Genomic DNA, 56,643 nt, shown 5'->3' on the forward strand with positions numbered 1-56,643 from the left:
GGGCATTGTCCAGCAGCGGGTTGTCCAGCACCTGCGGGCGCGGCGAGAGCAGGTCGCTGCCCGGCTGCATCCGCGCGATGGGCATCTCCTGCCACAAAATATGTGACCCGTCGGCTGAAAAGGCGAACTGCTGGTCATCATCCTGCACCAGGGCCGCGACACGGCGCGGGATTTCGCTGCGCACCGCCCGCCGTGCCGCGCGCATGAGCAGGCGCCCGTCCTCGGCATCGGTATGATCGCCCGCGATCAGGTCCAGCCCGGCAATGCGGCCGACCTCGTGGCCTTCCACCACGACATTGCCCTGTGCCGTCACGGCGGAGAGCAGGTCGTCATGCCCGCCTTCGTCCAGCCTGCGGATCAGGGTGGTGGCGCGCCGGTCCACGAAGCGCGCGGTCAGCTGTTCATGCAGGACATCGGACAGCCTGTCCTCCGCCTCCCGCGTGCGGGCCTGCCAGTGTTCGGCATTGGCGACCCAGCCGGGGCGGGCGGCGATATAGCTGCACACGCGAATGCCCGCCAGACGCTGCATGAGCGAGTCTATGGTGCCCGCCGTCTGGAAGAAATGGGTGATCTGGCTGTCCATCCACGCCGATGGAATACGGCCGTCCTGAATCAGGTGGGTAAAGATCCGTCCGCACAGGCGGATATGGCTGTCATCGCCCAGCTTGCGGAAATCCGGTATCTGGCAGCTTTCCCACAACAGCCGCGTCGCCGCGCGGGAATGGACCAGTGGGCGGATATCGCTGTTCCCCGCCAGCGCAGACAGGGCCAGTACGTCGCTTGCCTCGTGCCCCGCGATCAGTTCAACGCGGGGGGAAGGGCGGTTGAGGCTGGACAGCAGCCGGTCGGGTGAGGAGAAATCCAGGTCGCTGTTGCGCCATGCCAGCCGGGTCAGTGGGTCGAAGCGGTGTTCCTCCACCGCTTCGGCCAGTTCCTCGGACAGGGGCGGGCAGGTCCCCGTGGTGCCGAACGTGCCATCGCGCAGCCCGCGTCCGGCGCGGCCCGCCACCTGCGCGATTTCCCCCGCCGCAAGCGGGCGGATGCGCGTGCCGTCGAATTTGGAGAGGCTGGCGAAGGCCACATGGTTCACATCCATGTTCAGCCCCATGCCGATCGCATCGGTCGCGACGAGGTAGTCGACCTCCTTTTCCTGGTACAGCGCCACCTGCGCGTTGCGGGTGCGCGGCGAAAGCTGCCCCATGACAATGGCGCAGCCCCCCCGCCTGCGGCGCAGCAGTTCGGCAATGGCGTAAACCTCGCCCGCGGAAAAGGCGACAATGGCCGATCGTGGCGGCAGGCGCGTCAGCTTGCACGCGCCCGCATGCGCCAGTTGCGACAGGCGGGGGCGGTGTTCGATCTCGATGCCCGGCACAAGGCGGCGGATCAGGTTGCATATGGTATCCGCGCCAAGGAACATGGTTTCCGACAGGCCGCGCGCATGCAGCAGCCGGTCGGTAAAGATGTGGCCACGATCCGGGTCGGCGCAGAGCTGGATTTCATCCACCGCCACGAATTCCACGCGCCGGTCCAGCGGCATGGCCTCCACCGTGCATGAAAACCAGCGTGCCCTTGGCGGGATGATCTTTTCCTCGCCCGTGATCAGGGCAACGGCCTGCGCGCCTTTCTGCGCCACCATGCGGTCGTAGTTTTCACGCGCCAGCAGCCGCAGGGGGAAGCCGATGATACCGCTGGAATGCGAAAGCAGCCTTTCGATGGCCAGATGGGTCTTTCCGGTATTCGTCGGGCCGAGCACCGCCCGGACCAGCGTATCGGAATGGGGGCCGGAACCACGTCCGGCCGCTGCGCGATAGGGGCCACCAGTGCCCTTGGGTACACCCGTCATGGATGTATGCTCCGGCCAAGTGGCGGCAAATGCAAGCAAAACCACATGCCGGTCGCGATGGGGTGTTGCGTTGCCCGGGCGGGGGACGCACCCTGCCGGAAATAGGAACATATGCAGGGAAGGGAGATGCGATGAACGCGTTGGAAACGCAGGACTGCCTGATCGCGGCGGGGGATGTGCGCGACGGGCCTGTGGGCATGGTGCATGCCATCCGTCCCTCGGCGATGGGGGAACTGGATGCGGTGGTGGGCGAAGTGGCGGCCCGTTTTGCCCGCCAGGCCGGTTTTGCCGCCCGCTATGGCCAGGTGCACCTGCTGCCCGGCGCCGATGGCACGATCACGACAGCCCTTCTGGGCATCGCGGAACAGGCGGACGGCACCGACCCGTTCGTGTTCGGGGCGCTGCCCGACTCGCTGCCAGCCGGGTCATGGCGGGTCAGTGCGCCTGCGGATGTGCAGGCGGCCGATATCGCGCTGGGCTTCTGCCTTGGCGCCTATCGCATGCCCGCGTTCGGGCGTGACGCGGCCCCTGCCGCCCCGGCCGCGCGGCTGGTGGTGGATGCGGGGGGACAGGCCGCGGCCGGCATGGCGCGGTGCATCAACCTGGCCCGTTCGCTGATCAACACGCCGCCCAACCTCATGGGGCCGGATGACCTGGCCAGGGCGGCCGAAATGGCGCTGGCCCCGCTGGGGGCGGATGTATCGGTCATTCGGGGGGTACGGCTGGCGCAGGAATTCCCGACCGTGCTGCATGTCGGCGCGGGATCGGACCGCGCGCCCTGCGTGGTCGAGGCCCACTGGCAGGGCAGCACCGCCACCGAGACGGCGCCACTGGTGTCGCTGGTGGGCAAGGGCGTGTGTTTCGATACGGGCGGGTATGACCTCAAGCCCCCGTCCTCCATGCTGCGGATGAAAAAGGACATGGGGGGCGCTGCCATCATGCTGGCCCTTGCGCGCCTGGTCATGCTGCGTGACCTGCCGGTCAGGCTGGAACTGCGCCTTGGCTGCGTGGAAAACAGCGTATCGGGCCATGCCATGCGGCCATCCGACGTGGTGAGGACACGCGCGGGGCTGACGGTTGAAATCGGCAATACCGATGCCGAGGGCAGGCTGGTCCTGTGCGACCTGCTGCATGCGGCGTGCGAACGCCAGCCCGACCTGCTGGTGGATGCCGCGACCCTGACCGGGGCGGCCCGCGTGGCGCTGGGGCCGGATGTGCCGGCGGTGTTCAGCAACCATGACGGAACGGCGGGGGTGTTTGTGGCTGCCGGCCTGGCCTGTGGGGACCCGCTGTGGCAGTTGCCGCTGTGGCCGGGTTACCGGAAATGGCTGCGCAGTCCGGTGGCGGATATGAACAATATTTCATCCAAACCCATGGCGGGGGCGATCACGGCGGCGCTTTTTCTAGAGAATTTTGTCAAAACTGATGTGCGCTGGGTTCATATCGATACCTACGGATGGAATGATTCGGCACGGCCCGGACGACCGGAAGGCGGAGAAAGTCTTGGTTTAAGAGCGGTTTACGAAGGGATGTTAAAAATATTTAATATCGAGGACAGATTGCATCACTAAAGAAACAATGCCGGATGCGAACTAATTTGGTTGGTGCGACTTATATATGCCGTAAATGCTAATTATATAGGCAGAACCATAAGGCATCATTCCAGTCCACCCGATTCCGCATCCATGCGCGCCGGTGTGCAGGCTGATTTCTGACAGAGGATTTCCACCGATGAACAAGTCATCAGACACCAACACGGATCAGATGATCAATTCGCTACGCGATACCATTGTCGCGATGGTCCGCCGCGACGGCCCCGACCTGTCGGCCCGGCAGTTGGCCGTGTTCCTGACCTGCTACCTGCGTGGCGACGGCTCGCATACCGTGCGTGGCCTCGCGGCGGAACTGAACGTGTCCAAGCCCGCCATCACCCGCGCGCTGGACCGGCTGAAGGCGCTGGACCTTGCCCGTCGCGCGCCGGACCCGATGGACCGCCGCTCGGTGCTGATCAAGCACACCATCAAGGGCAAGGCCTACCTGCGCGACCTGTGCAGCATCGTGAATGAGGCGGCAACGCAGGAAAAGGCGACGGCCCCGGCCCGCAAGGCCACGCGCACGCGCCGGACCGAGGAACAGCGCCGCGCTGGCTGAGTTACATGAAGGGTCGCTTCATGCTTGAACGGACAGAAGGTTTCAATTCCATGCGCATTTCACGCCGTCTGGTTGCCCTTGCCATGATCATGGCGCCGCTTGCGGGCGCACCGGCACTTGCACGGGCCGCGGAATCATCGCTTGGCACGCCGTCTGGGCAGGTCACGATGAAGTTCAAGTCGCTTGATATCGGGGTGGGGCACACATGGGGCACCGGCAAGCTGGTGTTCCAGCACCACACCTACCGTTTCAAGATCGAGGGCGGTTCGCTGGCGGCCGTGGGCTATGCCAATATCACTGGCCATGGGGAGGTTTATAACCTGACCCGGGTCAAGGATTTTGAAGGCAGCTATGCCGCGGTCAACGGGGATATCACGGCCGGGACCGGCGTGGGGGCCGTGCTGCTCAACAACCCCGCCGGGGTGCGTATCCGCCTTGATACGTCCAGTACGGGTGGCCGGCTGGCCGCCGCCGCGCAGGGCATGAAGATTACCCTGACCAAATAAGATCCGCTGTCAGGACAAACGAATCAGGGGGAAGGGCAAGCAGGCCGTTCCCCCTGTTTTTTTGCTACCATGGCAGGCCGGGAACACGTCCCACCCGGCGTATGACGTTGGTAATCCATACAAGCTGGATCAGGCTTGCAACCAGCACGATGGGGCCGGGACTGGCCCATCCCATGCCCACGACCACGGCCCCCATGCCGCCGTACACGGTGCCCGCCCATGCCACGACCGTAATATCGGCGGCCCGCATGCCGCTGCGATGGGCCATCTGGTAGAAATGTTCCCGGTGCGCCCGCATGATGGGACGGCGGCAGTATATCCGCCGCAGCAGGGTTGCAATGACATCCACCAGCAGCCCCGACAGCATGAGCGGCATGAGCCATGCCCCGTGGGCCAGTTGCGGCATGTCCGCCATGCGCAGGCCCAGCGCCCCCAGCACCAGCCCGCAGCACTGGCTGCCCACATCGCCCATGAACAGCCGTGCATGGGGAAAGTTGAAGGGCAGGAACCCCGCGCAGGCGGCCGCCAGCATCAGGGCGCTGCCCCATGTTTCCACCCCGCCGCCCGCTAGCATGCACAGCACTGCCGTCATCACGCCCGCGATCAGCGTGCACCCGCTGGCCAGTCCGTTCAGCCCGTCCATGAAATTGATGCAGTTGCACAGGGCCACCAGCCATGCGACCCGCAGCCCAAGCCCGCCTGCTGTCAGCGCCTGGACCGCCCCGCCCGCCATGTCGCCCCACGCCACCAGCACGGCGGCTGCGACCTGCGCCCCCAGTTTCCATATCGGTGGCATGGGCTGCATGTCATCACGCCACGAAAACAGCCCCAGCCCCACCGTGGCAAGCAGCAGCGTCACGTCCGCCGTGTCCGCGTGGCGGTGGCAGATCATCTGCCCCAGCGGCACGCCCACCACGAATACGATCAGGATCGCAAGCCCGCCGCCCTTGGGCACCGGCCTGTCATGGGCGCTGCGCCCGGTGGGGTAATCCAGCACGCGCATCGCGATCACCCGGCGCGACAGCACGGCGGACATCAGGGCCGCCACCACCACAAACAGCCCGAAAAAGACGTTTTCGGCATGAAATGAATGGGACATGGTCATGAAAGCTGGAAGGGGCGCATGATCTCTCCTTCTTGCCCTGCATCTGCTCGGCTATAGGGGGAGGGTAATGGTTACGCAATCCTCAAGCAGCGGCAGCATGGCGGAGTGCCTGCGCAAGATACGGACGCTGGCCGTCAACAGCACCCTTGATACGGTCATGGGGGGGCTGGCCGCAATCGTGGCGACGGGATTGTGCCCTTATCCTGATACCGCATGGCCGTGGTGGAGCCTGCCCGCACTGGGCATGGCGGCCATCGGGGTCGCGGGCTGGCCATTCCGGGTGTTCCAGCAGCACTGGCGTTTCGCGGGGCGGTCAGATTTCTGGCGGCTGGCGGGCGCATGCGTGCTGGCGGGATTGCTGGTCACGGGCGTGCTTGGCCTGCTGGGCGCGCGCGCCGTGGCGTTTGGCGGGGCGTACGCCATGGCGGCCTTCGTTATCATGGCGGGGGTGCGGGCGGCCTACCAGTGCTGGCGGTCCTATCGGGATGGCCGGGGCAGGGGGGGGCGGCGACGCGTGATCCTGCTGGGGGATGGGGAGGACGCCAGCCGCTTCCTCAGCCTGATGCCGGATATGGGCGGGCTGGTCGTGGGTATGGTAGTCGAAGGCCGGCAGCGCCGCCCCGGCCGCAGGCTGCGTGGCGTGCCGGTGCTGGGGCAGGTGGCGGCGCTGCCGGGCATCCTGTCGGCGTTCAGGGCGGAAGATGAACTGCTGCTGGTGGTGGCCGATCCGCGCTTCCGTGGCGAGCGCCTGTCCGCCGTCCTGCGGATGGCGCAGGAAACCGGCACGCAGGTGCGCTGCATGCCCGACCTGTCGGGTATCGCGGGGGAGGTCATGGCGCCGCTGCACCCGGTCAGGCTGTCGGACCTGCTCAACCGCCCGGCTGTAGCGCATGACGGGCAGGGCATTGCCGACATGCTGCGCGGCCGGCGCGTGCTGATTACGGGGGCGGGGGGATCGATCGGCAGCGAACTGGCCCGCCAGATCGCAGGTCATGCCCCTGACCAGCTGATTCTGGTGGATATGGGCGAATTCCCCCTATGGCAGGTGGATGTCGACCTGGCGGAAAAGGCCCCCGGCATCACGCGCCACCTTGTTCTGGCCGATATACGCGATGCGGGAAGGATGGAGCGCATATTCGCCCGCTTCCGCCCCGAACTGGTGTTCCATGCCGCGGCGCTGAAACACGTGCCCATGGTGGAGGAAAACCCGTGCGAAGGGCTGCTGACCAACGTGACCGGCACCCGCATCGTGGCCGACACCGCCGCCCGGCATGGGGTCAGGGCCATGGTCCTGATTTCAACGGACAAGGCGGTCAACCCCGCCAGCGTGATGGGGGCATCCAAGCGCATTGCGGAAATGTACTGCCAGGCACTGGATGTGGTAGCCCGCAACCGCAACGACGGGCGCGCCATGCAGTGCGTGACCGTGCGGTTTGGCAATGTCATGGGATCGACGGGGTCGGTCATTCCCCTGTTCCGCCACCAGCTGGAATGCGGTGGCCCGCTTACGGTGACCGACCCGCGCATGACGCGGTATTTCATGACGGTGTCCGAAGCGGTCGGCCTTGTGCTGCAGGCCAGCGCCCGGGGCACGGGGGGGCAGGCGGGCGGCATGGCGCTCCTGCTGCGCGGTGGCGGGGTGTTCGTGCTGGACATGGGCACGCCGGTGCGCATTGTCGACCTGGCGCGGCAGATGATCGTGCTGGCCGGGTTGCGGCCCGACCGGGACGTGCAGATCCGCTTTACCGGGCTGAGGCCGGGTGAAAAGCTGACCGAGGACCTGTTTTACAAGCAGGAAATCCTGCAGCCCACCGACTGTCCCGGCCTGCGGATGGCAACGCCGCGTACGGTGGACCTTGCGCAGGTCGCCAATATCATGGATGCACTTACATTGGCATGCCGGGATGGGAATGGTGCGCGCGCGCTGGACCTTGTCCGCAGGCTTGTCCCCGAATTTGCCCATAACCCGCACGGCGTGGCCATTCCGGACGCAGCGGGGCAGGTCGATGTGGAAAGGAATGCATCATGAACGCTCCGGCGGAAGCACCCATAGGTTTTCTGAACCTGCCCCAGCAGCAGAGCCTGATCGCCAATGAAATCAGGCAGCGTGTCAATGCGGTCATGAAACACTGCCGCTTTGTCATGGGGCCTGAAGTCACCGAACTGGAAGGGCGGCTGGCCCGCTACAGTGGCGCCGCCCAGTGTGTCGGGGTCTCGTCCGGGACGGATGCCATCCAGATCGTCCTGATGGCCGAGGGAATCGGCGCGGGTGACGCCGTGTTCCTGCCCGCCTTCACCTATACCGCCACGGCGGAGGTGCCGCTGGTGCTGGGGGCCACCCCGGTTTTCGTGGATGTGGACCCCGCAACCTTCCAGATCGACCCCGCCAGCCTGCGTAGCCGCATTGCCGATGTCCGCCGGGCCGGAAAGCTGCGCCCGCGTGTCGTGATCGGCGTGGACCTGTTTGGCCAGCCCGCCCCGTGGCCCGAACTGCGCGCCATTGCCGAGGAGGAGAAGCTGTTCCTCATGGCCGACTGCGCGCAGGCGTTCGGCGCGACGCTGTCGGGCCGCAGGCTGGGGCGCGAGGCGGTGGCGACCACCCTGTCCTTCTTCCCGTCCAAGCCGCTGGGCGCGTATGGCGACGCGGGCGGCATCCTGACCGATGACCCCGAGCGGGCCGAGCTGTACCGCTCGCTGCGCACGCATGGCGAAGGCAAGACCCGGTACGAGGTCCTGCGCACCGGCATGAATGCGCGGCTGGACACCATCCAGGCCGCGATCCTGCTGGCCAAGCTGGATGTGTTCGACATGGAGCTTGAACGCAGGCGCGCCATTGCCGACGCGTATGACGCGGGCATCGCGGGCCATGTGGTCCCGCCCGCGCGCGTGCCGCACAGCCACGGTTCATGGGCGATCTATTCCGTCCTGACGAAGGGGGAGGAAGACCGCGCGCACCTGCAGCACAAGCTGAAAAGCCATGGCGTGGCGTCGGCCATCTATTACCCGCTTCCGCTGCACCGGCAGCCTGCCTATGCCGCCGCCCATGATGGCGCGGCCCTGCCGGTGTCGGAAGACCTGTCGCGCCGGATCATGGCGCTGCCGCTGCATGCGGAACTGTCGGATCATGACGTGGGCCGGGTCGTCGCGGCCGTGCGCGCATAAGGAGATCATACGCAAATGAGACGCGAGACAGCCCTGCTGATCGGGTTCCTGGTTATCACGATCGGCACGGCGGCGGGACTGTGGCTGATCGCCCTGCCCAATTTCCGGCCCCTCAGCTTCCCCACCATGGAAACGGGCACCATTGCCGTGGGACCGATGCGCAAGGAACGCGCGCTGACGGCGGCACAGGTCCATACGCTCAATGACTGGCTGCAGGCCCATACCGCGGGCTGGGGGCCACTGGGTCAGACGCCGCCATCCAGCGGGGACGCGGTGCTGGAAATGCAGGTCGAGCACAAGGGCCAGCAGCCCACGGGTGACCAGGCGGTTCCCTACCGCATCACGCTGTGGACCGGTATCAGCGCCGCTGACTGGAACAACACCGTGTTCGTGGAGGAACGGCCCGGCGCGGTCATCCGCTTCCACCATTTCAAGGACAAGGACTTCAACGCGCTGCGTGATATCGTCAACCAGTATGACTATCCCCGGTCCGCGTTTCCATGAGTCCGGTGCGCGCGGATACGGCGGGCCTGATCTTTGACTGTGACGGCACGCTGGTCGACAGCCTGCCGTTATACCGCGAGGGCTGGATCGCAGCCCTTGAGGACGCGATAGGGCAGGGCGTGCCGCCCGAATGGTTCCACGGCCATGGCGGCATGTCCGAGCACATGGTGCTGGATATTGTCGAGGCCAGGCTGGGCCGCAGCGTGAACCGCGACGGCATCATATCGCAGGCGCGCGACAGCATGCTGCGCAGGCTGCACGTGCTGCGTGAAATTACCGTGGTGGCCGATATCGCCCGGCAGTACCATGGCCGCCTGCCCATGGCGGTGGCGTCCAACGGGTCACGGCAGATCGTATCCGCCTGCCTGCGCCACCTTGGGCTGGAACGGCTGTTTGACGCCATCATCACCATAGATGACGTGGATAATCCCAAACCCGCGCCGGACATGTTCCTGCTGGCGGCGGGCAGGCTGGCGCTGCCACCCGCATCATGCCTTGTATTCGAGGACAGCCGCGAGGGCATGCAGGCCGCCACCCGCGCGGGCATGGCGCATGTGGATGTGAATACGCTGCTGCCCTGAACCGGGTGGATGAATGTAGAACGGGGACGGGAGCGTGATCCCCCGTCCACGGCAGCCTCCTATACCCGTTCGTCGTCCTTCAGCTTCGGGGTCGCGCGATCGGCGGTCGCCAGCAGGGCCGCCGTAAGCGGTGACGCCAGGATCAGCCCCGGAATGCCCAGGATGGTGCCAAAGATCGTCTGGGACAGGATGGTCAGCCCCGGCGGCATCTTCACCGCGTGGCGCTGGATCAGCGGCGCCATGACATTGCCCTCGAAAAACTGGATGGCGGTGTAAAGGCCCAGAACCATGACCCCCTCGCGCGTGCCCTGTGACAGGCCGATCAGCACGGCGGGCACCGCGCCGATGAACGCGCCGATATAGGGGATGAAGTTGGCCATGCCCGCCACCACCCCCAGCGCGAGGGCCAGCGGCACGCCAATGCACCACAGCCCGATAAAGGACAGCAGCCCCACCACGGTCATGTCCAGCGCCTGTCCCGCCGTCCAGGCCCACAGGGTGCGCCCGGCCGTCAGCAGCAGTTCGCGCGATGTGTGGCGGTATTCATGCGGGATCAGCCGCAGCATGCCGTTGACATACAGTTCGGGCGAGATGGCGAAATACAGCCCCGCGATCAGGATGACCGCCAGCGTGCCCGCCGCCCCGAAGGCGGAGGAGACGAATCCGGTCATGGACCCCGCCAGCGACCCGAACCCGCTGCTGCTGGCGGCCTGTTCGTTCCCGCCCAGCGTGGTGGGCAGGTTGTCGAGGATCATGCGCCCGGTGGAGGAATGGCCCATGCTGTCGCGCAGGTTGTGGGCCTGCTCGCTCAGCGCAGTGCGCAGTTTTACGGCCTGTTCCGATATCTCTGGCCCGCTGCTCCAGATCAGTCCGGTCAGTGCGCCGATAATGACCACGACCACCGCCGTAAGCGACAGCCAGTAGGGCATGCGCGTGTGGCGTTCCACAACGCCGGCAAGGTTGTGCAGGATTACGGCGACAAGGGTCGCCGCGAAGATGACCATCAGCACATCGCCCACCAGCCAGATCAGCATGACCACGATGGTGATGACCAGCGTCAGCCGCAGCAGGGTGTAGATGCGCGCCAGTTGCTGGGCACGGGGATCGGGCGTTTCGTCTTTTTGTGGGGAAGGCTGGGAATCCGGTGCGCCGGGGGCGGGATCCGGCGGGGAAGAGGCTGTCATCTATATGTCCGTATGGTGGCCATGAAACGGGCTGCGTGGAACGTGAACGCCAGCACAGCCGCAGCCGGGATAACGTCCGGGAAGGGGCATGGATTGCGTTGGCCTGAAATTCCACTAACTGGCGGCAGGCCGGGATGTGGGATCAGGCGGGAACATCCCCTTCGTGACCGGTTAAGGCGTAAGCCAATATCTCCTGTCGGAAAAGGGCAGACATGTGAATACTCCGGATATTTCTTCATCGCATCCCGCCCCGCCCGCGCGGCCTGGGGCAGCAGGGTGGGCGCTGGCTGTCGCAACCTTTGCCATAGGCACGGGGGAGTTCGCATTGATGGCGATGCTGCCCGGTGTCGCCCGTTCGTTGGGCGTGTCGGTGCCGGTGGCGGGGCATGTCATCAGCGCCTATGCGGTGGGTGTCGTGATCGGCGCCCCGCTTGCCGCCCTGATCGGTGCGCGCATGCCGCGTCGCAGGCTGCTGCTGGCGCTGCAGGCCATGTTTGTCGCGGGGAATGCCGCATCGGCCCTGGCGCCGGGATACGGGGCGCTGCTGGCCGTACGTTTCCTGACCGGGCTGCCGCACGGGGCCTTTTACGGCGTGGCGGCCCTTGTGGCCGCGGGCATGGCCGATCCCGCCCGGCGGGGACGGGCGGTGGCCGGTGTGTTCGTGGGGCTGACGGTCGCCCATGTGGTGGGGGTGCCGCTGGTGACATGGGCGGGGCAGGTGGCGGGCTGGCGCGCGGTTTACGGGTTCATCACCGCCATGGAACTGCTGGCCCTTGTCATGATCGCGCGCACGGTTCCTGTCGCCGCCCCTGATCCGCAGGGGTCACTATTGCGTGAAATGGGTGCGCTGCGGCGGCCGCAGGTATGGTTTACGCTGGCGACGGGGGCGATCGGGTTTGGCGGCATGTTCTGTGTCGGCACCTACCTGTCGGAGGTGCTGCTTACGGTGACGGGCGTGCCCGCCTATGTCGTGCCGCTGGCGCAGTCGCTATGGGGCGTGGGCATGGTGGCGGGCAACATGGCCGGCGCCCGGCTGGTGGATATCAGCCCCGCACTTGCGGTGGTGGTGACGCTGGCGGCCAGCACCATCATGCTGTGCCTGTTTTCCGCCTGCGCGGGCAACATGGTGCTGGTGCTGATCGTCACCAGCCTGATGGGGGGGATCATTGCCCTGCTGCCCGCGTTGCAGACACGGCTTATGGATGTGGCGGCGGATGCGCAGGGGCTGGTGGCGGCGCTGAACCATTCCGCCGTCAACGTGGCCAATGCCTTTGGCGCGTGGCTGGGCGGGGCGGTGATTGCCGCAGGCTATGGCGCGCAGGACGTGGGCTGGGCCGGGGCCGGGCTGTCGGCGGCGGGACTGGTGATCTTCCTGATCGGGCTGCTGGCGCAGCGTGGGGGACGGCATGCGCCCAACCCGGTTTAGAAAATATCAACCCATTGATCAAAATTAATAAAAGTTTTTGGGTGCCGCCTTTTTTCAAAAAGGCGGCGTTCTTCATGAGGCTCTTTGAAAAAAGCTTCACCAGAAACTTTTGGGGCAATGTTTACTCCGCATTAGCGGCTTCCAGTTCCGTTTCGGCTTCCAGCCAGTCCTCTTCCGCCCGGTCATGTTCGCGTGCAATGGCGGCCAGCCGGGTATTCAGTGCGGTGACTTCATCCGCCTTGCCGCTTTCATACAGTTTGGGGTCCGCCAAGCGGGCTTCCAGTTTCGCGCGTTCAGCCACCAGCCGGGCCATAAGCTGCTCCGCGTCGCGGATGCGCTTGCGCAGCGGCGCCGTGGCCTTGCGGGCTTCGGCGCGTTCGCGACGGTCATCGCGCTTCGGGGCCGCGGCGGGACGGGCGGGGTCGCTGTTCGAAACCGCGCGGGCGCGTTCGGTCAGCCACGCGCGGTATTCCGCCATGTCGCCCTCGAACGGGCGGACCGTGCCATCGCCCACCAGCCACAGCCGGTCGGCCACCAGTTCAACCAGATGCGGGTCATGGCTGATCAGCAGGACCGCGCCCTCGAATTCCGCCAAGGCCCGGATCAGCGCGTCACGCGCATCAAGGTCAAGGTGGTTGGTCGGTTCATCAAGGATCAGCAGGTGGGGCGCATCGCGCGTGGCCAGTGCGAGCAGCAGGCGCGCCTTCTCGCCCCCTGACAGGTCGCGGGTGGGTGTTTCGGCCCGTTCCGCGTCCAGCCCGAAACGGGCAAGCTGCGCGCGCACGGCAGGCGGCGTGGCGTCGGGCAGGGCGCGGGCCATGTGGTCCACCGGGGTTTCATCGGGACGCAGTTCCTCGGCCTGGTGCTGGGCGAAATAACCGCCCTTCAGCTTCGGGCTGTGCCGGATCGTGCCTGACTGCGGTTCCAGCCGCCCCGCCACCAGCTTGGCAAAGGTGGACTTGCCGTTGCCGTTCGCCCCCAGCAGGGCGATCCGGTCCTCCATATCGATACGCAGCGACAGGTTGGACAGGATGGTGTGGTCGCCATAACCGGCGGAAACCCGCTCCATCACCAGCATGGGCGGCGGCAGGGGCGAGGGTTCGGGAAAGGAAAAGTGGCTGGGCGTATCCTCCACCACGCTGTCGATCTGCGGTAGTTTTTCCAGCGCCTTGATCCGGGCCTGCGCCTGCTTGGCCTTGGTGGCCTTGGCGCGGAACCGGTCCACGAAGGACTGCATGTGCGCGCGCCTGGCGTTGATGCGTTCGGCCATGCGGGCCTGCTGCAGGGCCTGTTCGGTGCGGATGCGCACGAATTCCTCATACCCGCCCGGTGTCAGCGTCAGCTTGCCACGGTCCAGATGGGCGATGGCGTCCACCGCGCGGTCCAGCAGCCCCCGGTCGTGGCTGACGATCAGGGCTGCGCCCGAAAACCGTGCCAGCCAGTTTTCCAGCCAGATCGTGGCCTCAAGGTCCAGATGGTTGGTCGGCTCATCCAGCAAAAGCAGGTCGGGGTTGAGGAACAGCGCCGTGGCAAGGGCTACGCGCATGCGCCACCCGCCCGAAAAGTCCGAGACCGGGCGGGTCTGCGCCTGCGCATCGAACCCCAGCCCGGACAGGATGGCGGCGGCCCGCGCCGGTGCGCTGTGGGCGTCGATCGCCAGCAGGCGTTCATGGATGTCGGCAATGCGGGCGGGATCGGCCGTGGTTTCGGATTCGCGCAGCAGGTCCGTCCGTTCGGTATCACCCGCCAGCACCGTATCCAGCAGCGAGCCATAGCCCGTGGGTGCTTCCTGCTTGATCCGCGCCATGCGCGCGCGCGCCGACATGTGGATCGTGCCGCCATCGGGCGCGATATCCCCCGCGATCGCGGCCAGAAGGGTTGATTTGCCCGCCCCGTTGCGGCCGACCAGGCCGATCTTGCGGCCCGGATCGATGCTCAGGCTGGCGCCATCAAGCAGGGTGCGACCTGCGATGCGCAGGGTCAGGTCGGATATGACGAGCAGGCTCAAGGGCGGGAAACTCCGGCAATATGGGGGACATGGCTGGTTTCGTGCGGGTTGTACCTACCAGTCCGCGGCGATATGCTCTAGATGGCGCTTGTAAGGTGATGTCGGCTTATGTCCAATGCCGCCTCGTATATTTCAGAACCCGTTTGAAAGGAGCTGTCCCATGGCAGTCGAACGTACCCTCTCGATCATCAAGCCCGATGCGACCCGCCGTAACCTGACCGGCAAGATCAATGCCGTGTTCGAAGGCAATGGCCTGCGCATCGTCGCACAGAAGCGCATCCAGCTGACGAAGGCGACCGCTGGCGCGTTCTATGAAGTGCACAAGGAACGCCCGTTCTACAACGACCTGGTGTCCTTCATGATCTCCGGCCCGGTCGTGGTGCAGGTTCTCGAAGGTGAGAACGCCGTCCTGAAGAACCGCGAAGTGATGGGCGCCACCGACCCGAAGAAGGCCGAAGCCCACACCATCCGCGCGCAGTTTGCCGAAAGCATCGAAGCAAACTCCGTCCACGGTTCCGACAGCCTGGAAAACGCGAAGAACGAAATTTCCTTCTTCTTCGCCGGCACGGAAATCCTGCCCTGATCCCGTGTGGATCATGGTGGCGGGGGCTTTTGTCCCCGCCAATGGAAAAGCCGACCTTATGGTCGGCTTTTTTCATGTCCGGGGATGTTTGGAAAGGCAGCTTCCCGACATGGGGTAAATCATGAAAAAGTTTCGAAACACGCCGCCTTTTTGAAAAAAGGCGGCACCCAAAAACTTCTGTTTTTTATTTATCGGTCATCACACCGACAGCAGGCAGTCTGATGCAGTGGCGGCAGGCGCCGCGTCAGGGGCCAGCACGCGGCGCAGGGCGGCGGGATACAGGCGGTGTTCCTGCCGCAATACACGCGCGCCCAGCATATCGGGCGTGTCACCTTCCAGCACGGGCACGGCCGCCTGCCCGATGATGGGGCCTTCATCCATGCCCTCAGTCACCCAGTGGACGGTGCAGCCATGGATGCGCGCGCCGCTTTCCAGTGCGCGTTCATGCGTGTGCAGCCCGGGATAGGCAGGCAGCAGGCTGGGATGGATGTTCAGCATCCGTCCCGCCCATGCCGTCGTCAGGAACGGGGTCAGCAGGCGCATGTAGCCCGCAAGGCAGACATATTCCACGCCCGCCGCGCGCAGGGCCGCGTCCAGCGCGCGTTCATGCGCGGCACGGTCGCGGCGGTAGTCGCGGTGGTCGATGGCCTGTGTCGCAAGGCCCGCGTCCCGCGCCACCGCCAGGCCCGGCGCGTCGGGGTTGTTGCTCAGCACAAGGGCGATGCGCGCGGGATAATCGGGGCGGGCGCAGGATTCGATCAGCGCGCGCATGTTGCTGCCGCGCCCGCTGATCAGGATGGCGATGGGTGTCTTGTGGATCACGGGTCGGTTCAGTCGCGCAGTTCGGGCAGTTCGTCAAAGCTCAGCGTGGCCGGGCTGTCGGGGCTGTCGCCCTGCGTGATCGTGCCGATGACGAAGGCCTGCTGCCCACGCGCGTTCAGGCGCGTCATGGCGGCATCCGTGTCCCGCACCACCAGCACCATGCCCACGCCGCAGTTGAATACGCGCAGCATTTCCTCGGTCGTGACATTGCCGATGCTGGCCAGCCACGGGAAGACCGGCGGGATCGGCCATGCCGTGCCGTCGATCACCGCCCGCACGCCCTTTGGCAGCACGCGCGGCAGGTTGCCCGGCAGGCCGCCACCCGTAATGTGGGCCGCCCCCACCAGCAGGCCGGCGTGGTGCAGGTCCAGCACGGGATGGACATACAGCGTGGTGGGCGTCATCAGCGCCTCACCCAGCGTCTGGCCATCGGCAAACGGGCACGGCGCGTCCCATGCCAGCCCGCTGCGGGCGACGATGTTGCGCACCAGCGAGAAGCCGTTGGAATGCACGCCCGCCGATGGCAGGGCGATCAGCGTGTCACCGGGGCGGATGTCACCGGGCAGCAGCGCCGTGCGTTCCGCGGCCCCGACCGAGAACCCGGCAAGGTCGTAATGGCCGGGTGCGTACATGCCCGGCATTTCCGCCGTTTCCCCGCCCACCAGCGCGCAGCCGGACTCAGCGCAGCCCTTGGCGATGCCGTGCACGACCTTGGCCGCGTCCTCGATCGACAGCTTGCCGGTGGCGAAATAATCCAGGAAGAACAGTGGTGTCGCCCCCTGCACCACCAGGTCGTTGACGCACATGGCGACCAGGTCGATGCCCACCGTCTCATGCAATCCGCTTTCGATGGCGATCATGAGCTTCGTGCCCACGCCATCGGTGCAGGAAACAAGGATGGGGTCGGAAAAACCGGCCGCCTTCAGGTCGAACAGCGCCCCGAAACCGCCAAGCCCGCCCATGGTGCCGGGGCGGTCCGTGGCGCGGGCTGCGGGCTTGATGATTTCGACAAGCGCGTCACCGGCTTCGATGTCCACCCCGGCATCCCGGTAGGTGGCGCCGGGCGTGGTGGCGGAGGACGCGTTGGGCGGGCAGGGGGCGGATGTCATGCGGGGGCCTTTATTTCCGTAATCAAACTATCACTTTCCCCCACACCCGCGCGCAGGTTATGAAAACCGTCATGCGGGACCGGGGTCAGAGGGACTTCCGGCCTTCTTTACGTCAAGGCGGGGCAACGCACAAAGCGGTGGTTGAGCGCACGAAGCTGAAAACGGATGAAAACGCGGTCGCGGGCGTGATCGGGCAACTGGTGTTGCCGTTTGCCCACACGCCACGTTTCGCCGCGGGGGATTTTGTCTTTTCCGCCTCCAACGCGGCCGCGCGCAGCTGGCTGCTTGGCCCCACGCCCTGGCCCGAGCGCCGGCTGGCGCTGTGGGGGGCGGCGGGAACGGGCAAGACCCACATGCTGGAAATATGGGCGCGCCTGCATGATGCGGTGCTGCTGCATGGCGGCAGCCTGTCGCATGCCCATGTCACGGCCCTGTTCGCGGCCCGCGCCAGCGGGGCGCCGGTCATGGCCATGGTGGTGGACCGGGCCGATGAATGCGCGGATGAACGCGCGCTGCTGCACTTGCTGAATACGGCGCGCGAACAGGGGATCGCGCTGCTGCTGGGCGGCCGTACGGCCCCGGCGCGCTGGCCCGTGGCGCTGCCTGACCTGGCAAGCCGGCTGCGGGCGACCATGGCCGTGGCCATACGCCAGCCCGGAGACGGGCTTTTGCGCGTGCTGCTGCTGCGCCTGCTGGCGGAACGCCAGATTGTCGTGTCGCAGCCGGTGGTGGAATGGCTGCTGCGTCGCCTGCCCCGCACGGCGCTGGCCATGCAGGACGCGGTGGACCGTCTGGACCATGCCGCCCTTGCGTCCGGCCGCCCCGTGACCCGTGCCCTTGCCACCCGCGTGCTGGCCGACATGCTGGTGGCGGACATCATGGGGGCCACGGATGGGGAACCCGGTACCTGAACGGCCTGCCTGCTCTGGCCAAGTGGCGTGTCACTGGCCTAGGGTCGTATGCAATAAAGAACATCACCCCTGAACGGGAGATCGAATCCATTGGCCAGAACGCCACGCAAAGGCCCCGACGGCACCGCCCCCAAGCCCCGTGCCCGCACGCGCAGCCGCAAGGCGGCTGAGACCGGGCGACAGGTCGCGGTGCGCGCGCCGGTGGAACCGGCACCCGACGCCACCTCGCCCAAGCGCTTCATCAACCGTGAACTGTCGTGGCTCGATTTCAACCAGCGCGTGGTGGATGAAGCCGACAACCCGCGCAACCCGCTGCTGGAACGGGTGCGTTTCCTGTCGATCAGCGCCAGCAACCTTGATGAGTTCTATTCCGTGCGCGTGGCGGGGCTGGTGGGGCAGGTGCGCGAGGGGCTGGTCAAGACCTCGCCCGACGGGCTGACGCCGCAGCAGCAGCTTTCCGCCGTGCGGGAGCGCACGGGCCGCCTGCTGCAGGAACAGCAGCGCATCTGGCGTGACCTGCAGCGCGAGCTGGAAGGGGCGGGCATTGTCGTATGCGACGAAGTCTCCTTCACCGAAGAGGAACAGGCCTGGCTGGAAAGCTGCTTCATGGAACGGGTCTTTCCCGTCCTGACGCCGCTGGCGATCGACCCGGCCCATCCGCTGCCTTTCATCCCCAACATGGGCATCGCGCAGGCGCTGCGGCTGATGAACGCCGAAACCGGGCAGTTCGTGATGGAAGCGCTGATCCTGCTGCCCGCGCGGATCGAACGCTTCATCCGGCTGCCTGTCGCGCTGTCGCCGCCGGGGGTGACGCGCTTCATCCTGCTCGAACGCCTGATCGTCATGTGCATCAACCGCCTGTTCCCCGGCCTTGTGGCCGGGGACTGGGGCGTGATGCGCGTGGTGCGCGACACGGACGTGGAATTCGAGGACGAGGCCGAGGATCTGGTCCGTTCGTATGAAAGCGCGCTCAAGCGCCGCAGGCGCGGCGTGGTGATCCACCTCGATATCGAATCCCGCATGCCCGAGGACCTGGCCCGGTCGATGGCCGAGGGGCTTGCCCCGCCCCCGGACGAGGTGTTCGTGCAGTCCGGGCTGATCGGGGTAGTGGACCTCAAGCAACTGATCGTCGATGATCGGCCCGACCTGCTGTTCCCGCCCTATACCCCGCGCTTTCCCGAACGGATCGTCGATTGCGGCGGTGACTGCTTCGCCGCCATCCGCGCGCGGGACATGATCGTCCACCACCCGTTCGAAAGCTTTGACGTGGTGGTGCAGTTCCTGCGGCAGGCGGCCATCGACCCCGCCGTGGTCGCGATCAAGCAGACACTGTACCGCACGTCTCGCGACAGCCCCATCGTCAAGGCCCTGATCGAGGCGGCGGAAGCCGGCAAGGCCGTGACCGCCATGGTGGAACTGCGCGCCCGCTTTGACGAGGAAGCCAATATCCGCCTTGCCCGCGCGCTGGAAGCGGCGGGCGTGCAGGTGGTGTTCGGTTTTTCCGACCTCAAGACGCATGCCAAGCTCAGCCTTGTCGTGCGGCGCGAGGGCGGTGCGCTGCGCTCCTACGCCCATTTCGGCACCGGCAACTACCACCCGATCACGGCGCGGATCTACACCGACCTGTCGTTCTTCACCTGCAATCCCGAACTGGCGCGCGATTCGGCGCGGCTGTTCAATTACATGACCGGCTATGCCGTGCCCGCGCGGATGGAGGCGATCGCGTTTTCCCCCGTGACCATCCGCCGCACGCTCGAAGACCTGATCGCGGGTGAAATCGCCCATGTGCAGGCCGGTCGCCCGGGGCAGATCTGGCTCAAGATGAACTCGCTGGTTGATCCAGACCTGATCGACCGGCTGTATGCCGCGTCGTGTGCGGGGGTGAAGGTCATGGCGGTGGTGCGGGGCATCTGCTGCCTGCGGCCCGGCGTGCCGGGACTTTCGGAAAACATCCGGGTCAAGTCGATCGTGGGCAGGTTCCTTGAACACGCGCGCATCTATGCGTTTGGCGACGGGCACCGCCTGCCCGGCAGGCAGGCGAAACTGTACATCTCATCAGCGGACTGGATGCAGCGCAACATGGACTGGCGGGTGGAAAGCATGGTGCCCATGCTGGACCCGCAGGTGCACGCCCGCGTGCTGGACCAGATCATGATGATCGACCTCAAGGACAACCTGCAGTCGTGGATTCTACAGCGCAATGGTGTATGGCGGCGTCTGGAGCCGGGACGCAGGCCATTTTCGTCGCATGAATATTTCATGGAACATCCGGTTCATGCGGGGCGGGGCACGGCGGCGGGGGAGGCCCCGATCCGGGTCAGCGTGTCGCAGCCATGGCATGCGGAACAGACTATTGAAGACTGAGGATTACGGTATGGGTGCGGTCATGGCATGGTGCGTGGGCGATATATGGGGCCGGATGTGACGGGTCTGGGCGGGTTTCGCCGGTCGGCGGTCATAGATCTGGGGTCGAATTCTGTCCGCCTTGTGGTGTTTGACGGGATTTCACGCAATCCGGCCCCCATATTCAATGAAAAGGTGGTTCTGCGGCTGGGGCGGGGCCTGAATGCGACGGGGCGCCTGAATGAAGAAGCCGTACCGCTGGCGATGGAGGTCATGGCCCGCTTCAACGCCATCGCGCGCGGGATGGAGGCCAGCCCCTTCGAGGTCCTGGCCACCGCCGCCGTGCGTGACGCCAGCAATGGGCCGGAATTCGTGGCGGGGCTGAAATCACGCCTGCCCGGCGTGCCGATCCGTATCCTGAGCGGGGAGGAGGAAGCCGATTATTCCGCCACCGGCGTGCTGTGCGGCATACCGGACGCCAACGGGCTGGTGGCCGATATCGGTGGCGGCTCGCTGGAACTGATCCGGCTGGAGAACGGGCGCAAGCTCAATGCCTGCACGCTGCCGCTGGGGGTGATCCGGCTCAACGACCGCGCCGATGGCGACCTTGCCCGCGCGCGCGCGCTGGTGGATGAGGACCTGTCCAGGGTCGGCTGGCTGGATGACGTGCACGATCAGGACCTGTATCTTGTCGGCGGCGCGTTCCGTGCGCTGGCGCGCATGCAGATCGCGCGTACGGCCTATCCGCTGAATATCGTCCATCTCTATCGCCTGGCCCCTGATACGGGGCGGGAAATGGCGGACTGGATCATTGGCGCGGGCAGGCGCTCGCTTGAACGCCTGCCCGGCGTGCCGCGCAAGCGGCTGGAGGATGCGCCCTATGCCGCGACCGTGCTGCGCAGGCTCATGCGGCGCACGCGTCCGACGGGGCTGGTGTTCTGTGTCGATGGCCTGCGCGAAGGGTGGTACATGCGCAATGTCGCCGCAAGCGTTGCCGACAATGACCCGCAGGACGCCGTGGCGCGGGAAATGTGCAGCATGCTGGGCCGCAGCATGACCCTGCCCGAACGGCTGGCGGAATGGACCACGCCCCTTTTCCCCGATGAGGGGCAGGTGGCGACCCGCCTGCGCGGGGTTGCGTGCTGGCTGTCGGATGTGGGGGCGCATGACCACCCCGAATACCGGGCGGAACAGACCTACCTGCGTATCCTGCGCATGCAGGGCGTGGGTTTCACCCATCAGGCGCGGGCCTTCCTGTCGCTGACGCTTGCGGTGCGGTACGGGGCCGACCTGTCGGTGGCGTACCTGCAGCCATCGCGGCAGTTGCTGGACCAGGTGCAGTTCGGTCGGGCCGTGGCGCTGGGGCAGGCATTGCGGCTGGCCTATACCGTCAGCGGCGGGACCGAGGCGCTGCTGGATGGCACGCGGCTGGAATGTGAGGGCCGCGTCCTGTCCCTGCATTTCGCGCCGGGCCGCGATGTGGTGCAGGGCGAAAGCGTACGCCGCAGGCTGGAACGACTGGGCAATGCACTGGACATGACGGTCCGGATACGCGACCACTGATCCGCATGGCGCTGGAAAACGATAAAAGTTTTTGGTGAAGCTTTTTTCAAAAAGCTTCAAAGGAACACGGCTTTTTTGAAAAAGGGGTAACCAGAAACTTTTCTGTCATTTGCATGATGGCGCAAAAACAGTCTTTCCAGACGGTCTCTTCAGGTATGGGCAGGGCATAACGCGACATGGGCATACGGCACGGACACACGCGCGGCCTGCTGCTGATCCGGGGCGGGACGGTGGTGACGGCGCAGGCGTCGTTTCGGGTTGATGTGCTGTGTGGCGACGTGGGGGAAATCCTGGCCGTTGGTCCCGATCTGGACATCCCTTCCAACGGCACGGTGGTCGATGCGGGCGGGCTGCTGGTCATGCCCGGCGGGGTGGACCCGCAGACCGGCATTGGCGCGGATGAGGCAGGCTTCGCCCGCACGGTGGCGGCGCTGTCGGGTGGCACAACCACCATCCTTGACACCATGCATCCCGATGGTGGCAGGCTGGATGCGGCATGGCGGGACTGGCGGCATGCCGCGCGCCATGCCCATGTCGATGTCGGGCTGCATATGGCGATGCCGGATTCCGGCACAGTCGTAATGCGGCACATGGACGTGCTGGTGGCGGAGCACGGCGTAAACGCCTTCCACCTGTCCATGGCCGATGGCCTGTCCGACCATGATATCCTGGAACTGACCAGCCATGCCGCCGCTTGCGGCGCCCTGTGCATGATCGAGGCCCAGAACGCGCAGGCCGTGGCCTATCTGCGCGCCGGACTGGACCATGCGGGCATTACCGGCAGCGAGGCCTGCCTGCTGTCCGCCCCGCCAGCAGTCGAGGTCGAAGCAGTGGGCCGCGCCATCATGCTGGCGGGACTGTCCGGCGGGCCGGTGCATGTGGGGCCGGTATCCACCACTGGCGCCACGGAAGTTCTTGCGCAGACCCGCCTGCGTGGCCAGCGGGTGGAAGCGCATGTGCTGGCCCCGCATCTGGTGGTGGATGAGGCGGTCCACGATCCCGAAGGCGACGCGGTCCCGGATTCCTGCATTACCCTGCCTCCCTTTCGCGATGGGATGCACCGGCGGGCGTTATGGGGTGGGCTGGCGTCTGGCAATATCGGCATGGTGGCCAGTGGTTTCCGCCCGGCGGGCGGCGCGGGAAACGGTGTGGCCGACGGCCTTGGGCAACGCATGCGCGTGGTCTGGCAGCATGGCGTGCGCGCGGGCATCCTGACGGCGGAGGAATTCGTGGCCGCCACATCGCAGGCGGCGGCCCGCGCCTTCAATATCTATCCCCGCAAGGGCGCGATCATGCCGGGGGCTGATGCCGATATCGTGCTGTGGGATCCCGATGCGCAGGAAACGTGTGTGTCCGGCCTGTATGCCGGGATCACGCTGGGTGGCCGGGCGGTGCAGGTCATTCGCGGCGGTGTGACGGTATGGAAGGACGACATGCCGTGCGAAGGTGCGGGATACGGGGCCTATGTGCCGTGTCCGGCCTTCCGGCCCCAACTGTCGGAACGCATGCGCAGGGCGGCGCACCTGTCGATGCGTGACGGTGAAAGACATGATCGTGGCCCTTGAATATGTTGATGGGAAATAAAAGTTCTTGGGCGCTGCCTTTTTTCAAAAAGGCAGCATTCTTCGAAGCTTTTTGAAAAAAGCTTCACCAAAAACTTTCCGAATGTCTCAAAGACGGGTTTTTCAGGCAGGCTCCTGTCCTTTGCCGGGGTGACAAGGCCGGACCGGGTTCCATATATTGGGCATATCACAATGAAAGGCTGTTCCGGCTGTCTGCCTTGAGGGGGGTGAGGCAGTCCTGTGGCCATGATAGAGGGAACAGATTTGACGGGGATCAGACACGGCATCCGTTTCTATGTCGGAAACGAATGCCATACGTTGGCCGATGTCGCGCCGACGCGTACGCTGCTGGACTGGCTGCGCGAAGACCGTGGCCTGACCGGCACCAAGGAAGGCTGCAACGAAGGCGATTGCGGGGCCTGCACCGTGCTGGTGGTGCGGCTGGAAGGGGAGCGGCTGGTCTGGCGCGCGGTCAATGCGTGCATCCAGTTCGTCTCCATGCTGGATGGCGCGCAGGTCCTGACCATCGAGGACGTTCGCGCCCCCGATGGCAGCCTGCATCCCGTGCAGCAGGCCATGGTGGACCAGCATGGCTCGCAATGCGGCTTCTGCACGCCCGGTTTCGTCATGTCCATGGTGGCGGGGCGCAAGGCCGACGGGCTGGCGCAGGATGAACACGCGATTGATGACATGCTAGCCGGTAACCTGTGCCGCTGCACCGGATACGCCCCGATCGTGCGCGCCATGCGCCACGCCGTGCAGGCGGGACCGGACCATTTCGACGCCATGGCGGGAGAGATCGCCGACCGGCTGCGCGCCCTGCGCGACGGGGCGACGGTCGAACTCGACGGGCCGGCGGGCCGCCTGACCATTCCCGCGGATGCCGATGCGCTGGCACGGGTCATGGTGGCGCATCCCGATGCGCGGATCGTGGCGGGGGCGACCGATGTGGGCCTGTGGGTGACCAAGGGCATGCGGGACCTGCCGCATGTTGTCGCCATCGGGCAGGTGCCCGACCTGCGCCGGATCGAATGCAATAAGGATGGGGTATATCTCGGCGCTGCCGTCACATGGCAGGAAGCACGCGCTGTTCTGGCTGATATCCTGCCGCAGCCGGATGCGGAGGTCATCCGCCGCATCGGTTCGGTGCAGGTGCGCAACAGCGGCACGGTATGCGGCAATATCGCCAACGGCTCACCCATTGGCGACGGGCCGCCGGTGCTGATCGCGGCGGGGGCGAAGCTGCACCTGCGTCGTGGTGACGTGCGGCGCGTCATCGCGCTGGAAGATTTCTTCATTGATTACGGCAGGCAGGACCGTGCGCCGGGTGAGTTCGTGGAAGGCGTGAGCATCCCCCGTCCCGGAGCGGACACCGTGATCCGCGCATGGAAAGTGTCCAAGCGGTTCGATCAGGACATTTCCGCCATCCTGGGCGCGTTTTCCCTGACGTTTGCGCCTGATGGCGCCATTGCCAGTGCCCGCGTGGCCTTTGGCGGCATGGCCGCCACACCGCGTCGCGCCAGCCGGACGGAAGCGGCACTGGAAGGCCACAGGTGGGATGAAACCACGCTGGCGGCAGCCCGTCAGGCCATCATGGCTGATTTCGCCCCCATTACCGACATGCGGGCCAGCGACTGGTACCGCCGCACGGTCGCGGCCAACCTGCTGACCCGGCTTCATGCCGATTGCGGGCCGGAGAACGCACGCGCCGATATCAGCGTGCGCGCGGCCTGCGCCAATGCGGGAGGACACGCCCATGGCTGATGGAAACAGCTTTGCCAACGCATCCCCCCCGGCGGGCGATGGCATCGTGCCCGGCGGCGCATCGGACAGCCTGCGCCACGAAAGTGCCGCCATGCATGTGCAGGGCAGCGCCACCTATATCGATGACCTGCCCGAACCACGTGGCACGCTGCATCTGGTCCCGGGGCTGAGTACCCGCGCCCATGCCCGCATCCTGTCCATGGACCTTGACGCCGTGCGTCAGGCGGATGGCGTGGTGGGCGTCTACACCGCCGCCGACATTCCCGGCGACAACCAGATCAGCCCCGTGGGCAAGGGGGACGAACCGCTTCTGGCGACTACCGAGGTCTCGTTTTACGGCCAGCCGGTATTCGTGGTTGCCGCCACCACCCGCAACGCGGCGCGCCGGGCGGTGCGTCTGGCGAAGGTGGAGTATGAGGACCTGCCCGCCATCCTGAACGTGGCCGAAGCCCGGGCCGCCGGCAGCCCCATGGTCTGGCGGCCGATGGAAATGAAGCGCGGCGACGTGGTGGCGGGGCTTGAGCACGCTCCCCGCAGGCTGTCGGGCCGCGTGACCGTAGGCGGGCAGGAACATTTCTACCTTGAGGGGCAGGTCGCCCTGGCCCGGCCGGGTGAGGAGGGGGAGGTGCATGTCACATCCTCCACCCAGCACCCGACCGAAACCCAGCATATGGTCGCCCATGTGCTGGACCGTCCCGCCAACCTGGTCACGGTCGAGGTCCGGCGCATGGGCGGCGGCTTTGGCGGCAAGGAAACACAGGCCAATGCCTGCGCCTGCCTGGCAGCCCTGGTGGCCGACCGGATGGGGCGCGCGGCCAAGATGCGGCTGGACCGTGACGACGACATGACCATGACCGGCAAGCGGCATGATTTTGTCATTGATTATGATGTCGGCTTTACCGACGAAGGCCGGATTGTCGCGGTGGACATGGTGCTGGCGGCGCGGTGCGGGTGGTCGGCCGACCTGTCCGGCCCGGTGATCGACCGTGCGCTGTTCCATGCGGATAATGCCTATTTCTACCCCGATGTGCGGCTGCGGTCCGAACCGCTGCGCACCAATACGCAGTCCAACACTGCCTATCGCGGTTTTGGCGGCCCGCAGGGCGTTGTCGCGGCGGAACGCGTGATCGAGGAGATCGCGTTCGCCACCGGCCTTGACCCGCTGGCGGTGCGCCTGCGCAACGCCTACGGCACGCATGACCGCAACGTCACACCCTACAACATGGTGGTCGAGGACTCGATCACCGCCGAACTGCTGCCCGAACTGGCGCGGCGCTGCCATTACGAAAAACGGCGCGAGGCCTGCCGTGCGTTCAATGCCGGCAGCCCCTACCTGCGGCGCGGCATTGCGATCACGCCGGTCAAATTCGGCATTTCCTTCACCGCCACCCATTACAACCAGGCCGGCGCGCTGGTTCATGTCTATACCGACGGGTCGGTGCAGGTGAACCACGGCGGCACGGAAATGGGGCAGGGCCTGCATACCAAGATGGTGCAGGTCGCCATGCGTGAACTGGGGCTGGGCACGGATCAGGTGCGCATTACCGCCACCACGACCGGCAAGGTGCCCAATACGTCCGCCACGGCGGCGTCTTCCGGCGCCGACCTCAACGGCATGGCGGTGCTGGACGCGGTGCGGCGCATCAAGCGCAGGCTGGTGGAATTCGCGGCCGCCCACTGGAACGTGGGCGAGGACGAAGTCCGCTTCGCCCCTGATGGCGTGCATGTGGGGCAGAAGGTCATCGCGTTTTCGCACCTGACGCGGCAGGCCTATTTCGCGCGCGTATCCATGTCCGCCAACGGGTTTTACAAGACGCCGAAGATTTCATGGAACGGGGATACGGGTCAGGGCCGCCCGTTCTATTACTTCGCCTATGGCGCGGCGTGTTCGGAGGTCGTGATCGACCTGCTGACCGGCGAGATGAAGATCGACCGCGTGGATATCCTGCATGACGCGGGGCAGTCGCTGAACCCGGCGCTGGATATCGGCCAGATCGAGGGCGGCTTCGTGCAGGGCGCGGGGTGGCTGACATGCGAGGAACTGGTCTGGGACAGGGCGGGCCGCCTGCGCACGCACGCGCCCAGCACGTACAAGATCCCGGCCTGTTCCGACCGTCCGCGCGTGTTCAATGTCGAACTGCTGGAAAACGCGCCCAACCGCGAACACACCATCTTCCGTTCCAAGGCGGTGGGGGAACCGCCCTTCGTGCACGGTGTGTCGGTGCTTCAGGCGGTGTCCGACGCGCTGGCCAGCCTGGATGGCTACCGCACCTGCCCGCGTCTGGACGCGCCCGCCACGCCTGAAATGATCCTGCGCGTGGCCGAACGCATGCGGCACGGCAGCCCGCCCGCCTGAGCGCCATGAGCATGGAAATGCGCGCGGATCTGGTGCGATGGCGGCTGTCAGGCCAGCCGGTCGCCCGGGTCCGTGTGTCGGACGCGCGCGGGTCCACCCCGCGTGAGGCCGGAACCTTCATGCTGGTCACGCCCACCGAACAGTCCGGCACGATCGGTGGCGGCGACCTGGAATGGAATGCGATCCATCAGGCGCGCAGGCTGCTGGATGCGGGCGGGCAGGCGCTGGTGCAGCGCATAAGCCTTGGCGGCAATTCAGGCCAGTGCTGCGGGGGTGAAGTGCGCCTGACCCTTGATGTGCCGGATCGTGCCGGGCTGGATGAGATCCTGGCGCAGCTTGAACACCTGCGCCGCACGCAGCCGCTGCTGCTGCTGTTTGGCGCGGGCCATGTGGGCCGTGCGCTGGCGCATGTGCTGGCTCCGCTGCCGCTGCGGCTGGCATGGTGCGATTCGCGCCCGCATGAATTCGGTCCCTCCATTCCCGCAGGGGTGGCGGTGCATGACGATGGCGCATGGGAGCCGCTTGTAGCCCACGCCCCGCCGGGTTCCGGCGCGCTGGTCCTGACCCGGAGCCACGCGTTGGACAGCCTTATTGTTGCATCCCTCCTCGAACGGGGTGATTTTCGCTATGTCGGGCTGATAGGCTCGCACACGAAACGCCGGCGGTTCGAGGCGGGCTTCCGCCAGATCGGCCTGCCTGAAGAGCGGATCGCCACCATGGTCTGCCCGATCGGGGACCGCGGCGTGCGCGACAAGCGGCCCGCCGTCATCGCCGCGCTGGTCGCGGCGGAAATCGTCACCCGCTTCCTGCATCCGGCGCAGGCGGGCGGCCATGCAAACGGGGATGACACCAGCCCATGAACGATCCGCTTTCCCGTACCCCCCGCATGATGCGGCTGCATGCGCGGGGCATTTCCTATTTCAACGCCGTGCGGGAATGCCGCTCGATCCGCGAGGCCGCGCGCAGGCTGAACGTCACGCCATCCGCCCTGACCCGCCAGCTTGCGCAGATGGAGGCCGAAATCGGCGCGCCGCTGTTCGACCGCCTGCCCGATGGCATGGTGCTGACGGAAGTGGGCACGATCATGGCCCGCCATATCGTGACCGTGATGCAGGACGCGGCCCGGACGGAAGAACAGATCAACGCCCTGTCCGGCCGCCATGACGGGCGGCTGCGCATCATGGCGGTGGAAGGGATCGCGGGGCAGTTGCTGCCCGCCCTGCTGGAACGCATCATTTCAGCCTATCCATCCGTGGAACTGCATGTGGAGGTCGGCGCGCCTAAGACCATCGTATCCGCCCTGCAGGACGGGCGGGTGGACCTGGGCATTGCCTTTTCGCTGGCGCTGTATCCCGAACTGCGGCGCGTGGCGGTGGGGCATTTCCCGGTTGGGGCCGTGGTGCGCGCGGACCACCCGCTGGCGCATCTGCGCACGGTCACGGTGGAGGAATGCACCGCCTACCGCCTGATCCTGCCCACGCGCACGCTGTCGCTGTACCGCGTCATGGAACCCATGCTGCGCCCATGGCAGGACCGGCTGAACGTGGTGCTGCAGACCGGGTCGATCGAACTGACCAACCGCATGGTGCGGGCCGGGGCTGGGCTTGCGTTCCAGTCACCGCTGGCGGTGGGCGCGCAGCCGGGACAGGACAGCCTGCGCCATGTGCCGCTGCGTGACACGCGGGCGGTGACGGACCTTGGGGCCTATGTGCGGGAATCCCGCTGGCTGCCGCCCCTGCTGGAAACGGTGATCGAGGAACTGCGGCTGGAACTGCGCCGCGTGCAGGGGGTCAGCGACGAACGGGTGGTCTGACCCGGTGTTGCGTTTTGGGCAACGGAACGGTCAGATCATTATACTAGACGGAACACGTGGCGGGCTGATTAGATTTACCCATCATGGTGCGGTTGGGGACTATCCGCATGGCGTCGGGGGACGCCATGCGGGCTGCATCGACAAACAGTAAAACATGATGGGAACCCGCAGATGGACACCACAACGCCGCCGAATGCCGGGATAAGCAGCGGGCTTGCAGCACTGGACGCGGCGGTGCGCCGGGATCTGGAAATCATCCGCTATCCCCGCAAGGAATGGGTTCCCCCCATGGAACGCGACGGCCAGCGCGTGCTGGACGTGGCCATTATCGGGGCGGGTCAGGGCGGCCTCGCCACGGCCTTTGCGCTCAAGCGCAACAACATCACCAATGTCCGGATTTTTGACCGTGCGGCCAAGGGCGGCGAAGGCCCGTGGGTGACGTTCGCGCGCATGATCACGCTGCGCACGCCCAAATACGTGACCGGCCCCGATCTTGGCGTGCCCTCGCTCACGCCGCGTTCGTGGTACGAGGCGCAGTACGGGGCCGAAGCATGGGAAAAGCTGGACAAGATCCCGCGCGGGCAGTGGCAGGACTACCTGGACTGGTACCGTGACATCCTGAACCTGCCGGTTGCAAACGACCATGATTTCCGGGGCGTTACATGGGAAGATGGCCTGCTGCGCCTGACCTTCCGCCGCCCCGACGGGTCCACCCATGTGCATTATGCCCGCAAGCTGGTGCTGGCCACCGGGATCGAGGGCTGCGGTTCGTGGCATGTGCCCGATTTCATCCGTGATGGGCTGCCGCGCGCGCGTTATGCCCATACGTCGGAAAACATCGACTTCACGGCGCTGAAGGGCAAGCGCATTGGCGTGCTGGGGGCAGGGGCGTCCGCATTCGACAACGCGGCCACGGCGCTGGAAAAAGGGACGGGCAGTGTCACGCTGTGCCTGCGGCGCAAGGAAATCCCGTCGATCAACCCGTATCGGTGGATGGAAAATACCGGCTTCCTCGCCTACTACCCCGCCCTGTCGGACGACCTGCGCTGGGGTTTCATGCGCCGGATATTCGAACTCAACCAGCCGCCACCGCAGGATACGTTCTGGCGTTGCCGCCGGCACAGGAATTTCTTCTTCCGCACCGGCTGTCCATGGACGGCGGCGCATATGGATGGTGACGAGATCGTGATCGATTCGCCCACGGGCGAAATGCGCTTCGATTTCGTGATCATCGGCACCGGGTTCACGACCGACCTGTCGCGCCGGCCGGAAACGCGGTCCTTTGCCCCCTCCGTTGCCCTGTGGGGCGATCGCTACACCGCGCCCGCGGGGGCGGAAAGCGCCGTGCTGGAAAGCTATCCCTACCTGGGCGAGAACTACCAGTTCCTGCCGCGCCGGGCGGATGACGCGCTGGCGCCCATGCTGGCGAACATCCACAATTTCACGTTCTCGGCGACCCCCAGCATGGGGCTTTCGGGGGCGTCGATCAGCGGCATGCGCTTTGGTGTGGAACGCCTGGCCCGGGGGCTGGGGCGTGACCTGTATGTAGCCGATGGCCGGCAGCATCTTGAAAGTCTGCTGTCCTATGACGTGCCGGAACTGGTCAGTCTCGATCCTCCTGTTGCATGATGCGTCCCGGGTAGATTTATCCATTCGGGAGAGAATTGAGTAGATGAGCAGCGCAGCACGCCTTTCCCCTTCCGCGCCGGGTCTGTCCGGCACGGGGGGGCATGATGACCGCAAGGTTCCCCCCGTGGCCGACATGGCACGGATCATCGGCCTGTCCATTCCGGTCGCCTGCATGCCCGACGTGGTGGCGAACACCGCCCTGCTGCATGGTTACGCCGACCTGGTCGGCAGCTTCGTGCTGCCCGATGACTGTGAACCTGCCTATGAGTACGTGCCATGACCATGCAGGGGCACAAGGCGGGTGCGGCCCTTGCGATCGCGGCGGATGTGCGTGCAGGCCACCGCAGCGCGGTATCGGTCGTGACGGATGTGATTGCGGATATCGAAGCCCGTGACACCCGCTTTAACAGCGTCACCCGCATCCTTGGCCCCGCCGCCGTGGCGCAGGCCGAGGAAGTGGACAAGGCCATTGCCGCCGGCCGCGACCCCGGCCCGCTGGCGGGCGTGCCCTTTGGGGTGAAGGACCTGTTTGACGTCCGGGGCGAGGTGACCACGGCGGGGTCCATCGTGCTGCGCGACAACCTGCCCGCCACGCGGGACGCGGTTGTTGTCGAACGCCTGCGGGCCGCTGGCGCGGTGCCGGTCGCGACCCTGAACATGGATGAATTCGCCTACGGCTTTTCCACCGAAAACGCCCATACCGGCACAACACGCAACCCGCATGACACCGCGCGCCTGGCCGGTGGCTCATCGGGTGGGTCGGCAGCGTCGGTCGCGGCGGGCCTGCTGCCGTTCACGCTGGGGTCGGACACCAACGGGTCCATCCGCATCCCGTCCTCCCTGTGCGGGGTGTGGGGGCTGAAGCCGACCTACGGGCAGATGCCGCTGGGCGGTGTCTATCCGTTCGTGGCCAGTCTGGATGTGGTTGGTCCCATGGCCGACACGGTGGAGGACCTGCGGGCGGTCTATGCCATCATGGCTGGTGGCGCCCCAGTGGGCGAACCCGATATGGGTGATGTGCGTGTCGCCCGCCTTGGCGGCTGGTTTGCAGACAATATCAGCACGGAACTGCGCGCGGGCATTGACGCCGTCATGGCGCATCTGGGCCAGGACCGTGTGATCGAACTGCCGGAAGTCGCCCGTGCGCGGGCTTCGGCCTTCCTGATCAGTGCGGCGGAAGGGGGCAACCTGCACCTGCCGCGCCTGCGGCGGCGGTCCATGCAGTATGATCCCGCGACACGCGGGCGGCTTATGGCCGGGGCCATGCTGCCTGCGGCGACATTCGTGCAGGCGCAGCGTTTCCGTCGCTGGTTCCGTGACCATGTGCATGCCGCCCTCGCCCAGGCCGATGTGCTGGTGGCCCCCACCACGGTGGGTGTTGCGCCGCGCATTGACCAGCCTTCCATCGTGGTGGACGGCAAAACGGTGTCCGCCCGTGCCAATCTTGGCATCTTCACGCAGCCGGTCAGCCTTGCCGGCCTGCCGGTGCTGGCGGCCCCGCTGGCGGTGGATGGCCTGCCGCTGGGCATCCAGTTGATCGGCGCGCCGGGGGGGGAAGCGAAGCTGTTTGCCGTCGCAGCCGAACTGCAGCGCGCGGGACTTGCGGCCTGCCGCCCCCTTGAGGCTGGATACGCACGGAAGGACAGCTGATGCTGAATACGCCGCGTTCATGCCGGGGGATGGTCACATCCCCCCACCACCTGGCCAGCCAGGCCGGCCTTGACGTGCTCAAGGCCGGTGGCACCGCGCTGGAGGCCGCCGTTGCGACCGCAGCGGCGCTGGCCGTGGTCTATCCGCACATGACCGGTATCGGCGGTGATGCGTTCTGGCTGACCATGTGGCCCGACGGGCGGGTGGAAACCATTGATGCCTGTGGCGCTGCGGCACAGAAGGCCGATGCCGCCTTTTACCATGCGGCGGGGCTGGATGCGATACCGTGGCGTGGGCCGCTGGCGGCCAATACCGTGGCGGGAACCGTATCGGGCTGGGATCTGGCGCTGTCATGGAGCCATGCGATGGCGCCCGCCCTGCCACTGGGCCGCGTATTGCGCGATGCGCTGTTCTATGCCGAGCAGGGCGCGCCCGTTACCGACAGCGCAGCCGGGATCACGGCTGCAAAAGCCGATGAACTGAAGGATCTGCCCGGTTTCGCGGATCTGTTCATGCCCGGCGGCAGGCTGCCGCAGCCCGGCGACATCCTGCACAACCCGCGCCTTGCAAATACGTTGCGGCAACTGGCGGATGAAGGTCTGTCGAGCTTCTATCACGGCAATGTCGCGCGCGAACTGGCCGCCGACCTGCATGACCTCGGCAGCCCGCTGACCCTTGCGGACCTGCAGGCGCACAAGGCCACCCACCAGCCTGCCCTGCATGCCCGCGTCAACGGGGCGGACCTGTATAACATGGCGCCCCCGACACAGGGCGTGGCGTCGCTGTTGATCCTTGCGCTGTTCGACCGGCTGAAGGCGGCGAAGGCGGATGATTTCGATTACCTGCACGGGCTGGTCGAGGCGACAAAACAGGCTTTCCGTTACCGCGATACCCATGTGGGCGATCCCGCCTACATGACCGTGCAGGCGCAGGACATCCTTGATGACCGCAGGGCGCTGGACCGCATGGCCGCCAGCATCGACCCCGACCGGGCGGCGCCGTGGCCATGGCCGTCACAGGCGGGCGATACGGTGTGGCTGGGCGTGATTGATTCCGACGGGCTGGCCGTCAGCATGATCCAGAGCCTGTATTTCGAATACGGATCGGGCATCGTGCTGCCGCGCACCGGCGTGGTCTGGCAGAACCGTGGCACCAGCTTCGGCCTTGACCCGCAGGGCTGGAATGGCCTGCGCCCCGGTCGCAAGCCGTTCCATACCCTCAACCCCGCCGGTGCCCGTTTCGATGACGGGCGCACCATGGTCTATGGCACCATGGGGGGCGAGGGACAGCCCCAGACACAGGCCGCCATCTTCACCCGTTATGCGCGCTACGGCATGGAACTGCAGGAAGCGGTGACCGCGCCGCGCTGGCTGCTGGGGCGTACATGGGGCGAAAGCAGCGTCAGCCTGAAATACGAAGACCGCTTTGATCCGGAAGTCATCGCCCGGATGCAGGCCGCGGGCCACCAGATGGAACGCGTCGCGCCGTTTTCTTCCACGATGGGCCATGCGGGCGCGCTGGTGCGCCACTCGTCCGGTCTGCTGGAAGGGGCGACCGACCCCCGCAGCGACGGGTGCGTCGCGGCATGGTGATACGGGCTGGCAATATGGATCATCCATCCGGTGCGCGTGCGGTCGCGCGCTGCACCGAACTGGGCCGCGCGCCGTATTCGGAAATGGAAGGCGGGCTGTTCCGCCCCTATCTCGGCCCATCCTACCGCGCCACCTGTGACCGGCTGGCGCAATGGATGTCTGATGCGGGCATGACCACGCGCATGGACGCGGCGGGCAACCTGGTCGGGCGGTATGAGGGGCTGGCACCCGATGCCCCGGTCGTATTGCTGGGATCGCATATCGACAGCGTGCGCGATGGCGGGTTCTTTGACGGGATGCTGGGCGTGGTGCTGGGCATTGAAACCGTGGCCCATTTCGCGCGACAGGGAAAACGCTTTCCCTTCGCGCTGGAAGTCGTGGGTTTCGGGGATGAGGAAGGATCACGCTTTCCTTCCGGCATGCTGACCTCCCACGCCGTGGCGGGCGTGCTGGAAACACCGGACCCGGCCATGTCTGACTGGGCGGGGACCGCGACGCTGGCCAGTGCGCTGGAAGGCTTCGGGCTGGAAGTGGGGCGCATGCATGCCGCGTCGCGCAAAGGCGATCCGGTCGTGGCCTATGTCGAGGCGCATATCGAACAGGGGCCGATGCTGGAAGCCGAAGGCCGCGCCCTTGGCGTGGTCAGCGCGATTGCGGCCCAGCACCGTTACCGCGTGACACTGCGCGGCATGGCGGGCCATGCGGGCACTGTGGCGATGACGCTGCGGCGCGATGCGCTGGCGGGGGCTGCGGACATCATCCTTGCCGTCGAACATGTGGGCCGCGCGGGAACGGACGGGCTGGTGGCGACCGTCGGGTCGCTGGATGTCATGCCGGGGGCGGCCAATGTCGTGCCGGGCGATGTGGTGTTCACCATTGATGTCCGCGCGGGGACAAATACCACGCGCGACCGTGCGGCGCGTGAAATCCTGGACATTGCCCGCGATGTCGCGGCCCGGCGCGGGCTGGGGATGGATGTGGCGCTGCAGCAGGATCTTGATGCGACACCGTGTGACCCGAAGCTTACGGACCTTATGGAACAGGCCGTGCGCGACGTGACCCATGCGCCGGCGCCCGTGCTGGTCAGCGGGGCGGGGCACGACGCCATGATCATGGCGCACCTGGCCCCGGTGTCCATGCTGTTCATCCGGTGCGCGGGCGGCATCAGCCACAACCCGGCGGAATCGGTGACCGATGCCGACACGGATGCCGCCCTGCGCGCGATGATTACCTTTATCGGACTTTTTGAAAGACACTTTGGATGACCCAGACCTTTTTCGGCCAGATCAATCCTCCTGCCCGTCTGCTGATGGGACCGGGGCCGGTCAATGCGCACCCGCGCGTGCTGCGGGCCATGGCGGCCGACATGTTGGGACAGTTCGACCCGGAAATGACCGCATACATGAACCAGACGATGGACCTGTACCGTCAGGTGTTCATGACCGGCAACCGCTGGACCTTCCTGGTCGATGGCACGGCGCGGGCGGGGATCGAGGCGGCGCTTGTCTCCCTTGTCGAACCGGGCATGAAGCTGCTGATCGTGCGCGCGGGCCGTTTCGGGCTGCTTCTGTCCGAAATCGCCGAGCGCATTGGTGCTGAAATCGTGACGCTGGACATTCCGTGGGGCGAGATCGCGACGCTGGAGCAGATCGAGGACGCGATCGTCACCCACCGCCCGCATGTGCTGGCATGCATCCATGGCGATACCTCCACCACCATTGCCCAGCCGCTGGATGGGGTGGGCGCGCTGTGCCGCAAGTATGACGTGCTGTCCTATGTCGACACCACCGCGACGCTGGGCGGGATGGAGGTCGCGACCGACCGCTGGGGCGTGGACGTGGTCAGCGGCGGCCTGCAGAAATGCATGGGCGGACCGCCGGGTTCGGCCCCCATCACCATTTCCGACCGCGCGGCGGAACACATCTTCGCCCGCCGCCATGTCGAGGCCGGGATCCGGGGCGCGGATACACATGACGGCACGCGGGCGCGCATTCCGTCCAACTATTTCGACCTGGCGATGGTCATGGATTACTGGTCTGAAAAGCGCCTGAACCACCATACCGAGGCGACGACCATGCTGTACGGCGCGCGTGAAGCCGCCCGCGTGGTGCTGGAAGAAGGGCTGCAGGCCCGCTTCGCCCGCCATGCCCGCGCATCGCGCGCGGTCTGTGCCGGGCTGCGCGCTATCGGGCTGGAGCTGTTTGGCGGCGATGAATACCGCATGACCAACGTGACCGGCGTGTACATTCCCAGGGGCGTGGATGGGGAAAAGGTGCGTGGCCGCATGCGCGAGGATTTCGAGATCGAGATCGGCTCCGCCTTCGGTCCGCTGCAGGGCAGGATCTGGCGCATCGGGGCGATGGGCTACAACGCGGAAAAGCACAAGGTGCTGCTGACCATCGGCGCGCTGGAAACCGTCCTGCGCCACGAAGGCCACGCCTTTGCCGCGGGCAGCGGTGTCGATGCCGCCCTTGCGGCCTATAACGCGTAAGAAAGGGGCTATGGCGTAATGTCTGGAACAGGTGTCTATCCCCGCGATCTGGTCGGCTATGGTGGTCACCCACCGGATGCGAAATGGCCGGGTGGCGCGCGGATCGCGGTACAGTTCGTCATCAATTACGAGGAGGGGGCCGAGAATTCGGTCCTGCATGGGGATCGCGGGTCGGAAGCCTTCCTGTCAGAAATGATCGGGGCGCAGTCGATTACCGGCGCGCGCGCGATTGCGATGGAAAGCCTGTACGAATACGGCTCGCGCGCCGGGTTCTGGCGGCTGCACCGCATCTTTACCCAGCGCAGGCAGAAGCTGACGGTATTTGGCGTGGCGGCGGCAATGGCGCGCAACCCGGCCGCCGTCGCGGCGATGAAGGAAGCAGGTTGGGAAATCGCATCCCACGGGCTGCGCTGGATTGATTACCAGCACGTGCCCGAAGCGGTGGAGCGCGCGCATATCCACGAATGCATCGCCCTGCATACGAAGCTGACCGGATCGCGCCCGCTGGGCTGGTACCAGGGGCGCACCAGCCCCAACACCGCCCGGCTGATCGCGGAGGAAGGCGGCTTTGTCTATGACGCGGATTCCTATGCCGATGACCTGCCGTATTATGACCGCGGCCATGGCCGTGCGCAGTTGATCGTGCCCTATACGCTGGATGTGAACGACATGCGGTTTGTGGCGATCAACGGCTTTACCGAAGGGGAGCAGTTCTTCACCTACCTGCGCGACACCTTCGATGAACTGTATGAGGAAGGGGCCGATAAACCGCGCATGATGTCGGTGGGCCTGCACTGCCGTGTGGCGGGCCGCCCGGGCCGTGCGCGGGCCGTGGCGCGTTTCCTTGATTACATCGCCACGCGCGAAAAGGTCTGGGTTGCGACCCGGCTGGATATCGCCCGGCACTGGCTGGCGGTGCACCCGGCATGACAGACGTGATGGACCGGGTCAATGGCGCTTCCGCCGTCAGGTTCGTGGAACTGTTCGGCCCGATATACGAACATTCCCCCTGGATTGCCCAGCGTGCTTATGCCCATCGTCCCTTTGCTGACATGGCGGCGATGCTGGCCGCCATGCGCCATGAACTGGACCGAGCGACGGAGGCGGAAAAGATGGCGCTGATCCGCGCCCACCCCGAACTGGCGCAGCGCATGGGGGTGGACCCGACGTTGACATCGGCTTCGGCGGCCGAGCAGGCCTCCGCCGGGCTGGACCGCCTGACACCGGAGGAATTCGCCACCTTCCGTGCCCTGAATGACGCCTATACCGCCAAATTCGGCATCCCGTTCATCATCTGCGTGCGGCGGTCGGACAAGGATGGCATCCTGAACGGGATGCGCGCCCGGCTGGAAAACACGCCCGGGGCCGAACAGCAGGCCGCCCTGCGGGAAATCAACAAGATTGCCGCCCTGCGCCTGGCGGACGTGCTGGCGCGGCTGGAGCAGGAAGCATGAGCACCCTTTCCACCCATGTCCTTGACCTTGTATCAGGCCAGCCTGCCGTGGGCATGGCGATCAGCCTGTGGGCGGGCCAGGACTGCCTGTTCCGTGGCATGACCAACGAAGATGGCCGCTGCCCGGAACTGGGCCAGCAGGCGGGGGATATGAAAGCCGGGGCCTACCGGCTGGAATTCAGCGTGGCGGATTATTTCCGCAGCCGTGATGTCGTGCTGTCGGACCCGCCATTCCTTGATGTCGTGCCCATCGCCTTTGGTATGGCGCAGGTGGCGCCGGGGGAAAGGGGGAGGCATTACCATGTGCCGCTTCTGGTCTCGCCCTACGGGTTTTCGACCTATCGCGGCAGTTAAGAGACTGTTTGAAAAGTCGGCTGATGATAGCGCTTTAAAATTAAAAGAAGTTTTTGGTGAAGCTTTTTGCAAAAAGCTTCGAAGAACGCCGCCTTTTTGAAAAACGGGGCACCCAGGAACTTTTCTTGCTTTTTTATCTATTCCCAAGAAAAAGGGTCGTGGCGTCTGCGCCGCCACGACCCTTTTCCGTATCCCGCGACAGGCTGGCTGCCGCGGGAAAAAACCGTATCAGACCAGTGCCTGCTTCAGCGCTGCGGTCAGTTCGGTCGTGGTGGCCTTGCCACCAAGGTCGCCCGTGCGCACGGCGCCCGAGGTGATGACCTTCTCGATGGCCTTGTCGATGCGGGTGGCCAGGTCCTGACGGCCCACATGCGCCAGCATCATGTTGGCGGCCAGCAGCAGCGAGGTCGGGTTGGCCTTGTTCTGGCCCGCGATGTCGGGCGCCGAACCATGCACGGCCTCGAACACCGCTGCCTTTTCACCAATGTTCGCACCCGGCGCCAGACCAAGCCCGCCAACCAGGCCAGCCGTCAGATCGGACAGGATATCGCCGAACAGGTTGGTGGTGACGATGCAGTCATACTGCCACGGGTCGGTTACAAGCTGCATGGCGCAGGCGTCGACAATGCGCTCGTTCACTTCCACGCGGCCTTCGTATTCCTTGGCGACCTTGCGGCCTTCTTCAAGGAACAGGCCGGTCAGCAGCTTCAGGATGTTGGCCTTGTGCACCAGGGTCACGCGCTTGCGGTTGTTCTTGACCGCGTATTCAAAGGCGTAGCGGACGATGCGGTTGCATTCCCTGCGCGTGGTGTAACCGGCGCTGGTGGCGATGGCGTGCGGGTCATCGCCATAGGGAATGTAGTTTTCCATCGCCGCGTAATACCCTTCGAGGTTTTCGCGGAAGATGACGAGGTTGATGTTCTCGAACCGGCCACCGGGCACGATCGTCTTGGTGGGGCGGACATTCGCGAACAGGCCGAACTCCTGGCGCAGTGTCACGTTGATGGACTTGAAGCCACCGCCAACGGGGGTCGTCAGCGGGCCTTTCAGCGCAAGGCCGGTGCGGCGGATGCTTTCGATCGTTTCCTTGGGCAGCGGGCTGCCGGTGGCGTCAAGGGCCGCAACACCGCCAAGCGCCTTTTCCCATTTGAAAGGGGCACCGACCGTATCCAGGATCTCGACAACGGACTGGACGATTTCAGGCCCGATTCCGTCACCCGGAATCAGGGTGGCGGGAATTGTTTTTTCTGTAGACATTCTCGAACGTCTCCCTTTGTGCTTGCTACTGAAAAGCGTTTCAGCATGCGCACCGGCTTGGCGGACCCGGTTCGTTGCCGGGTGCCCCGTCGGAACTGGTTAAAAGTCCTAGGCCCCCCAGCCGCGCGTGACAATCGGGCCACCGGGCCATGGCCATGGTTTTGCAGTCACATTATCCGGCGTTCAGCGGCGCGCATGCAACGCCAAGCCATGTGCGTTCCTGACTTCCCAGATATGGGGCGACCCTTTCAAAAACCCGTGCATGATAGGCATCCAGCCAGGCGATTTCATTGTGCTGCAGGCTGGCCACGTCAATCAGCCGCCGGTCGAACGGGGCCAGGGTCAGGACCTCGAATTCCAGGAAATCACGTCCCGCCTCCGCCGTGGGGGAAGGCTGGACCAGTTGCAGGTTTTCAAGGCGGATGCCGAATGCGCCGAGGCGGTAATAGCCCGGTTCGTTCGACAGGATCATGCCCGCATGCAGCTTCACGGGGCGGAACACGGGGGAAATGGTGGCCGGTCCCTCATGCACCGACAGGTAGCTGCCAATGCCGTGGCCGGTGCCGTGGTCATAATCCAGCCCGCCCTCCCACAGCGCTTGGCGGGCCAGGGCATCCAGCGCGTGTCCGGTCACGCCACGCGGAAAATGCGCGCGCGCCAGCGCGATATGCCCGCGCAGCACGCGGGTGAAGGCATCACGCACGTCCGCCCCCGGCATGTCCGGCCCGGTCCAGAGCGTGCGGGTGATATCGGTGGTGCCAAAGGGGTACTGGCCGCCACTGTCGATCAGGTAGACCTCGTTGGGTTGCAGCCTGCGGTCGGTTTCGGGCGTGACACGGTAATGGATGACCGCGCCATTCGGGCCGGAACCGGAAATGGCGGGAAAGCTTTCCTCCCGGTAATCAGGGCAGGCGGCGCGGAAGCGGTCAAGCTGTTCCGCCGCCGCCAGTTCCGTATTGTCGGTTGCGTTCTCATCCAGCCAGTGCAGGAAACGGCAGATGGCGATCCCGTCCAGCAGGTGGGCGCGACGGCTACCTTCCTGTTCGGTTGCATTCTTGGTCGCCTTGGGCAACAGGCAGGGATCGCCCTTGCGGATGACCGTGGCCCCGGCGTTCTCCAGCGTCTGGATGAACCATACGGCGTTGCTGGCCGGGTCCACCTGCACGCGCGCGCCGGACAGGGCGCGCAGGCTTTCTTCCAGTGCTGCAGGCGGTGCGATCGCGACATCATCCCCCAGCCATTGCCGCGTCGTGTCGGCAACCTTGGCCGGGTCGATCAGCAGCGTGACGCGCCCGGTCTCATGCACGATGGCGAAGGACAGGCTGAGCGGCGTGTATGGTACGTCACGACCCCGGATGTTCAGCAGCCATGCGATTGATGCCGGGTCACTCAGCACCAGCGCCGCATCGCCTGCATCGCGCAATCCGCCCGCAATGGCCGCGCGCTTGTCCCGGCTGGACTGCCCGGCCCATTCCTCGGGCTGCGGCACACACGGCGTGCAGGGGGCGGCGGGCCGGTCGGCCCAGATCCGGTCAACCGGGTTGGCGGGCAGGGCGACAAGGTCCAGGCCCGCATCGCCGAACGGGCGCAGCGCGCTTTCGCTGATCAGGCGCGGATCATAACCGATGCGGCAGGTCGCGCCATGCCGCGCCAGCCATGTGGCGGGCGGGACCTTGCTGATATGCAGCCGTTCCCATGCGCGGCCATCCACCTGCTGGTCCATCTGGGTGATGTAGCGGCCATCGGAAAAGACGGCGGCGCCATCCGGCAGCACCGCCGCCATCCCGGCGCTGCCGGTAAAGCCGGTCAGCCACGCCAGCCGTTCGGCGCAGGGGGCGACGTATTCCCCTAGGTGTTCATCCCCACGGGGCAGGATAAATCCGTCAACGCCCATCTGTTTCAGCACGGCGCGCAGCGCGTCGGGGCGGTTCGGGGCTGGGGGCATGGGCATATCCTTCGGGGTGTGGGATCAGGAAACGGACATGATGCGGTACAGGAACAGAAGGTCCATCCACCGCCCGTATTTCGTGCCGCATTCCGGCAGCAGGCCGCCATGCTGGAAGCCGAAGCGTTCATGCAGCTTGCGCGATGCGATGTTGGTGGAGGTGATGCCCGCGATCATGACATGCACATCCGCATCCTTCGCCCGGTCGCACAATGCCTGCAGCAGCGCGCTGCCAATGCCACGGCGCTTGTAGGCCGGGGCGATGTACAGCGAATGTTCGACCGTATGCCGGTAGCCCGAAAAGGGGCGGAACGTCTTCCAGCTGCTGTAGCCCGCCACGTGGCCGTCATCCGTTTCGGCCACCAGCACGGGAAACCCGCTGGCCTGGCTGGCATGCAGCCAGTCCAGCCGGGCGGCGATGGTGGTTTCGTGGGTTTCCCACATGGATGTGCTGTTGCGGATGGCGTGATTGACGATTTCGACAATGGCGGGAATATCCGCATCCGTCGCGTCACGGATCAGCAGGGACGCGGTATCAGCCATTGGGTTTGCGCAGGATCAGCGTGCCCCAGTCCCCTTCACGCAGGTGGCGTTCCAGCACCAGCCCGTGGCGGCGGTGGGCTGCCAGCACCATGCGCACCTGCGTATTCAGCAGCCCCGCGAGGATGGCGGTGCCACCGGGCAGCAGGTTGCGCGCAAGGTCGGCCGCCATGCTGCATAGCGGGCGGGCGAGGATGTTGGCGAAGACAAGGTCATAGGGCGCGTGGTGGCGGATGGCGGGCGTGGACCAGCCATTGCCAAGATGGCAGTCCACCAGGTTGGACAGCCCGTTCATGGCCGCGTTGCGGCGTGTCACGCGCACGGACCACGGGTCGATGTCGGTCGCCAGCACGCGTTTGTGCAGCAGGGCGGCGGCCGCCATGGCCAGGATGCCCGACCCGCAGCCAAGGTCGAGGATGCGCCGTGGCCTGCGATAGGCGACCATTTCCAGCGCGCGCAGGCAGCCACGGGTCGAGCCATGTTCCCCCGACCCGAAGGCGACGCCCGCATCCAGCGTGATGGTGATGCGCTGGGGGCTGGTGACGGGTTCAAGATGCGTGCCCCGGATGGCGAAGCGCCTGCCCGCAAGCTGTTCGGGAAAGGATTCGTAGGTGCGCGCCAGCCAGCCTTCGGATTCCGTATGGCTGCGTTCCAGCTCGGCATCCACGCCACTGGTCAGGCCCGCCACGATCAGGGCGGCGCGCAGTTCGTCCTCGCCGCTGCCGGTATCCTTGACGCCTTCGACGCGCCACAGGGTCTGGCTGTCATCGACTTCAAAGATGCCGATGGTGGTGCAGACGGTGGACAGGGCGGATTCATAGGCTTCGACCGCATCAGGCGGTACCGTGACCGATATGGTTTCCAGTTCTGTGGCGTGACGCCGGGGGGAAAGGCTCATCTATACCTGCTCAACAAATGTATCGATCACCCGCTTGGGGCCTGCTTTTTCAAACGCGACTTCCAGCCGGTTTCCCTCGACCGAGGTAATCGTGCCGTAGCCGAATTTCTGGTGGAATACACGCACGCCCACCTTCATCCCCGATGAGGCGGAGGTGGAGGGCGTGACATCATGCACCCGCCGGGACGCCACCAGCGGGAAGGGCGCGCTGCCAAACACGGCGGGGCGGCCAAGGAAGCTGCGCCGGCTGTTGGCGGTGTCGCCACGTGTCTCGATATGCTCGGCGGGCAGTTCCTCGACAAAGCGGCTGGGAATGGCGGACTGCCAGTTGCCGTATATGCGGCGGTTGGCGGCGTGGCTGATCGTGGCCAGCCTGCGCGCGCGCGTAATGCCGACATAGGCCAGGCGGCGTTCTTCCTCCAGCCCCTTCAGGCCGCCTTCATCCAGCGTGCGCTGGGACGGAAAGACGCCTTCCTCCCACCCCGGCAGGAACACGGTGTCGAATTCCAGCCCCTTGGCGCCATGCAGCGTCATGATGCTCATGCTGTCCTCGCCCGCCCTGTCCTCGGTATCCATGACGAGGGCGACATGTTCCAGGAACCCGCCAAGGTTTTCGTAATCCGCCAGCGAGCGCACCAGTTCCTTCAGGTTTTCCAGCCGTCCGGGCGCATCGGGGGATTTGTCGGCCTTCCACATGTCGATATACCCGCTGTCCTCCAGCAGGTGGTCGATGGCGACGACATGCCCCTCGCGTCCCAGCATGTCGCGCGTGGCGCCCAGCGTGCGCATGAGGGCGGCAAGCTGCTCCTTCGCCCGGCCCTTGATGTCGCCAGCGCCCAGCATTTCCAGCACGGCGGCGGTCAGCGGGATCTGGCGTTCACGGGCGTGCATGTGCATTTTCTGCAGCCCCGTCATCCCCACGCCCCGGCGCGGCACGTTGATGATGCGCTCGAACGCCAGGTCATCGGACGGCTGGTTGACCACGCGCATATAGGCGATGGCGTCGCGGATTTCGGCGCGTTCGTAAAAGCGCAGCCCGCCGACCACGCGGTAGGGCAGGCCAAGGGTGATCAGCCGTTCCTCGAACGCGCGGGTCTGGAAGCCGGCGCGGACAAGGATGGCGATCTCGCGCATCGGGTGGCCATCGGCGCGCAGGCGTTCGATCTCGGTGCCGACCATGCGGGCCTCGTCATCCGAATCCTGCACGGAAATCACGCGCACCTTCTCGCCTTCCGCATCCTCGCGGCCGGGATGCAGGGTCTTGCCCAGACGTTCCTCGTTATGCGCGATCAGGCCCGACGCGGCGCCAAGGATCTGCCGGGTGGAGCGGTAATTGCGTTCCAGCCGCACGACCTTCGCGCCGGGGAAGTCGCGTTCGAAGCGCAGGATGTTTTCCACTTCCGCCCCGCGCCATGAATAGATCGACTGGTCGTCATCGCCCACGCAGCAGATGTTCGATGGCTGCTGGTCCCGATGCGCCAGCAGCCGCAGCCACAGGTACTGGATGGTGTTGGTGTCCTGGTACTCGTCCACCAGGATGTAGCGGAAGAAACGGTGATACTGCGCCAGCACATCGGGATGCCTGCGCATGATTTCCGTCATGTGCAGCATGAGATCGCCAAAGTCGCAGGCGTTGAGCTGCTGCAGGCGCTGCTGGTAATCGGTATAGATCTCGGCGCAGCGCCCGTTGGCGAAATCCGTGTCCTCGGCCGCCGTGATCGCGTCGGGCACCAGCCCGCGATCCTTCCACCGCTGGATCACGCCCATGATGGCCTGTGGCGGCCAGCGCTTGGTGTCGATGCGGTAGGGTTCCAGCACCTGCTTGAGCAGGCGCAGCTGGTCATCGGTATCAAGGATGGTGAAGCTGCTGGTAAGCCCGACATATTCCGCATGGCGGCGCAGCATGCGCGCGCACAGGGCATGGAACGTGCCCAGCCACAGCCCTTCCGCCGGTTCACCCAGCAGGGCGCTGACGCGTTTACGCATTTCGCGCGCGGCCTTGTTGGTAAAGGTCACGGCAAGGATCTGGTTGGGCCGTGCCCGGCCCGACAGCAGGATATGCGCGAACCGCGTGGTCAGCACCCGCGTCTTGCCCGTGCCCGCGCCGGCAAGGACCAGCAGCGGGCCGTCCGTGGTCTCGATCGCGGCCCGCTGTTCGGGATTGAGGCGGTTCAGGTAATCCGGCACAGGGCCGGTGGGGATAAGGCTGTCCATGACATTATCTTCTATAGCAATCCCGTCGCCGGGTAACCAATGCTATCAATCATGGCGGGGGAAATGCGGTGGAGGGACAGGACAGCATGAATACGGCCAGGGCAACGGGAGCAGGCGGCCACCGGGCACGCATGCGCAGGCGTATCCGCACGGCGGGCGCGCATTCGCTGGCGGATTATGAACTGCTGGAAGTCCTGTTGTTCGCGGCCGTGCCCCGGCGCGACACCAAGCCGCAGGCCAAGGCGTTGCTGGCCCATTTCGGTGGTCTTGAGGCCGTGCTGGATGCCACGCCCGCCGCCTTGCGCGCGGCGGGGCTGGGGCCGCGCGGGGTGGCGGTGCTGGGGTGCCCCGCGCAGGTCGCGCGGCGCCTGGCGCATCCCGACCTGCGGGGGCAGGTTATTTTCGCGGATATGGCGGCGGTGCTGGCCTATTGTGACCGCCTGCCCGCGCCTGACCCCGGTGGGTGGCGGCTGTTCTACCTTGATTCCGCGCGGCACGTGCTGGCCGATGAAGCCGTCGGCACCGCCCCGCCTGCCGACATGTGCCGGAGCGTGCTGGCGCGCGCGCTGGAACTGCACGCCGTGTCCCTTGTCGCGGTCAGGGACATGGGCCAGCAGGCGCCACCCAGGGATGGAAGTGTTGCCGACCTGCGGTTTGCCCGCATGCTGCACAGCCATGCCCGCCTGCTGGGGCTGGCCGTGCATGACTGCATGGTGCGTGGCGGCGGCACATGCGTCAGCATGCGGGCGATGTTGCAGGAATAGCCACGGTCAGGCGTGCGGATGGGCCTCGGCCGCGGCGAACTGCTGGCGGATGGCGTCCAGCAGTTCGGATGGCTGGCTGACCAGCGCATCGGCGCCAGCCTGCGTCAGTTCCTCCCGCGTGCCATATCCCCACAGCACGCCAAGGGCGCGGACGTGGTTGGCGTGTGCGCCGCTTATGTCAAAACGCCGGTCGCCGATCATCAGCGCATCCTCGCGCCGGATGTCGTGTTCACGCAGCACGGCTGCGATCAGTTCGGGCTTTTCCGCGCCGCTGTCATCGGCGCGTGCGCCGGACAGGCCATCGAAATACTGCACCAGGTTGCGCAGGTGCAGGATCTTGCGCGCAAGGTGGCGGGGCTTGGATGTCGCGACAAACAGCCGCACCCCTTCGGCCGACAGGGTCTCGATCACGTTGCGCATATGGTCGAAAACCGGGCTTTTGTGCATGCCTTCCGATTCGTAATGCTTGCGGTACAGCGCCATCGCCTCCTGCACCCGGTCATCGCCGTAATGGGCGAGGATATGGGCGATCAGTTCCTCCAGCGGGGGGCCGACCACCCATGTCAGGTCAACCGACATGTCGGGTTCATGCCCAAGGTCGCGTAGTACGGCGTAAATGGATTCCACAATGCCATCGCGGGAACGGACGATGGTTCCGTCCAGGTCAAAAAGTACGGTATGGTTTTCATGAAACGGCATGCAGGTTCATAACCTCCTTGTTTTGATCCGCATCATGCACCATCGGGGCGGCATTTGTCCTGAAATTGTTGGGAAACCACCGTTTGCACGATCACACATCGCCCGAACCGGCCACGATTCCCCTTGGTGGCGGCATCAGCCGGGCGGATGACCATGCCTTCATGCAGCGCCTGATCCGCACGCTTGACCTATCCCATCCCGCGCCAGACCGGCTGGCGGCCAGTTTCCTTGCCCGTTTTGGCTCGGCGGGCATGGCGCTGTCGGCGCATGTGGGGGGACTGGATGAAGTGGCGGGCCGTGAAACCGCCCTGCCGCCCCTGCTGGCCGTGGTGCGGGAGGCGGCGCTGCGCCTGTACCGCGCCCGCGTGCGGCGCACCGACATACTGGCGGGCCGGGCGGGACTGGTGGCCTACCTGCAGGCCTGCATGGGCCATGAAGTGATCGAACAGTTCCGGGTACTGTTCCTTGATGACCGCTTCCACCTGCTGGCCGATGAACTGATGGGCACCGGCACGGTCAACCATTCCCCGGTATATCCCCGCGAAATCATGCGTCGCGCGCTGGAACTGGGGGCGCGGCGGCTGGTGCTGGCGCATAACCATCCCGCGGGCCAGCCGGACCCCTCGGCCGCCGATATCGAAATGACCCTGCGCATCGCCCAGATCGGCAGGATCATGCAGGTCACGGTGCATGACCACATCATCGTGGGCAATGGCCGGACCCACAGCTTCCGTGCGGCGGGGCTGCTGGGCTAGCTATGCGTCATCCAACGCGCGCGCCAGCGGGCCGAGGGCCGCTTCCACCCCGAATTCGCCGGGCAGCGCCCCTTTTGGGAACAGCACGTTCACATGCCCCATCTTGCGCCCCGGGCGGGCTTCCGCCTTGCCATAATGGTGGGCCAGCAGACGGGGGGCAGCCATGATTTCAGGCCACAGGGCCATGTCTTCGGGGCCGATCAGGTTTTTCATGACGGCGTCGCTGTGGCGGCTGGCGGGTGGCAGTGGCAGGCCGGTCACGGCGCGGACATGCATCCCGAACTGGTCCACGGGGCAGGCATCCATGGTCCAGTGGCCCGAATTATGCGGCCGGGGCGCGATTTCGTTCACGCGCAGGCTGCCATCGCGGTCCACGAACATCTCGACGCCCAGCAGGCCGGTCAGGTCCAGCGCCGTGGCGATGCGGCGTGCAAGGTCCTGCGCCCGCGCCGCAAGTTCGGGCGCGATTCGGGCCGGGGCCAGGCTTATGTCCAGAATGCCGTTGCGGTGGCGGTTTTCGGTCACGTCAAAGGTCACGACCTCGCCATGTGCATTGCGGGCGACCATTACGCTGACCTCACAGGCGAAGCGCACCATGCCCTCGGCCACCAGCGGGTGGGGGCGCAGGCCGTCGAATGCGGCGTCCAGTCCCGATGCGTCATGGATGCGGGCCTGCCCCTTGCCATCATAGCCAAGGCGCGTGGTCTTGAGGATGAAGGGATAGCCCAGGTCTTTCGCCGCCCGGTCCAGATCGGCGCGGTCATGCACGCCCCGCCACGGGGCCACGGGAATGTCGTTTTCCGCCATGAACATCTTTTCCGCGATGCGGTCCTGGCTGATCCGCAGGATGTGGCCCGCGGGGTGGACCGGGCGGATGCTGGACAGCAGGTCCAGCCCGTCGGCGCTGATATTCTCGAATTCAAAGGTGATGACATCCACCGCATCGGCAAAGCGGCGCAGGGCGTCATGGTCGTCATACCGGCCAAGGGTGATGGCATGGGCCACCTGTGCGGCCGGGCCATCGGCTTCCGTCGTCAGGATATGGGCGCGGTAGCCAAGGCGGGCGGCGGCGATGGCGGACATGCGGCCAAGCTGGCCGCCGCCGACAATGCCCAGCACCGAGCCGGGGGCAAGCTGCGTCATCGCACCGGTTCCTGCGCCACGGCGTCCGTCTGCTTCGCCCGCCATGCCGCCAGTCGTGCGCCAAGGGCCGGGTCGGACAGCGCAAGGATGGACGCCGCCAACAGCGCCGCGTTGGTCGCCCCCGCCTTGCCAATGGCCAGCGTGCCAACGGGAATGCCGCCGGGCATCTGCACGATCGACAGCAGGCTGTCCATGCCCTTGAGCGCATGCGATTCGACCGGAACACCCAGCACCGGCAGCGCCGTCCACGCGGCGCACATGCCCGGCAGGTGCGCGGCCCCCCCGGCGCCCGCGATAATGACCGACAGGCCACGCCCCTGCGCCGATTTTGCGTAATCCGCCAGCCGGTCGGGCGTGCGGTGGGCGGAGACGATGCGCACCTCATGCGCGATATCCAGCGCCTCCATCACGGCGGTGGCATGGCGCATGGTTTCCCAGTCGGACTGGCTGCCCATGATCAGCCCCACGCGCGGGGATTTCGTGCCGGAGGGCGGAAGGGGGGAAAGGCTCACGGTTGCAATACTCTCGTCAGGAAATCAGGCGATACTGTCGGGGATCATGCGGCTTTCCAGCCATGTGATCTCGTCCTTCAGCAGCAGCTTGCGCTTTTTGAGCCGTTGCAACTGCAACTGGTCCGTCACCTGCAGGGCCATGCGGCTTATGACCGTATCAAGGTCGCGATGTTCGCTGCGCAGTTCGTGCAGCTTGCGAAGAAGGGTATCCCGATCTGTCAGCATGGCGGCTCATCTGTTAAGTGGGCATGGCGTATCCTAAGCATATCCGCCGCAAAAGGCGAAATGCCGGGCACGATCCCCGGGGGCTGCAATTTTAGCATGGAAATTGCAGCATCGTCTGGTCTAGCCTGATCAGGTTGCAGCAAAGACGCTGGAGGGTTCCATGTCGTACGAAGCACGTATCAACAGCCTCAAAACCCGTCATGCGCGGCTTGACGCCCGCATTTTCGATGAAGACCGCAGACCCATGCCCGATGCGGGCGCCCTGCGGCGGCTCAAGCTTGAGAAACTTCGTGTGAAGGAGGAGATCGAGCGTCTGGCCCGGCTGGGCTGACCCCATCCCCGCCACCCGGCTATGCCGGGTGGCGGGGGAAGGGTCAGATGCCGTGTTCGCTGTCGTCATCCAGTTCCAGCGGCGGGGGCACGGCCTGGCCTTCGCGCGCCAGCCGTTCATTGGCGGCGGTCACCATGGCGTTCAGGTCCGTCTGGCTGCACAGGCCCAGCGTCACCGGGTCGCGCGGCTTGATGTTGGCGCTGTTCCAGTGCTGCTTGGTGCGCACTTTCTCGATGGTGTCCTTGGTGGTGCCCAGCAGCTTGCTGGTCTGCTGTTCCGATAGCTGCGGGAAATTGCGCAGGATGAAGGCGATCGCGTCGGGGCGGTCGTTACGCTTGGCCACCGGGGTATAACGCGCGCCCTTGGAACGGCGGTTGATCGGGTTTGCGGGCGGCAGGCCCTTGAGGCGTTCCTCGGGGTCTTTTTCGCAACGCGTAATTTCCGCCTGGGTCAGCTGGTGGTGGGCAATCGGGTCATAGCCCCGGATTCCCTGTGCCACTTCCCCATCCGCGATGGCCTGGACTTCAAGGGGATGCATTCCACAATATGCGGCGATCTGGGTAAAGGTCAGCGCCGTCTTTTCAATAAGCCACACGGCGGTTGCCTTGGGCATTAAGGGCAGGGCAGTCATTCTCAGGTCCTACAGCGTGTGGCGCCACACGCAGGCACCTGAAAGGGTGTTTGAAACGGTTCCTGACAAAGTGGGAACCGTGCGTACCTGCTGGCGCGCCAGAAACAGAAAACACTCGTGGAAGTGATATGACGGTTGCAGGTGGCAAAGGTCAAGACTTCAATCCACCCGTCCCGGATGTTTCCCATCAATAAAAACAGGGGCGGACCCATGGCCCGCCCCTGCGGTAAAACACGCTGTGGCCGCAACCTTATGCGGCATAACTGGTGGGCTGTGGGGCAGGGGAAACGGCCGTGCCGGCCGCGACCGGCATGGCCAGCCCGTCGGTTGCGGGGGATGCTTCACCCCCTGGAACGGTGTCGCCCGCCATGGCCTGGCCCGAGGAAATGGGAATGCGGCGCGGCTTCAGCGCCTCGGGCACGATCTGGCGTACCGCGATGCGCAGCAGGCCGTTGGTCAGGTCCGCCTTTTCCACCACGACATGGTCGGCCAGCACGAAACGGCGCTCGAACGCGCGCGTGGCGATACCGCGATAGAGCATTTCCCTGCCACCGGGCGCAGCGTCGCTGACACGGCCAGACACGATCAGGGTATTGTCCTGTACCGTCAGTTCAATGTCGTCGGGACCGAAGCCCGCCACCGCCATTGTCAGCGCGTACTGCGCATCGGACAGTTTTTCGATGTTGTAGGGGGGGTAGGACGACCCGACCGGGTTCTGGGCCGCCGTATCGACAAGCTGGGCCAGGCGGTCAAATCCTATGGCGCTGCGGAATAGCGGCGCGAAATCGTAAGCCATGTGAAACCTCCATGAAGCAAGGTCTGCTGTCATGCGGTTCCCCGGTTGGGCGAACCGCGATTTTGGGTGATGCGCATGGACCCGCCACGGGCATCCGGCGCACCCCAGACATGGGAATGCCCGGCCCCCTGTTCAAGGGACCGGGCATTGCCACGGACTTCGGACCTGTTCGGGAGGAAGGCGGGTATCAGCCCTTCTTGCGCTGGCCCAGCGCGCCGAACTTCTTGTTGAACTTGGCGACCTGGCCCCCGGTGTCCATCATGCGCTGCACGCCGGTCCATGCCGGGTGGGACTTCGGATCGATGTCCAGGCGCAGCGTATCGCCAGGCTTGCCGTAGCACGAACGGGTCGTGTATTCGGTGCCATCGGTCATGATGACATTGATTTCGTGGTAGTCGGGGTGGATGCCGGATTTCATTTCAAACACTTTCGCGCTAGGCCCACCGATGCCGACCGGGGGCGTTGTATCGGCAGGCGTATAGACGACAAGTGGCGGCAAGATCAACACCCGATGGCAAGAAAAGCCTGTCCGGCCTGCCTCGCCCCGGTGTTACCCGCTTGCATCATGTCGGCGGAATGGAAAAACAATACGATAATATATAGTCGTCATGATGTCGGGATGTTGCTAGAGCTTAGGGCCTATTCCATCAAATAAAGGATTGGCATCCATGGCGAAACTGCCGGATCACGTGCCTGAACTGCACGTCAAGGATCTTCATGTACCCGGTTGGCTGGGCGAATTCCGCGCATTCCTCATGCGCGGCAATGTGGTTGACCTTGCGGTCGGCGTGATCGTGGGCGCCGCGTTCACCGCGATCGTGAACAGCCTGGTGAAGGACGTGTTCACGCCGGTGCTGGGCCTGCTGATCGGTGGTATCGACTTTACCAACCTGTTCATCACCCTGCGTGGCCCGCATATGGCGACACTGGCCGACGCGCAGAAGGCCGGTGCGGTCACGATCAATATCGGCCTGTTCCTGAACGCGGTGATCCAGTTCGTCATCATCGGTTTCGTGATTTTCTGGGTGGTGAAGGCCATCAACCGCCTGACGGTGAAGAAGGAAGCCGAAAAGCCCGCGACCCCGCCCGCGCCGCCGCGCAATGAAGTGCTGCTGCAGGACATCCTTGACGTGCTGAAGGCGGAAGCGGCCCAGAAAACGACCGCGACCCCGCCCAAGGCCTGACCCTGCATATCAGGCTGGCAGATGGCAGGAACGGGCACCCGGACGGGTGTCCGTTTTTTTTGGTGCATCCCTGACCGCCCTTGTGCCGGGGGGCGGGACTGCCCAATATCCCCCGGTATGGTGAAGGTGGCTGGTTTATGATTGATATTACACGATATGTGCGCGGGCGGCTGCTGGCCCTGTCGGCAGTCATGCTGCTGGCGGGGTGCCATGCGACCAGCCGGGCGGACATGTCCCGGCTGTCGGCCCCGGCACAGGATTACCTGCTGATCACATCCTATTTCATGGCCGAAGGGGGAATGGTCAGCCGCCTGCAGGATGGCGGGCTGTCAGGGCAGCAGGTGTACGACATGGCGACCTCGCTCAAATACGGCAAGAGCATGATCCTCGCCGCCCTGACCAAGCCATCGCGCAAGGCGCGCCGGAACGGGCGGCTGGCCGTGGAACTGATGGTGGCGTGCACCAACCAGCCCGACCCGTCCACGCTTGGCGGCAGGACGCCGCCAAGCTGCCTGCCCAACGGTCCCGCCAGTCCCGATGCAAAAGGGCGGATGCCACCGCAACCGGCTACATCCGCCCATAAGTAATAGAGACTGACCGAAAATAATTAAAAGTTTTTGGGTGCCGCCTTTTTTTAAAAAGGCGGCGTCTTTCTGAAGCTTTTTGAACAAGCTTCACCGAAAACTTCTTTATGTCAGGGCAGGTTCCGCGCCTGTCCGTCGCGCGGGTACCCGGCGCCCGATCTTAGTTGCGCACGGCTGGCCGTGCGTCACGCCGCAGGCGCTTTTCCCCCATTATCAGCAGCAGCGGTGCCGCGATGAAGATGGAGGATGACGTGCCCACCACGATCCCGAACAGCATCACCCACGCAAAGCCCGACAGGCTGGCCCCGCCAAACAGCGCCAGCGGGAGTGCTGCAAGGAATACGGTCGATGAGGTGCCCAGCGTGCGGCTGAGCGTTTCATTGATCGACAGGTCGATCAGGTCCGCCAGCGGCATGGTGCGGTATTTGCGCAGGTTTTCGCGCACGCGGTCATACACCACCACCTTGTCGTTGGTGGAATAGCCCAGGATGGTCAGGATGGCGGCGACCATCACCAGGTCGAACTCGAAATGCGTGATGACTAGGAAGCCGACGGCCTTGGTCAGGTCCAGCACCAGCGTCACCACCGCGCTGACCGCGAACTCCCATTCAAAGCGGAACCAGATATAGGCCAGGATCATCAGCAGGCTGATGCCAAGGGCAAGCATGCCGTTGCGGAACAGTTCCTTCGAGACCGAAGCGCCGACCGCATCCGCCCGCAATACCTGCGCGCCGGGCAGGGTGCCGATGGCGTGGCGCACGGAATCGACCATGGCCTGCGTGCGGGCTTCATGGTCGGGTTCGCTGTCGGGCGGCGTGTCAAGGCGGATCAGCACGTCATCCGGCCCGCCAAAGGACTGCACGCCAGCGGCGGTCACATGCTGGGCGGCAAGGGCTGCGCGGATGGCGTTGAAATCCGCCGGTCCCTGCGTGCGGGCTTCCACCACGATGCCGCCCCGGAAATCCAGCCCCAGCGTCAGGCCGGGATGGAAGAACAGGATCAGCGAGGCGATGGACAGTACCGCCGATGTCGCAAGCCCGATGAAGCGGCCGCGCATGAAGTTGATTTTCGTGCCACGCGGCACGAACCGGAGAAGGGGACGATCAAGCATCATTCGGCGCGCCTCAGACCGGCAGGGTGCTGGGGCGTGTGCGGGCGTACCAGCGCACCATCAGCATCCTGGACAGGAGAAGGGTGGTGAAAAGGGTGGTCACGATACCGATCGTGATCGTGAGCGCGAAGCCACGGACCGGCCCGGTCCCGAACACGAACAGCATGACATGCGCCAGCAGCGCCGTGGCGTTACTGTCCACGATCGTGCCGGTCGCGCGTTCGAAGCCCGCCTGCATGGCCTGCAGCGCGCTGCGGCCACGGGCCACTTCCTCGCGGATGCGTTCGTTGATCAGGATGTTCGCATCCACCGCCATGCCCAGGGTCAGCAGCATGCCCGCCATGCCCGGCAGGGTCAGCGTCGCCTCGAACAGCGACAGGATGGCCGTCATCAGCACCAGGTTGGCCAGCAGGGCAATGTTGGCGTACCAGCCGAACCGGCCATAGAACAGCGCCATGAACGCGATCACCAGCACGAAGCCGGCGGCAAGGCTGTAGCCGCCCGCCCGGATCGAATCCGCCCCCAGCGACGGGCCGATGGAGCGCTGCTCGATCACGTTCAGTGGCGCGGGCAGCGCGCCGGCGCGCAGCAGCAGCGCCATGTCGGTGGCCTGCTGGGCGCTGAACCCGCCGGTGATTTGCCCGCTGCCGCCGGTAATGGCGGTGCGGATGACCGGGGCCTCGATCACCTTGTTGTCCAGCACGATGGCGAAGCGCTTGCCCACATTGGCCCGCGTGACCTCGCCGAATTCCTGCGCCCCGGTCGAATCGAAGGTGAAGTTCACCGCCCATTCGCCGCTCTGCTGGTCGATCGAGGCGCTGGCGTTGGTCAGGTCCGCGCCGTCCACATCCACGTGCGAGAAGACCGGCAGCGTGCTTTGCCCGTCGGTCATGGGCAGCATTTCCACGCCGGGCGGCGGCACGGCGGACCCAATGGCGGAATCAGCGACCAGGTGGAACGTCATCTTCGCCGTGGTGCCCAGCAGGTTCTTAACCCGTTCGGGGTCACTGATGCCGGGCAGTTCGACAATGATCCGGTCATCGCCCTGACGGGTGATTTCGGGGTCGATCGCGCCGGTCGCGTCAATACGGCGGCGCACGATCTCGATCGACTGGGTCACCGCGTCATAGGCGCGCTGGCGTGCGGCCTCCTTCGACAGGGTGATGGCGATCTGGCCGTCTTCCGTCTGTTCCACGCTGAATTCGCCCGGCGCGTTCATCGGCATGGCGCGCAGCGCCTTCAGGTCGGGCTGCGCTTCTTCGGGCGTGCGGGGCGTGAATGTCACGCCATGCGCGGTGGTGGTCAGGTTGCGGTAACCCAGCGAATTCTTCAGCAGGGTCTGGCGTGTTTCATCCTGCAGCCCGTGCAGCCTGTCGGCTGCCACGCTGTTCATGTCGACCTGCAGCAGCAGGTAGGACCCGCCCCGCAGGTCAAGGCCCAGATGGATCTGCCGCCACGGCAGGGACGCCATGGGCTGGCGGATGACATTGGGCAGGCACAGCGCCAGCCCGATCAGACATACGCCAATGACCGAAGCCATTCTGAGCCGACTGTAATACATCATGACTTGATGGAGTGCTCCCTACGCCCGGCTGGCCGGTTCCCTGTCCGGCATGGTCAGTGTATCGCGTGTGCGAAAAATCAGTGGCGGGAACATGCCGGTCCCCGCCCGATGATGCAACCGCTGATACGCCGGCGGGGCCGCCGCCGTTGCCGTTTTGCCGCAATTTTCCCGCCCCGTCATGCCGCCCGTGCGGCCAGCGGGGGTGTGCGCCCGTGTGGTGGGCTGCTAATCCGGAAAGAAGCTACGGACCCGAAACAGGCAGGAAGGGCAGGACATGGCGCAGGCGGGAATGCGGTTGTTACGCGTCGGCATCGTGGGGGCGGGGCATTTTGGCCGTTTCCACGCGCTCAAGGTGCAGGCGTCCGCGCGTGAGGTCCTGACCGGCATCCACGACCCCGACGGCGCGCGCGCGTGCAAGGTCGCGGCGGAGGCAGGCGGCGTGCCCGTCCTGTCATATCCCGACCTGCTGGCCTGTTCGGATGCGATTGTCGTCGCAGCCCCCGCCGAGCATCATTTTGACCTCGCCCGGCTCGCGCTGGCGGCGGGAAAGCATGTGCTGGTGGAAAAGCCCATGGCCGAAACGCTGGCGCAGGCCGATGAGCTGGCGCGTCTGGCGCGGGTGCATGGCGTCGTGCTGCAGGTGGGGCACCTGCTGCGCTATTCCGCCGAACACCAGGCCATTACCGACCGGATTTCGCGTCCCCTGTATATCGAGGCCACCCGCCTTGCGCCCTTCAAGCCGCGCGGGACGGATGTATCGGTGATCCTTGATCTCATGATCCATGACCTTGACCTGGTCCTGTCCATCGTGGACAGCCCGATCGAAAGCGTCGATGCACTGGGGGCTGCGGTCAGTTCACCGTTCGAGGACATCGCCAATGCCCGCGTGCGTTTTGAAAACGGCTGTGTCGCCACCATCGCGGCCAGCCGGATCTCCCTCAAGACCGAGCGGCGGATGCGCGTCTTTTCACAGGAAGGCTACCTGTCGGCTGATTTCATGAAGCGTGAACTGACCATGATCGGGC

General features: G+C 65.5%; 52 protein-coding genes (2 of these 52 running past the window's edge). 32 read left to right on the forward strand and 20 right to left on the reverse strand.

Annotation, left to right across the window (positions count from 1 at the left end):
- Positions 1-1,843 carry the 5' portion of a helicase-related protein gene (locus tag CFR76_RS08110; protein ID WP_110556675.1) on the reverse strand. Its footprint begins 770 nt before the window's first position, so only the first 1,843 of its 2,613 coding nucleotides appear in the window; its start codon is at positions 1,841-1,843; the stop codon falls past the left edge of the window.
- A gap of 131 nt (positions 1,844-1,974) precedes the next feature.
- On the opposite strand from CFR76_RS08110, the gene CFR76_RS08115 reads away from it, so the two are divergent.
- From CFR76_RS08115 to CFR76_RS08125, 3 genes are all read left to right on the forward strand, one after another.
- Positions 1,975-3,414 carry a leucyl aminopeptidase family protein gene (locus CFR76_RS08115; protein ID WP_110556676.1) on the forward strand — a complete coding sequence of 480 codons (1,440 nt, stop codon included), beginning with the start codon at positions 1,975-1,977 and terminating at the stop codon, positions 3,412-3,414.
- A gap of 160 nt (positions 3,415-3,574) precedes the next feature.
- On the forward strand, positions 3,575-3,994 hold the full coding sequence (locus tag CFR76_RS08120) for a MarR family winged helix-turn-helix transcriptional regulator (RefSeq protein WP_025437657.1): 420 nt from the start codon (positions 3,575-3,577) through the stop codon (positions 3,992-3,994).
- A gap of 20 nt (positions 3,995-4,014) precedes the next feature.
- Positions 4,015-4,500: a hypothetical protein gene (locus CFR76_RS08125; protein ID WP_110556677.1), complete on the forward strand. Its 486-nt coding sequence runs from the start codon at positions 4,015-4,017 to the stop codon at positions 4,498-4,500.
- A gap of 64 nt (positions 4,501-4,564) precedes the next feature.
- Here the strand turns inward: CFR76_RS08125 and CFR76_RS08130 are convergent, their stop codons facing one another.
- Positions 4,565-5,599 (reverse strand): glycosyltransferase family 4 protein, encoded by a 1,035-nt coding sequence (locus CFR76_RS08130; protein WP_244191835.1) that lies wholly within the window; start codon positions 5,597-5,599, stop codon positions 4,565-4,567.
- Between the two features lie 103 nt (positions 5,600-5,702).
- Between CFR76_RS08130 and CFR76_RS08135 the strand changes: the two genes are divergently transcribed.
- The 4 genes from CFR76_RS08135 to CFR76_RS08150 are packed head-to-tail and all read left to right on the forward strand — an operon-like array spanning position 5,703 to position 9,852.
- Positions 5,703-7,634 carry a polysaccharide biosynthesis protein gene (locus CFR76_RS08135; protein ID WP_110556679.1) on the forward strand — a complete coding sequence of 644 codons (1,932 nt, stop codon included), beginning with the start codon at positions 5,703-5,705 and terminating at the stop codon, positions 7,632-7,634.
- A complete protein-coding gene (locus tag CFR76_RS08140) occupies positions 7,631-8,767 on the forward strand; it encodes a DegT/DnrJ/EryC1/StrS family aminotransferase (RefSeq protein WP_110556680.1) in 1,137 nt (378 codons plus the stop codon). Before CFR76_RS08135 ends, CFR76_RS08140 begins: the two co-directional genes overlap by 4 nt.
- A gap of 15 nt (positions 8,768-8,782) precedes the next feature.
- A complete protein-coding gene (locus CFR76_RS08145) occupies positions 8,783-9,271 on the forward strand; it encodes a hypothetical protein (RefSeq protein WP_110556681.1) in 489 nt (162 codons plus the stop codon).
- Positions 9,268-9,852 carry an HAD family hydrolase gene (locus CFR76_RS08150; RefSeq protein WP_110556682.1) on the forward strand — a complete coding sequence of 195 codons (585 nt, stop codon included), beginning with the start codon at positions 9,268-9,270 and terminating at the stop codon, positions 9,850-9,852. The genes CFR76_RS08145 and CFR76_RS08150 overlap by 4 nt, the downstream gene beginning before the upstream one ends.
- A gap of 59 nt (positions 9,853-9,911) precedes the next feature.
- On the opposite strand, the gene CFR76_RS08155 is transcribed toward CFR76_RS08150, so the two are convergent.
- Complete coding sequence (locus CFR76_RS08155; protein WP_110556683.1) at positions 9,912-11,036, reverse strand: AI-2E family transporter; 1,125 nt, start codon at positions 11,034-11,036, stop codon at positions 9,912-9,914.
- A gap of 283 nt (positions 11,037-11,319) precedes the next feature.
- Between CFR76_RS08155 and CFR76_RS08160 the strand changes: the two genes are divergently transcribed.
- The gene (locus CFR76_RS08160; RefSeq protein ID WP_110556739.1) at positions 11,320-12,462 is read left to right on the forward strand and encodes an MFS transporter; all 1,143 of its coding nucleotides are present in this window, start codon (positions 11,320-11,322) and stop codon (positions 12,460-12,462) included.
- Positions 12,463-12,583: 121 nt separating this feature from the next.
- On the opposite strand, the gene CFR76_RS08165 is transcribed toward CFR76_RS08160, so the two are convergent.
- Positions 12,584-14,470, reverse strand: coding sequence for an ABC-F family ATP-binding cassette domain-containing protein (locus CFR76_RS08165; protein WP_110556684.1), 1,887 nt, complete (start codon positions 14,468-14,470; stop codon positions 12,584-12,586).
- Positions 14,471-14,630: 160 nt separating this feature from the next.
- Between CFR76_RS08165 and ndk the strand changes: the two genes are divergently transcribed.
- Positions 14,631-15,053, forward strand: a complete 423-nt coding sequence (ndk, locus tag CFR76_RS08170; protein WP_010514331.1) for a nucleoside-diphosphate kinase — start codon at positions 14,631-14,633, stop codon at positions 15,051-15,053.
- Between the two features lie 198 nt (positions 15,054-15,251).
- On the opposite strand, the gene purN is transcribed toward ndk, so the two are convergent.
- Both purN and purM read right to left on the reverse strand, forming a co-directional pair.
- A complete protein-coding gene (gene purN / locus CFR76_RS08175; RefSeq protein ID WP_110556685.1) occupies positions 15,252-15,875 on the reverse strand; it encodes a phosphoribosylglycinamide formyltransferase in 624 nt (207 codons plus the stop codon).
- Positions 15,876-15,883: 8 nt separating this feature from the next.
- Entirely contained in the window at positions 15,884-16,984 is a 1,101-nt protein-coding gene (purM, locus tag CFR76_RS08180) for a phosphoribosylformylglycinamidine cyclo-ligase (RefSeq protein WP_110556686.1), read from the reverse strand.
- A gap of 137 nt (positions 16,985-17,121) precedes the next feature.
- Between purM and CFR76_RS08185 the strand changes: the two genes are divergently transcribed.
- From CFR76_RS08185 to uraH, 17 genes are all read left to right on the forward strand, one after another.
- Positions 17,122-17,895, forward strand: coding sequence for an HdaA/DnaA family protein (locus CFR76_RS08185; protein WP_110556687.1), 774 nt, complete (start codon positions 17,122-17,124; stop codon positions 17,893-17,895).
- A gap of 90 nt (positions 17,896-17,985) precedes the next feature.
- Entirely contained in the window at positions 17,986-20,259 is a 2,274-nt protein-coding gene (locus CFR76_RS08190) for an RNA degradosome polyphosphate kinase (RefSeq protein WP_110556688.1), read from the forward strand.
- Between the two features lie 45 nt (positions 20,260-20,304).
- Positions 20,305-21,801, forward strand: a complete 1,497-nt coding sequence (locus CFR76_RS08195) for a Ppx/GppA family phosphatase (protein ID WP_110556740.1) — start codon at positions 20,305-20,307, stop codon at positions 21,799-21,801.
- A 176-nt stretch (positions 21,802-21,977) separates the two neighbouring features.
- Positions 21,978-23,366: an amidohydrolase family protein gene (locus CFR76_RS08200; RefSeq protein WP_110556689.1), complete on the forward strand. Its 1,389-nt coding sequence runs from the start codon at positions 21,978-21,980 to the stop codon at positions 23,364-23,366.
- Positions 23,367-23,609: 243 nt separating this feature from the next.
- Positions 23,610-25,127, forward strand: coding sequence for a xanthine dehydrogenase small subunit (gene xdhA / locus CFR76_RS08210; RefSeq protein WP_244191836.1), 1,518 nt, complete (start codon positions 23,610-23,612; stop codon positions 25,125-25,127).
- The gene (gene xdhB, locus CFR76_RS08215; protein ID WP_167402083.1) at positions 25,120-27,483 is read left to right on the forward strand and encodes a xanthine dehydrogenase molybdopterin binding subunit; all 2,364 of its coding nucleotides are present in this window, start codon (positions 25,120-25,122) and stop codon (positions 27,481-27,483) included. The genes xdhA and xdhB overlap by 8 nt, the downstream gene beginning before the upstream one ends.
- A 5-nt stretch (positions 27,484-27,488) precedes the next feature.
- A complete protein-coding gene (gene xdhC, locus CFR76_RS08220) occupies positions 27,489-28,343 on the forward strand; it encodes a xanthine dehydrogenase accessory protein XdhC (RefSeq protein ID WP_110556693.1) in 855 nt (284 codons plus the stop codon).
- A complete protein-coding gene (locus tag CFR76_RS08225) occupies positions 28,340-29,296 on the forward strand; it encodes a LysR family transcriptional regulator (protein ID WP_110556694.1) in 957 nt (318 codons plus the stop codon). Before xdhC ends, CFR76_RS08225 begins: the two co-directional genes overlap by 4 nt.
- Before the next feature lie 171 nt (positions 29,297-29,467).
- Positions 29,468-30,925 (forward strand): NAD(P)-binding domain-containing protein, encoded by a 1,458-nt coding sequence (locus CFR76_RS08230; protein ID WP_110556695.1) that lies wholly within the window; start codon positions 29,468-29,470, stop codon positions 30,923-30,925.
- Between the two features lie 43 nt (positions 30,926-30,968).
- Complete coding sequence (locus CFR76_RS08235; RefSeq protein WP_110556696.1) at positions 30,969-31,205, forward strand: DUF4089 domain-containing protein; 237 nt, start codon at positions 30,969-30,971, stop codon at positions 31,203-31,205.
- Positions 31,202-32,575: an AtzE family amidohydrolase gene (locus CFR76_RS08240; RefSeq protein ID WP_110556697.1), complete on the forward strand. Its 1,374-nt coding sequence runs from the start codon at positions 31,202-31,204 to the stop codon at positions 32,573-32,575. The genes CFR76_RS08235 and CFR76_RS08240 overlap by 4 nt, the downstream gene beginning before the upstream one ends.
- Positions 32,575-34,167: a gamma-glutamyltransferase family protein gene (locus tag CFR76_RS08245; RefSeq protein ID WP_110556698.1), complete on the forward strand. Its 1,593-nt coding sequence runs from the start codon at positions 32,575-32,577 to the stop codon at positions 34,165-34,167. Before CFR76_RS08240 ends, CFR76_RS08245 begins: the two co-directional genes overlap by 1 nt.
- Positions 34,161-35,432, forward strand: coding sequence for an allantoate amidohydrolase (locus CFR76_RS08250; RefSeq protein ID WP_110556741.1), 1,272 nt, complete (start codon positions 34,161-34,163; stop codon positions 35,430-35,432). Before CFR76_RS08245 ends, CFR76_RS08250 begins: the two co-directional genes overlap by 7 nt.
- Positions 35,429-36,658: a pyridoxal-phosphate-dependent aminotransferase family protein gene (locus CFR76_RS08255; RefSeq protein ID WP_110556699.1), complete on the forward strand. Its 1,230-nt coding sequence runs from the start codon at positions 35,429-35,431 to the stop codon at positions 36,656-36,658. Before CFR76_RS08250 ends, CFR76_RS08255 begins: the two co-directional genes overlap by 4 nt.
- Before the next feature lie 18 nt (positions 36,659-36,676).
- Positions 36,677-37,588, forward strand: a complete 912-nt coding sequence (puuE, locus tag CFR76_RS08260; RefSeq protein ID WP_110556700.1) for an allantoinase PuuE — start codon at positions 36,677-36,679, stop codon at positions 37,586-37,588.
- A gap of 8 nt (positions 37,589-37,596) precedes the next feature.
- On the forward strand, positions 37,597-38,112 hold the full coding sequence (gene uraD, locus CFR76_RS08265; protein ID WP_110556701.1) for a 2-oxo-4-hydroxy-4-carboxy-5-ureidoimidazoline decarboxylase: 516 nt from the start codon (positions 37,597-37,599) through the stop codon (positions 38,110-38,112).
- A complete protein-coding gene (uraH, locus tag CFR76_RS08270; RefSeq protein ID WP_110556702.1) occupies positions 38,109-38,465 on the forward strand; it encodes a hydroxyisourate hydrolase in 357 nt (118 codons plus the stop codon). The genes uraD and uraH overlap by 4 nt, the downstream gene beginning before the upstream one ends.
- 228 nt (positions 38,466-38,693) lie before the next feature.
- Here the strand turns inward: uraH and CFR76_RS08280 are convergent, their stop codons facing one another.
- From CFR76_RS08280 to CFR76_RS08300, 5 genes are all read right to left on the reverse strand, one after another.
- Positions 38,694-39,722, reverse strand: a complete 1,029-nt coding sequence (locus tag CFR76_RS08280; protein WP_025437686.1) for an isocitrate/isopropylmalate dehydrogenase family protein — start codon at positions 39,720-39,722, stop codon at positions 38,694-38,696.
- Between the two features lie 172 nt (positions 39,723-39,894).
- On the reverse strand, positions 39,895-41,667 hold the full coding sequence (locus CFR76_RS08285; RefSeq protein ID WP_208623954.1) for an aminopeptidase P family protein: 1,773 nt from the start codon (positions 41,665-41,667) through the stop codon (positions 39,895-39,897).
- A gap of 24 nt (positions 41,668-41,691) precedes the next feature.
- Positions 41,692-42,210, reverse strand: coding sequence for a GNAT family N-acetyltransferase (locus CFR76_RS08290; RefSeq protein WP_110556705.1), 519 nt, complete (start codon positions 42,208-42,210; stop codon positions 41,692-41,694).
- A complete protein-coding gene (locus tag CFR76_RS08295) occupies positions 42,203-43,105 on the reverse strand; it encodes a 50S ribosomal protein L11 methyltransferase (RefSeq protein ID WP_110556706.1) in 903 nt (300 codons plus the stop codon). The genes CFR76_RS08290 and CFR76_RS08295 overlap by 8 nt, the downstream gene beginning before the upstream one ends.
- Entirely contained in the window at positions 43,106-45,319 is a 2,214-nt protein-coding gene (locus CFR76_RS08300; protein ID WP_110556707.1) for an ATP-dependent helicase, read from the reverse strand.
- Between the two features lie 131 nt (positions 45,320-45,450).
- On the opposite strand from CFR76_RS08300, the gene CFR76_RS08305 reads away from it, so the two are divergent.
- Entirely contained in the window at positions 45,451-46,083 is a 633-nt protein-coding gene (locus CFR76_RS08305) for a JAB domain-containing protein (protein WP_110556708.1), read from the forward strand.
- Between the two features lie 6 nt (positions 46,084-46,089).
- Here the strand turns inward: CFR76_RS08305 and CFR76_RS08310 are convergent, their stop codons facing one another.
- Positions 46,090-46,782, reverse strand: a complete 693-nt coding sequence (locus CFR76_RS08310) for an HAD hydrolase-like protein (RefSeq protein ID WP_110556709.1) — start codon at positions 46,780-46,782, stop codon at positions 46,090-46,092.
- Between the two features lie 83 nt (positions 46,783-46,865).
- On the opposite strand from CFR76_RS08310, the gene CFR76_RS08315 reads away from it, so the two are divergent.
- Positions 46,866-47,537 (forward strand): JAB domain-containing protein, encoded by a 672-nt coding sequence (locus tag CFR76_RS08315; protein WP_110556710.1) that lies wholly within the window; start codon positions 46,866-46,868, stop codon positions 47,535-47,537.
- On the opposite strand, the gene CFR76_RS08320 is transcribed toward CFR76_RS08315, so the two are convergent.
- From CFR76_RS08320 to CFR76_RS08330, 3 genes are read right to left on the reverse strand one after another with little or no spacing between them, the layout of a single operon-like run.
- On the reverse strand, positions 47,538-48,680 hold the full coding sequence (locus CFR76_RS08320) for a 5-(carboxyamino)imidazole ribonucleotide synthase (protein ID WP_110556711.1): 1,143 nt from the start codon (positions 48,678-48,680) through the stop codon (positions 47,538-47,540).
- A complete protein-coding gene (purE, locus tag CFR76_RS08325; RefSeq protein ID WP_110556712.1) occupies positions 48,677-49,192 on the reverse strand; it encodes a 5-(carboxyamino)imidazole ribonucleotide mutase in 516 nt (171 codons plus the stop codon). Before purE ends, CFR76_RS08320 begins: the two co-directional genes overlap by 4 nt.
- Before the next feature lie 24 nt (positions 49,193-49,216).
- Positions 49,217-49,417, reverse strand: coding sequence for a DUF465 domain-containing protein (locus tag CFR76_RS08330; protein WP_010514370.1), 201 nt, complete (start codon positions 49,415-49,417; stop codon positions 49,217-49,219).
- 160 nt (positions 49,418-49,577) lie between these two features.
- Here CFR76_RS08330 and CFR76_RS08335 point away from each other — a divergent pair, with 160 nt between their 5' ends.
- Positions 49,578-49,748 (forward strand): YdcH family protein, encoded by a 171-nt coding sequence (locus CFR76_RS08335; protein ID WP_081749374.1) that lies wholly within the window; start codon positions 49,578-49,580, stop codon positions 49,746-49,748.
- A gap of 43 nt (positions 49,749-49,791) precedes the next feature.
- Here CFR76_RS08335 and CFR76_RS08340 read toward each other — a convergent pair whose 3' ends face one another.
- From CFR76_RS08340 to rpmE, 3 genes are all read right to left on the reverse strand, one after another.
- Positions 49,792-50,379, reverse strand: coding sequence for a DUF1013 domain-containing protein (locus tag CFR76_RS08340; RefSeq protein WP_110556713.1), 588 nt, complete (start codon positions 50,377-50,379; stop codon positions 49,792-49,794).
- A 250-nt stretch (positions 50,380-50,629) separates the two neighbouring features.
- Positions 50,630-51,175 carry an Hsp20 family protein gene (locus CFR76_RS08345; protein WP_110556714.1) on the reverse strand — a complete coding sequence of 182 codons (546 nt, stop codon included), beginning with the start codon at positions 51,173-51,175 and terminating at the stop codon, positions 50,630-50,632.
- Positions 51,176-51,362: 187 nt separating this feature from the next.
- Positions 51,363-51,593: a 50S ribosomal protein L31 gene (gene rpmE / locus CFR76_RS08350; RefSeq protein ID WP_025437698.1), complete on the reverse strand. Its 231-nt coding sequence runs from the start codon at positions 51,591-51,593 to the stop codon at positions 51,363-51,365.
- A gap of 250 nt (positions 51,594-51,843) precedes the next feature.
- On the opposite strand from rpmE, the gene mscL reads away from it, so the two are divergent.
- Positions 51,844-52,359 (forward strand): large conductance mechanosensitive channel protein MscL, encoded by a 516-nt coding sequence (mscL, locus tag CFR76_RS08355; protein WP_110556715.1) that lies wholly within the window; start codon positions 51,844-51,846, stop codon positions 52,357-52,359.
- Positions 52,360-52,496: 137 nt separating this feature from the next.
- Positions 52,497-52,946 (forward strand): hypothetical protein, encoded by a 450-nt coding sequence (locus CFR76_RS08360; protein WP_110556716.1) that lies wholly within the window; start codon positions 52,497-52,499, stop codon positions 52,944-52,946.
- A 157-nt stretch (positions 52,947-53,103) separates the two neighbouring features.
- On the opposite strand, the gene secF is transcribed toward CFR76_RS08360, so the two are convergent.
- Both secF and secD read right to left on the reverse strand, forming a co-directional pair.
- Positions 53,104-54,054 (reverse strand): protein translocase subunit SecF, encoded by a 951-nt coding sequence (gene secF, locus CFR76_RS08365; RefSeq protein WP_110556742.1) that lies wholly within the window; start codon positions 54,052-54,054, stop codon positions 53,104-53,106.
- A gap of 13 nt (positions 54,055-54,067) precedes the next feature.
- The gene (secD, locus tag CFR76_RS08370) at positions 54,068-55,618 is read right to left on the reverse strand and encodes a protein translocase subunit SecD (RefSeq protein WP_110556717.1); all 1,551 of its coding nucleotides are present in this window, start codon (positions 55,616-55,618) and stop codon (positions 54,068-54,070) included.
- Positions 55,619-55,892: 274 nt separating this feature from the next.
- Between secD and CFR76_RS08375 the strand changes: the two genes are divergently transcribed.
- Positions 55,893-56,643, forward strand: the 5' portion of a protein-coding gene (locus CFR76_RS08375) for a Gfo/Idh/MocA family protein (protein ID WP_110556718.1). It continues 254 nt past the right edge of the window; the window shows 751 of its 1,005 coding nt (coding positions 1-751); it begins with the start codon at positions 55,893-55,895; the stop codon falls past the right edge of the window.

Origin of the sequence: Komagataeibacter swingsii (assembly GCF_003207895.1) — a bacterium.
In the GTDB taxonomy this organism is placed as follows: Bacteria; Pseudomonadota; Alphaproteobacteria; order Acetobacterales; family Acetobacteraceae; genus Komagataeibacter; species Komagataeibacter swingsii.

What these genes read in the sequence shown, in the direction of transcription:
- xdhA (WP_244191836.1), top strand. Translation starts at nt 23,610, where the DNA reads ATGATAGAGGGAACAGATTTGACGGGGATCAGACACGGCATCCGTTTC.
- CFR76_RS08120 (WP_025437657.1), top strand. Translation starts at nt 3,575, where the DNA reads ATGAACAAGTCATCAGACACCAACACGGATCAGATGATCAATTCGCTA.
- CFR76_RS08240 (WP_110556697.1), top strand. Translation starts at nt 31,202, where the DNA reads ATGACCATGCAGGGGCACAAGGCGGGTGCGGCCCTTGCGATCGCGGCG.
- CFR76_RS08300 (WP_110556707.1), bottom strand. Translation starts at nt 45,319, where the DNA reads ATGGACAGCCTTATCCCCACCGGCCCTGTGCCGGATTACCTGAACCGC.
- CFR76_RS08115 (WP_110556676.1), top strand. Translation starts at nt 1,975, where the DNA reads ATGAACGCGTTGGAAACGCAGGACTGCCTGATCGCGGCGGGGGATGTG.
- CFR76_RS08130 (WP_244191835.1), bottom strand. Translation starts at nt 5,599, where the DNA reads ATGTCCCATTCATTTCATGCCGAAAACGTCTTTTTCGGGCTGTTTGTG.
- CFR76_RS08245 (WP_110556698.1), top strand. Translation starts at nt 32,575, where the DNA reads ATGCTGAATACGCCGCGTTCATGCCGGGGGATGGTCACATCCCCCCAC.
- uraH (WP_110556702.1), top strand. Translation starts at nt 38,109, where the DNA reads ATGAGCACCCTTTCCACCCATGTCCTTGACCTTGTATCAGGCCAGCCT.
- xdhB (WP_167402083.1), top strand. Translation starts at nt 25,120, where the DNA reads ATGGCTGATGGAAACAGCTTTGCCAACGCATCCCCCCCGGCGGGCGAT.
- purM (WP_110556686.1), bottom strand. Translation starts at nt 16,984, where the DNA reads ATGACATCCGCCCCCTGCCCGCCCAACGCGTCCTCCGCCACCACGCCC.
- ndk (WP_010514331.1), top strand. Translation starts at nt 14,631, where the DNA reads ATGGCAGTCGAACGTACCCTCTCGATCATCAAGCCCGATGCGACCCGC.
- CFR76_RS08285 (WP_208623954.1), bottom strand. Translation starts at nt 41,667, where the DNA reads ATGCCCCCAGCCCCGAACCGCCCCGACGCGCTGCGCGCCGTGCTGAAA.
- mscL (WP_110556715.1), top strand. Translation starts at nt 51,844, where the DNA reads ATGGCGAAACTGCCGGATCACGTGCCTGAACTGCACGTCAAGGATCTT.
- CFR76_RS08295 (WP_110556706.1), bottom strand. Translation starts at nt 43,105, where the DNA reads ATGAGCCTTTCCCCCCGGCGTCACGCCACAGAACTGGAAACCATATCG.
- CFR76_RS08225 (WP_110556694.1), top strand. Translation starts at nt 28,340, where the DNA reads ATGAACGATCCGCTTTCCCGTACCCCCCGCATGATGCGGCTGCATGCG.
- CFR76_RS08320 (WP_110556711.1), bottom strand. Translation starts at nt 48,680, where the DNA reads ATGACGCAGCTTGCCCCCGGCTCGGTGCTGGGCATTGTCGGCGGCGGC.
- CFR76_RS08310 (WP_110556709.1), bottom strand. Translation starts at nt 46,782, where the DNA reads ATGCCGTTTCATGAAAACCATACCGTACTTTTTGACCTGGACGGAACC.
- CFR76_RS08145 (WP_110556681.1), top strand. Translation starts at nt 8,783, where the DNA reads ATGAGACGCGAGACAGCCCTGCTGATCGGGTTCCTGGTTATCACGATC.
- uraD (WP_110556701.1), top strand. Translation starts at nt 37,597, where the DNA reads ATGGACCGGGTCAATGGCGCTTCCGCCGTCAGGTTCGTGGAACTGTTC.
- CFR76_RS08250 (WP_110556741.1), top strand. Translation starts at nt 34,161, where the DNA reads ATGGTGATACGGGCTGGCAATATGGATCATCCATCCGGTGCGCGTGCG.
- CFR76_RS08135 (WP_110556679.1), top strand. Translation starts at nt 5,703, where the DNA reads ATGGCGGAGTGCCTGCGCAAGATACGGACGCTGGCCGTCAACAGCACC.
- puuE (WP_110556700.1), top strand. Translation starts at nt 36,677, where the DNA reads ATGTCTGGAACAGGTGTCTATCCCCGCGATCTGGTCGGCTATGGTGGT.
- rpmE (WP_025437698.1), bottom strand. Translation starts at nt 51,593, where the DNA reads ATGAAATCCGGCATCCACCCCGACTACCACGAAATCAATGTCATCATG.
- CFR76_RS08340 (WP_110556713.1), bottom strand. Translation starts at nt 50,379, where the DNA reads ATGACTGCCCTGCCCTTAATGCCCAAGGCAACCGCCGTGTGGCTTATT.
- CFR76_RS08235 (WP_110556696.1), top strand. Translation starts at nt 30,969, where the DNA reads ATGAGCAGCGCAGCACGCCTTTCCCCTTCCGCGCCGGGTCTGTCCGGC.
- secF (WP_110556742.1), bottom strand. Translation starts at nt 54,054, where the DNA reads ATGCTTGATCGTCCCCTTCTCCGGTTCGTGCCGCGTGGCACGAAAATC.
- CFR76_RS08230 (WP_110556695.1), top strand. Translation starts at nt 29,468, where the DNA reads ATGGACACCACAACGCCGCCGAATGCCGGGATAAGCAGCGGGCTTGCA.
- CFR76_RS08360 (WP_110556716.1), top strand. Translation starts at nt 52,497, where the DNA reads ATGATTGATATTACACGATATGTGCGCGGGCGGCTGCTGGCCCTGTCG.
- CFR76_RS08280 (WP_025437686.1), bottom strand. Translation starts at nt 39,722, where the DNA reads ATGTCTACAGAAAAAACAATTCCCGCCACCCTGATTCCGGGTGACGGA.
- CFR76_RS08150 (WP_110556682.1), top strand. Translation starts at nt 9,268, where the DNA reads ATGAGTCCGGTGCGCGCGGATACGGCGGGCCTGATCTTTGACTGTGAC.
- CFR76_RS08335 (WP_081749374.1), top strand. Translation starts at nt 49,578, where the DNA reads ATGTCGTACGAAGCACGTATCAACAGCCTCAAAACCCGTCATGCGCGG.
- CFR76_RS08330 (WP_010514370.1), bottom strand. Translation starts at nt 49,417, where the DNA reads ATGCTGACAGATCGGGATACCCTTCTTCGCAAGCTGCACGAACTGCGC.
- CFR76_RS08125 (WP_110556677.1), top strand. Translation starts at nt 4,015, where the DNA reads ATGCTTGAACGGACAGAAGGTTTCAATTCCATGCGCATTTCACGCCGT.
- xdhC (WP_110556693.1), top strand. Translation starts at nt 27,489, where the DNA reads ATGAGCATGGAAATGCGCGCGGATCTGGTGCGATGGCGGCTGTCAGGC.
- CFR76_RS08195 (WP_110556740.1), top strand. Translation starts at nt 20,305, where the DNA reads ATGGGGCCGGATGTGACGGGTCTGGGCGGGTTTCGCCGGTCGGCGGTC.
- secD (WP_110556717.1), bottom strand. Translation starts at nt 55,618, where the DNA reads ATGATGTATTACAGTCGGCTCAGAATGGCTTCGGTCATTGGCGTATGT.
- CFR76_RS08155 (WP_110556683.1), bottom strand. Translation starts at nt 11,036, where the DNA reads ATGACAGCCTCTTCCCCGCCGGATCCCGCCCCCGGCGCACCGGATTCC.
- CFR76_RS08345 (WP_110556714.1), bottom strand. Translation starts at nt 51,175, where the DNA reads ATGGCTTACGATTTCGCGCCGCTATTCCGCAGCGCCATAGGATTTGAC.
- CFR76_RS08140 (WP_110556680.1), top strand. Translation starts at nt 7,631, where the DNA reads ATGAACGCTCCGGCGGAAGCACCCATAGGTTTTCTGAACCTGCCCCAG.
- CFR76_RS08255 (WP_110556699.1), top strand. Translation starts at nt 35,429, where the DNA reads ATGACCCAGACCTTTTTCGGCCAGATCAATCCTCCTGCCCGTCTGCTG.
- CFR76_RS08290 (WP_110556705.1), bottom strand. Translation starts at nt 42,210, where the DNA reads ATGGCTGATACCGCGTCCCTGCTGATCCGTGACGCGACGGATGCGGAT.
- CFR76_RS08200 (WP_110556689.1), top strand. Translation starts at nt 21,978, where the DNA reads ATGGGCATACGGCACGGACACACGCGCGGCCTGCTGCTGATCCGGGGC.
- CFR76_RS08305 (WP_110556708.1), top strand. Translation starts at nt 45,451, where the DNA reads ATGCGCAGGCGTATCCGCACGGCGGGCGCGCATTCGCTGGCGGATTAT.